Below are 57,671 nucleotides of genomic sequence, written 5' to 3' on the forward strand. Positions count from 1 at the left end.
CCGGGGTTCGTCAGTCACACGTTCCGATTCCTCACCCCGGCCCAGCCCGGCCCCCGCCACCGCAGCCGCAGCTCCGTGCACGCATGAGCTGCTCGCCGATTCCGCGCACCGGCCCGGCCCAGCCCCCGCTGCGCACGCCAGCACCCCAACCCCCGCCAAGGACGAGCTGCTGCGGCCTGGGGTGGGGGTGGGCGACGAATCGGAGCCTGCGACTGAGGAGACCGCCCCCACCCCAGGCTGCAGCAGCGCCGCCAACGCCAACGCCAATGCCAATGCCCTCGCCCCAGCAACCGCAGCCATAACCCTCCCCAGCGCGTCCACCAGCCCCAGCTACCGCCCCCACGTGCTCGCCATCACCGGCACCAACGGCAAAACCACCACCACCGCCCTCACCGCACACCTGCTGCGCGCGGCCGGCTGGTCGGTGGCGGTGGCGGGCAACATCGGCCCCACCCTGCTCGACGAACTGCGCCAGCGACTGCACAGCGCCGACTTGCCACAAGCCTGGGTGCTCGAACTCTCCAGCTTCCAACTCGACGCCGTGCAAGGCTTCGAGGCCAGCGCCGCCACCGTGCTCAACCTGAGCGAAGACCACCTCGACTGGCACGGCAGCATGGCCGCCTACGGGGCCGCCAAAGCGCGCATCTACGGCCAGCGCGCCCTGATGCTGCTCAACCGCGACGACCCCACCGTCATGGGCTGGTGCCCGCAAGCCCCGGCCCCTGTTGCCGCAGCAGGCGGCAAAGTGCGCCGCCACGCCGCCAAAGCCGCTGCACTGAGCGCCCCCGTGCGTCCCTACGTCACCTTCGGCACCGATGCCCCCCAGCGCCCCGGCGACTGGGGCTTGCAAACCGTCAACGGCCTGACTTGGTTGGTGCGCGCCCAGTCCAGCGACGCGCCGTTGCAGCTTCTCATGCCCGCCGAAGCCTTGCGCATCCGGGGCCGTCACAACGCCAGCAACGCGCTGGCGGCCTTGGCGCTGGCGACCGCCGCCGGGGCTCCACTGGCGGCGCTGCTGCACGGCTTGCGCGACTACCGGGGCGAGCCGCACCGGGTCGAGCCAGTCGGCATCGTGGCCGAAGTCGAATACATCGACGACAGCAAAGGCACCAACGTTGGGGCCACGCTGGCAGCACTCAATGGGCTCGGGGTCGAGCGGCGGCTGGTGCTCATATTGGGCGGCGACGGCAAGGGGCAAGACTTCAAGCCGCTGGCCCCGGCCGTGGCGCGCTACGTGCGCGCCGTGGCCCTGATCGGGCGCGATGCCGGTGCCATCGAAGCGGTGCTGGGCGCAACCGGTGTGCCCCTGCAACGTTGCACCACCTTGCCCGAAGCCGTGCGCTGGTGCGCCACCCAGGCGCGCCCCGGCGACGCGGTGCTGCTCTCGCCGGCTTGCGCCAGCCTCGACATGTTTCGCGACTACGCGCACCGCGCCGAGGTGTTCGTGGCCACGGTGCGCGAGCTGCAGCAGGAAGGGGGCACGCCCACATGAGCCGCCCACATTCCGCTTCGGCCGCCTTGGCCAGCAGCCCCGCCGCCGGTGCCGCCGGGGTGTGGGCACGCCTACTCAGCGCCCCGGCGAGCGCGCTGGGCTGGCTGCGCGGCGACCCCGCCCCCGGCGAGTTGCCGGTGCGCCTGGCCAGCGTTGATCACGCGCGCCGCCGCAGCGGCACCGCCGTGCGCGAGCTGGGCTTCGACCAGGTGCTGCTGTGGGTTGTGGTGGCGCTGCTGTGCTGGAGCCTGGTGATGGTCTATTCGGCCTCCATCGCCATGCCCGACAACCCGCGCTTTCGCAACCTCGACCACGAACACTTCCTGATCCGCCACAGCATCGCCCTGGGGGTGGGCACGGTGGCGGCCTTGCTGGCTTTTCAGGTGCCGATGCAGCGCTGGCAACAGTGGTCGCCGTGGGTGCTGGCCGGATCGGTGCTGCTGCTGATCGTGGTGCTGATCCCCTTCATCGGGCGCGAAGTCAACGGCGCACGGCGCTGGATTCCGCTCGGGCTGATGAACTTCCAGCCCTCCGAGCTGGCCAAGCTGGCGATAGCCATGTACGCCGCGGGCTATATGGTGCGGCGCATGGAGCTCAAAGAACGCTTCTGGCGCGCCGTGCTGCCCATGGGCGTGGCGCTGGGGCTGATCGGTTTTTTGCTGCTGTTGCAGCCTGATATGGGCGCTTTCATCGTCATCGCGGTGATCGCCATGGGCATTTTGTTCTTGGGCGGCGTGAGCGCGCGCATGTTTTTCCTGGCGGCCGGGCTGCTGGGGGCGGTGTTTGCGCTGCTGATCATGAGCTCGCCGTGGCGGCGCGAGCGCGTCTTTGCCTACCTCGACCCTTTTAGCGCCGAACACGCGCTGGGCAAGGGCTACCAGCTCACGCACTCGCTGATCGCCTTCGGGCGCGGCGAGTGGTTCGGCGTCGGGCTTGGCGCCAGCATCGAAAAACTGCACTGGCTGCCCGAAGCGCACACCGATTTTCTGCTGGCCGTGATCGGCGAAGAGCTGGGCCTGGTCGGGGTGCTGCTGCTGATCGCCGTGTTCTGGTGGCTGGTGCGGCGCATGATGCAGATCGGGCGCCAGTCGATCGCGCTGGAGCAGGTGTTTTCGGGCCTGCTGGTGCAGGGCATCGCGCTGTGGATCGGGTTTCAGGCCTTCATCAACATCGGTGTCAACCTGGGCGCCTTGCCCACCAAGGGCCTGACGCTGCCCTTCATGAGCTTTGGCGGTTCCGCCATCCTGATGAACCTGGTGGCGGTTGCCATCGTGCTGCGCGCGGACCACGAAAACCGCAAACTCATGCACGGAGGCCGGGTATGAGTTTGCGGTTTCAGCAAAATAGAAAGCCCGCGAAGCGGGCCGGCAGGCGCAGCCTGCTGCTGATGCACGGAGGCCGGCTATGAGTACCAGCCGCAACTCCAGCCCGGTGGCGCTGATCATGGCCGGTGGCACCGGCGGCCACATCTTTCCCGGCTTGGCCGTGGCCGAGGCGCTGCGCGAGAGCGGCTGGCGCGTGCACTGGCTCGGCGCGCCCGAGAGCATGGAAGCCAAGCTGGTGCCCGAGCGCGGCTTTGCCTTCGAGCCGGTGAACTTCGGCGGCGTGCGCGGCAAGGGCCTGCTGCGGCTGGCGCTGCTGCCGCTGCGGCTGCAACTGGCTTTTCTGCAAAGCTACAAGGTGCTGCGCCGCCTGCGCCCCGACGTGGTGCTGGGCCTGGGCGGCTACATCAGCTTTCCCGGCGGCATGATGAGCGTGCTGGCCGGCTCCCCCTTGCTGCTGCACGAGCAAAACGCCATCGCCGGGCTGGCCAACAAGGTGCTGGCGCAGGTGGCCGACCGCGTCTTTACCGCCTACCCCAAGGCCTTGCCCAAGGGCGAGTGGGTGGGCAACCCGCTGCGCGCCGCCTTCACGCAGCAGCCGCCACCGGCACAGCGCTTTGCCGGGCGCAGCGGGCCGCTCAAGCTGCTGGTGGTGGGCGGCAGCCTGGGCGCCCAGGCCCTCAACGACACCGTGCCGCAGGCGCTGGCCTTAATCGACCCGGCGCAGCGCCCACTGGTGCGGCACCAAAGCGGGGCCAAGCAGATCGAGGCCCTGCGCGCCGCCTACGCCGCCGCCGGGGTGCAGGCCGAACTCACCCCCTTCATCGATGACACCGCCGCCGCGTATGCCGAGGCCGACCTGGTGCTGGCGCGCGCCGGGGCCAGCACCGTAACCGAGCTGGCCGCCGTCGGTGCCGCCGCCATCTTGGTGCCCTTCCCGCACGCCGTCGATGACCACCAGACCCACAACGCCCGCTTTTTGGTCGATGCCGGGGCAGCTTGGCTGCTGCCACAGCCGCTGCTCAATGCCGCCGACCTCGCGCAGCAATTGCAAAGCCTCGACCGTGCCGAGCTGCTGCAGCGCGCCGAACGGGCCCACGCGCAGGCGCGCACCGGGGCCGTGCAGGCGCTGCAGCAAGCCTGCGAACAACTGATCGCCCACAAAAAACCATGAAACACGCGATTCGACACATCCACTTCGTCGGCATCGGCGGCTCGGGCATGAGCGGCATCGCCGAGGTGCTGCTCAACCAGGGCTACACCGTCAGCGGCTCCGACCTGAGCGCCAGCGCCAGCACGCAGCGCCTGCAGCAGCTCGGGGCGCAGGTGCACATTGGGCACGCCGCCAGCCAGATCGCGGGCGCCGACTGCATCGTCACCTCCACCGCCGTCAAGCCCGACAACCCCGAGGTGGTGGCCGCGCACGAGCGGCTGCTGCCGGTGGTGCCGCGCGCGCTCATGCTGGCCGAGCTGATGCGCATGCAAAAAGGCATCGCCATTGCGGGCACGCACGGCAAGACCACCACCACCAGCCTGGTCGCCAGCGTGCTCGCCGCCGCCGGGCTGGACCCGACCTTCGTCATCGGCGGGCGCCTCAACAGCGCCGGGGCCAATGCGCGCCTCGGGGCCGGCGAGTACATCGTGGTGGAGGCCGACGAGTCCGACGCCTCCTTCCTGAACCTGCTGCCGGTGCTGGCGGTCGTCACCAACATCGACGCCGACCACATGGACACCTACGGGCACGACTTCGGCCGCCTCAAGCAGGCCTTTGTCGAGTTCCTGCACCGCATGCCCTTTTACGGTGCCGCCGTGGTCTGCATCGACGACCCGCACCTGCGCGGCCTGCTGGGCGACATCCAGCGCCCCATCACCAGCTACGGCCTGAGCGCCGACGCACAGGTGCGCGCCCTCGATGTGCGCGCCGTGGGGGCGCAGATGCACTTTCGGGTGCAGCGGCGCAACGGGGTCGAGCTGCCCGAGCTCGACGTGGTGCTCAACCTGCCGGGGCAGCACAACGTGCTCAACGCGCTGGCAGCGATTGCGCTGGCGGCCGAGCTCAGCCTGCCCGATGCCGCGCTGCTGCAGGCGCTGGCGCAGTTCAAGGGCGTGGGGCGGCGCTTCCAGCGCCATGGCGAGGCACCGCTGCCCGGTGGCGGCACGGCCACCCTGATCGACGACTACGGGCACCACCCGGTGGAAATGGCGGCCACGCTGGCGGCGGCGCGCGGGGCCTTCCCTGGGCGGAGGCTGGTGCTGGCCTTTCAGCCGCACCGCTACAGCCGCACGCGCGACTGCTTTGAAGACTTCGTGCGCGTGATGGGTGCGGCCGACGCCGTGCTGCTGACCGAGGTCTATGCCGCTGGCGAAGCCCCAATCGTGGCCGCCGATGGCCGGGCGCTGGCGCGGGCGCTGCGCGTGGCGGGCAAGCTCGAACCGATGTTTGTGCCCGAGGTGGGGGCGCTGGCGCAAGCCATCTTGGACAACGCCCAAGCCGGGGACGTGCTGCTGTGCATGGGGGCGGGCTCGATTGGCAGCGTGGCGGCGCAGGTGCGCGAGCTGGCCGAGGCGGCGCAATCTGCCTGCACGCCATCCACCCCCGCACCCACCAAACCCGAACAGGAGCCCGCATGAACTCCAATGCAAACCTGAGCGCCAACCCTATCGATGCGCGCGCACTGGGCAAGGTGGCGGTGCTGCTGGGCGGCTTTTCGGCCGAGCGCGAAGTCTCGCTCATGTCCGGGCAGGGCGTGCTGGCGGCCTTGCAGCGCAGCGGCGTCGATGCCCACGCCTTCGACCCGGCCGAGCGCGAGCTTTGGCAGCTCAAGGGCCAGGGCTTTGCGCGCGCCTTCATCACCCTGCATGGCCGCTTTGGCGAAGACGGCACGGTGCAGGGCGCGCTGGAGCTCATGGGCATCCCCTACACCGGGCCCGGCGTGCTGTCTTCCAGCCTGAGCATGGACAAAATCATGAGCAAGCGCGTCTGGCGCGCCGAGGGGCTGCCGACGCCCGACTGGCGCCAAGTGCGCAGCGGCGCCGAAACCGAGGCCGCGCTGGCCGCCTTGGGCGCACCCATGATCGTCAAACCGGCGCGCGAGGGCTCCACCATCGGCTTAAGCAAGATCAGCCACGCCAGCGAATGCGCGCAAGCCTACGCGCTGGCGGCGCAATGCGACCCCGAGGTGCTGTGCGAGCAATACATTGCGGGCGATGAAGTCACGGTGGCGCTGCTGGGCCAGGGCGCGGCGGCGCAGGCGCTGCCCCTGATCCGCATCCAAGTGCCCGGCGGCAACTACGACTACGAGCACAAATACTTCAGCGACGAAACCCAGTACCTCATCCCCAGTGGCTTGCCGGCGGCGGAGGAGGCCGCCATCCAGCGCCTGGCGCTGCAGGCCTACCAGAGCCTGGACTGCCGCGGCTGGTCGCGCGTGGATGTGATGATCGACGCCGCCACGCGCCGCCCCTACCTGCTGGAGCTCAACTCCTCGCCCGGCATGACCGGGCACTCGCTGGTGCCGATGGCGGCGCGCGCCGTGGGCCTGAGCTACGAGGCCTTGTGCCTGCAGGTGCTGGCCAGCGCCAGCCTCGACAACCCCTTGCCGACCGCGTTGCCCGGCACCGGCATCCGCAGCGCGGGGCAAGCCCAGTAAAGCCATGAACGCCACCCTGCCCCTGCCGCTCGACGTGCGCCTGATGGACGGCGCCGCCGCTGTCCTGTACGCGCTTGCCGCCGTGCTGGTGCTGGTGGCGCTGGGCGGCTGGGTGCTGCGGCAACCGGTCTGGAGCTTGAGCGCGATCGAGGTCTACGGCGATGTGCAGCATCAGCGCGCGGCCGCGCTGCAGGCGCATTTGGCGGGGCGGCTGCAGGGCAACCTGTTCACGCTCGACTTGCGCCAGGTGCAGCAGTTGGTGCAGGGCGCGCCGTGGGTGCGCAGCGCCGTGGTGCAGCGCGAGTTTCCGAACCGGCTGCGCATCACCATCGAAGAACACCAGCCCTTGGCTTGGTGGGGCACAGCCGGGGGCACGCAGTTGCTCAACCAGCACGGCGAGGTGTTTGAGGCCGAGCCGGATCTGGCGCAAGGGCTGAACTGGAGCGTTTTGGCTGGCCCCAGCGAGCGGGCCACGCAGGTGCTCGATTTGTACCGCAGCGTGCGGCCCGCGTTTGAGCGCAAGGGCTGGGGCATTGACCAACTGTCGCTCGACGAGCGCGGCAGTTGGCGCATCGTGCTCGACGACGGCGCCCGTATCGAGATCGGGCGCGGCAGCCCATTGGAGTTGCAGCAGCGGGTGGAGCGCTTCACCCAAACCGTGCCGGCCCTGCTGCAGCACTACGGCGGGCGGCCCCTAGAAACCGTCGATCTGCGCCACCCCGACGGCTACGCCCTGCGCATCCAAGGCGTGAGCACGCTGGCCGAATTGCAACTGCCGCCGCTGCAGCTCGCACCCAGCAGCCCAGCGTCCGCCCCCGCCGCACCGACCCCTTAATCGAATACCGCCATGCCCAAAGAAATCAAAGACATCGTCGTCGGACTCGACATCGGAACCGCCAAGATCATGGTGGTGGTGGCCGAGGTGCTGCCCGATGGGGCCCTCAAGCTGGCCGGCTTTGGTGTGGCCCCAAGCAACGGCCTCAAGCGCGGCGTGGTGGTCAACATCGACGCCACCGTGCAGAGCATCCAGCAGGCGCTCAAAGAGGCCGAGCTGATGGCCGACTGCCGCATCGCACGCGTCTACACCGGCATCACCGGCAGCCACATCCGGGGCCTCAACTCCAGCGGCATGGTGGCGATCCGCGAGCGCGAAGTCACCCCGGCCGACGTGGCGCGCGTGATCGATACCGCCAAGGCGATCCACATCTCGACCGACCAGCGCCTGCTGCTGGTGGAGCCGCAGGAGTTTGTGATCGACGGGCAGGAGGTCAAGGAGCCGATCGGCATGAGCGGCATCCGGCTCGAGTCGCACGTGCACATCGTCACCGGGGCGCAGAGCGCGGCCGAAAACATCCTCAAGTGCGTGCGCCGCTGCGGGCTGGAGGTGGAGCAGTTGCTGCTCAACCCGCTCGCCTCCAGCCTGTCGGTGCTGACCGACGACGAAAAAGAGCTCGGGGTGGCGCTGCTCGACATCGGCGCCGGCACCACCGACGTGGCGATTTTTGCCGGTGGCGCCATCCGCCACACGGCGGTGATCCCGATCGCCGGCGACCTCATCACCAACGACATCGCCATGGCCTTGCGCACCCCGACCAAGGACGCCGAGGACATCAAGGTCGAGAGCGGCTGCGCCAAGCAGTTGCTGGCCGACCCCGAGCAACAAGTCGAGGTGCCGGGGCTGGGCGACCGGGGCCCGCGCCTGCTCAGCCGCCAGGCGCTGGCCGGCGTGATCGAGCCGCGGGTGGAAGAAATCTTTGCGCTGGCGCTGCAAGTCATCCGCGATTCGGGGCACGAGGAGCTGCTCTCGAGCGGCATCGTGCTCGCTGGCGGCAGCGCCGCCATGCCGGGCATGGTCGAGCTGGGCGAGGACATCTTCCTCAAGCCGGTGCGCCGGGGCATGCCCAGCTACCGCGGGGCCTTAAGCGACATGGTGGCGCAACCACGCGCCGCCACCGTCATGGGCTTGCTCGAAGAGGCGCGGCTGGCGCGGCTGCGCGGGCACAAGGTGGCACAGAAAAGCGGCTCCATGGGCAGCGCCGTGGGCCGCCTCAAAGACTGGTTTGTGGGCAATTTCTGAATTTTTTGGCGTTTTTTCTGGACAAGCAAGGAGTAAGGCAATGAGCATTGAAATGATCGAAGTGGAAGAGTTCAACCGTGGCACCCAGATCAAGGTGATCGGCGTCGGTGGCGGCGGCAGCAATGCGGTCGAACACATGATCCGCTGCCGGGTCCAAGGGGTGGAGTTCATCTGCGCCAACACCGACGCGCAGGCGCTAGGCAAAACCGCCGCGCACCGCGTGATCCAGCTCGGCCAGACCGGCCTGGGCGCGGGCAGCAAGCCCGACAAGGGGCGCACGGCGGCCGAGCAGGCCGAGGCCACCATCCGCGACGCCATCGAGGGCGCGCACATGCTGTTCATCACCGCCGGCTTGGGCGGCGGCACCGGCACCGGGGCGGCACCGATCATTGCCAAGATCGCCAAAGAGATGGGCGTGCTCACCGTGGGCGTGGTCACCAAGCCCTTTGACTGGGAGGGCGATCGGCGCATGAAAAACGCCGACACCGGCTTGGCCGAGCTCGAAGGGCACGTGGATTCGCTGATCGTGGTGCTCAACGACAAGCTGCAAGAGGTGCTCGGCGACGACGTGACGCAAGACGAGGCCTTTGCCGAAGCCAACGACGTGCTCAAAAACGCCGTCGGCGGCATCGCCGAGATCATCAACGTGGAAGCGCTGGTGAACGTGGACTTTGAGGACGTGCGCACCGTGATGAGCGAGCCGGGCAAAGCCATGATGGGCACCGCCGTAGTCAGCGGGCCCGACCGCGCCCGCATCGCCGCCGAGCAGGCCGTGGCCTGCCCCTTGCTCGAAGGGGTGGACATGAAGGGCGCCAAGGGCGTGCTGGTGCTGATCAGCGCCGCCAAGGGCTCGCTCAAGCTCAACGAGTCCAAGCTGGCCATGAACACCATCCGCGCCTTTGCCGCCGGCGACGCCAACGTGATCTATGGCACCGCCTACGACGATGCGCTGGGTGATGCCATACGCGTCACGGTGGTGGCCACGGGCCTGAACCGCGCCGGTGCGCGCCAGCCACTGAGCGTGGTCCCAAGCCCGGCGCGCAGCCTGCGCACCGGCACCGACGACGTGCCCTTCATCCCCACCCTGACCACGCCGGTGGGCGCCGGCAACACGGGCGCGGGGGTGCGTGGCGGCGGGTTTACGCGCGCGGGCAACACCGAGGTGCCCAAGGTCTGGCAGCGGCCGCACGACCGCAGCGCGGCCGCCGCGCGCGTCGAGGCGCTGTCGCTGGGGGGCATGGACGACCACGAAATCCCGGCCTTCCTGCGCCGCCAGGCCGACTGAAGGCGCGGCTTGCGTTTGCTTACCGCTGTCACGGGGGCTTACGCGGCACGCTACGGCCCGTTCGTGCAGAAAAAACTACAATGGGCCAGATGATCGTACAACGCACCCTCAAAACCCTGACCCGCGCGGTGGGGGTTGGCCTGCACAGCGGCGAGCGCGTCGAGCTCACGCTGCGCCCGGCGGCGCCCGACACCGGCATCGTGTTTCGGCGCATCGATCTCAACGAGCCGGTCACCATCCCAGCACGCGCCACCTCGGTCAGTGACACCCGGCGCGCCTCCACGCTCTCCAGCGGCGGCGTCAAGGTGAGCACGGTCGAGCACCTGATGAGCGCCTGCTGCGGCTTGGGGGTGGACAACCTGCTGGTCGACATCACGGCCGAAGAGGTGCCCATCCTCGACGGTTCGGCGGCTTCCTTCGTTTACCTGCTGCAAAGCGCGGGCATCGTGGCGCAGGCCGCGCCGCGGCGCTTTTTGCGCGTGCGCCACCCGGTCGAGGTGCGCCAAGGCGAGGGCCGGCACCTCAAGTGGGCGCGGCTGGAGCCCTACCACGGCTACAAGCTGCGCTTCGAAATCGAATTCGAGCACCCGGCCGTGAACGCCAGTGCGCAGCAAGTCGAGTTCGAGTTGGGGCGCGACCCCTATGCACGCGAGATTGCGCGCGCCCGCACCTTTGGTTTTTCGCGCGACGTCGAGGCGCTGCGCGGTCAGGGGCTGGCGCTCGGTGGCGGGCTTGACAACGCCATCGTCATGGACGACGTGAAAGTGCTCAACGCCGACGGGCTGCGCTTTGCCGACGAGTTCGTCAAGCACAAAATTCTCGATGCCATGGGCGACCTGTACCTGGTGGGGCAGCCCATGCTGGCCGCCTACAGCGCCTACCGCAGCGGGCACGAGCTCAACAACCGCCTGCTGCGCGAGTTGCTGGCGCAGCCCGAGGCGTTTGAGGTGACGACCTTTGACGACGACGCGCGCGCACCGGCGGGCTTGGGCCGCTTGGCGGCGGCTTGGTAGCATGATCGCCTTGCGCATCCTCGTTTTCATGCTGCTCGGCGCCAGCGCGCTGAGTTTTTTGCTCTACCTCATCACCGGTCAGGTGCGTTATCGGCGCTGGGGCTTTGCCATTTTCAAATGGACGCTGCTGGCCATCCTGGTGTTCTTCGGGGTGCTGTTCGTGTCGCAGTTCGACTGGTCGATGTTTGGCTAGCCCGGTTCAGTAGTTGCGCCCGCCCTTGTAGGCGGCGTGCGAGCGCGCCTGCAGGGGGCTGACGCGCGCAATGGCGGCTTGCGTGCGCGCCACTTGCGCGTGCGTGATGCACAGCCCGAGCGCGTCGGCGGCGTCGGGCCCGGGCAGGCCGGGCAGTTGCAGCAGGCGGCGCACCATCTCTTGCACCTGCGCCTTGGCCGCCTTGCCGTGCCCCACCACCGCCTTCTTCAACTGCAAGGCGGTGTATTCGCTCACCGGCAGGCCAGCCGCCACCAGCGCCGTCAGGCAGCAGCCGCGCGCCTGCCCCAGCAGCAGCGTGGCCTGCGGGTTGACGTTGACGAACACGATCTCGCACGCCGCCACCGTGGGCTGGTAGCGCTGCACCACCTCTTGGATGCCGGCAAAGATCAGCCCCAGCCGCTGCGGCAGCAGCTTGCCCGGCCCACTCTGGGTGCGGATGGTGCCACTGGCCACGTAGCACAGCTCAGGGCCGTGCACGTCGAGCACGCCAAAGCCGGTGGTTTGCAAGCCGGGGTCGATGCCGAGGATGCGCATGGGGTGAGGATCTGACACGCGGGCGCTGGTCTAGGGCAGTTGCACATCGCGCATGCGTGCCAGCACGGTGGCGCTGCGCTGGTCGATGAAACCGGCCCGAAACTGGCGCTGAAAGCGCTTGGGGGCGGGCAGCAACACCGCCAGCCGCGCCGCCTCGTGGGCGCTCAGGCGCGCCACCGGTTTGCGAAAGTAGTGCTGCGCGGCGGCTTCGGCGCCAAAGATGCCCTCGCCCCATTCCACGCTGTTGAGGTAGATCTCCAAAATGCGCTCCTTGCTCAGCAGCAGCTCCAGCATTTTGGTGAGCACCAGCTCTTGGCCCTTGCGCAGCAGCGTGCGTTCGCCCGAGAGCAGCAGGTTTTTGGCCAGTTGCTGCGTGATGGTCGAGCCGCCCACCAGGCGGGCGTTGCGGCCACGCGCCTCGGCGGCGGCCTGGCGGCGCAGGTTGCGCTCCCAGGCCGATTGCAGGGCTTGCCAGTCCACCCCCATGTGGGTGGCAAAGTCGGCGTCTTCGGAGGCGATCACGGCGCGTTTTAGGTGCGGTGAAATGGCCTCATAAGGCACCCACTGCTGGGCCCAGCGCAGCTCGCCGCGTTCGTGCGCGATGCGCCAGGCCTCGGAGCGCTGGAAGGTGGTGCTGGCCGGGTCGAGCAGCGCCATGGTGGCAATGCGCAGCAAAAAAAACAGTTGCAAAGCCAGTGCGGCCAGCAGCAGCCAGAGCAGCCAACGCAGCAAAAAGCGCAACCAAGGGGGGCGGGTCTTCATCGGCTACCGATCCGGGTTTGCAGCCCTTCGTCGCGGCTGAAACGAAAGCGCGACACCACCACGATCTGATCGGTCTGGCGGCGCATGGCTTGGGTGAAGGGCCCAAAGGAGAGGCTCTGCACGATCGCTTCGGCGCGGCTGTCCAGCGCCGGCAGGCCCGAGCCTTGCACCACCTCGGTGTCGAGCACCTGCCCCATGTGGTTGACAGTGATCACCATACTCAACTCGCCATAGAGCTTGCGCCCATCGAGTTGCGGGAAGTTGGCGGTGCCGTGGTCTTCGATGCGGCGGCGCAATTGGTCGTAATAGATGGCGTACACCGCCTCGCGGGTGGCAGGGCCGAGGTAGCGCTTGCGTGGGCGGGCATTTTGTTCGTTGATGCGCTGCTCAATTTCGGCCAAGGCCTGGAGCAGGGCCAGGCGGCGTTCTTCCTGCGCCTGCGCCTGCGGATCGGGTTGCGCGGGTGCTGCGGGCAAGGGCGCGATGGCGGCCACTTGTTGGCGCAACTGCGCCAGCAACCGGCTTTGCTGGGCTTGCATCTCCTGCAGGCGGCGTTGTTGTTCTTGCAGCGCGTCGCCGCTGCGCTCGATTGCGGCCGGTGGCAGCGGGGAGGTGGCGCGCCCGGCATCGGCCTCGCCACCGCCGGCCAGGTTGGCTTGGGCAATGGCCTGCGCTTGCGCGGGTGCCTGCTCGGCGCGCGCATTGACCAAAATCACATCGAGCGGCGTGTCGTGCCAGACCCGTTGCAGGCCTTGCGGATGCACCAGTTGCACCGTGAGCACGACCGCATGCGCCAGCAGCGAAAAGGCCAGCGCCAGGTGCAGGGTGCCAAGGGAGCGCAACAGCTTCACGGTGCCCGATTATCCTGCACCAGGGTGCTCAGCGGCAACTGGCACAGTTCGCGCAGCAGCGCAGCCAGCGAACGGCCCGCAGCCTGCAGCAGCTCGTGGCCCAGCCCGGCATCGGCGGCGGCGGCGTTGCCCACCGCGCCCTCGGGGTGGTAGTCTTGCATCTGCCAGCCCAGCTTGGCGCTGCGGCCGTTGCCCAAAATCGGCCAGCGCTGCGCGCGCTCTTCGGAACTGGAATGGAAGTGGCGCGCCCGTTCCATGCGCACCAGGTGCGGGCGCAGCGCCAGCATCAGCGCCGTTTCGAGCTGGCCGGCGTGGATGCCAAAGCGGCGCTCCTCGGGGCTCAGGCGCTGCATCAAGTCTTGCCCTTGCGCGTCGAGCAAGGGCAGGTTGTACCAACTGGCGCCATAGACCAGCAGGTTGCAGCGGCCGCGCAGTTCGCGGGCGGCCACCTCCAGCAGGCCGTGGTGGCCGCCGTGGCCGTTGAACAGCAGCAGCTTGCGCACCCCGGCGCGCGCCACCGATTCGCCCAGCTCCAGCCACAGGCGCAGCACGGTCTCGGGTTGCAGCGTGAGGGTGCCGGCAAAGCGCTGGTGTTCGCTGCTGTAGCCCACTGCCTGCGTCGGCAGCACATAGACGGGCCAATCCGCCCCCAGGTGCGGCGCCGCCGCCGCCAGCACGCCTTCGGTCAGGTCGGTATCGACCGACAGCGGCAGGTGCGGGCCGTGCTGCTCGATCGCCGCCACCGGCAGCAGCGCCACCGTGCGCGACGGGTCGAGGGTGGCGAAGTCGGGGTGGCACAGGTCGGCCCAGCGCGGCAAGTGGGGGGCGGTGCTCATGGGGGCATCTTAACGCGCATCAGGCCGCCAGCAACTGCTGCACGTGTGCGCTCAAGGGCCGGGGCCGGGCAATGCCGTAGCCCTGCACAAAGTCCACGCCGTAGGCGGCGAGCAGGTGCTGTTGTGAATCGCGCTCGACGAATTCGGCAATGGTTTGCAGGCGCATGGTTCGGGCGACTTCGCAGATCGAGCGCACGATCTGCTGATCGACCCGACTGGTTTCGATTGCGCGCACGAACGAGCCGTCGATCTTGAGGTAATCGGCCTCCAGCGCTTTCAGGTAGTCAAAGGTGGCCAGTCCGGTGCCGAAATCGTCCAGCGAGGTGCTGGCGCCGTGCTGGCGCAGGCGCTGAAACAGCTCCACCGCTTGGGCGCGCTGGGCAATGCCGGCGGTTTCGGTGATTTCGAAGCACCACTGGCGAGCACCCAAGCCGCTGACGGCGATGGCGGCGACGATGTCGTCGAACAAGGCCGGATCGGACACCGAGGCGCCCGATAGGTTGACCGACAGCTTCCAGTTTTTGTCGCGCCGCTGCGCCAGCGGGCGCACCTGCTTGGCGGCTTCGGTGAGCACCCAGCGGTCGAGCGCAGCAGCCAAGCCATGGCGCTCGGCCATTGGGAAAAATTCGGCCGGTGACATCGGGCTGCCGTCGGCCTGGGTCCAGCGCAGCAGCACCTCGGCGCCCACTTCTTCTTGCCCGCGCAAGGCGCGCCGGATCGGTTGGCAGGCCAGCCACAGTCCGGTGTCGGTGTCGGCTTGCGGCTGGCGCAGCAGCTCGCGCAGGTGGTCGATGCACTCAATCTGCTGGCGGCGCAGGCGCAACAGGTTTTTGGGCTGGGCCGGGTCGCGGGTGGCGGCGCTGCGGCCGTTCCAGTCCACTTGGGTGGCCTGAGCCAGCAGCGCCAGCCGGTGCTCGGCCTGCAAGGGGTGCCCCACGTCGTCGAGGCGGCCAATCGCCAGCCGCAGCCGGGTCGATTCGCCCGCCACCGCATAGCGCTTGCCTTCGAGGGCCTGTTGGATGCCCTCTACCAGGCCCTCGTTGGCCCAGCCCGGGCGCAGGCACAGCACAAAAAACCCCTCTTTCATGCGGCTGATCTGGGTGCCGCTGGGCACCAACTGCCCCAAGGTGGCCGAGATGTCGCGCTCGACCGAGCGCGCCAGCGCCAGATCGAAACGGTCTTCGATTTGGCTCAGGTTGCTGGCCTCCACGCCCAGCAAGGTTGGGGGCGGGGCGCTTTGGTGCAGGTGCTCGATCAGGCCGCTTTCGTTGAGCCGTCCGGTGACCGGGTCGGTGTGCGCGGCGCGCCGCAGGGCGCGTTCGAGCAGGCGGCGCTGCGCCATCACGGCCGAGACCAGAAAGCCGACCGCCGCCAGAAAAATCAGCAGCACGGTCTGGTCGATGATCCAAGTCAGGGCGTGCGCATCCGCTGCCGGAAACTGGGGGGCCAGTGCCACCATGGTCACCGCGGCGGCTGCCGTGGCCCAGTGCACCAGCAAGGGACGGGCGGCAAAGGCGGCCCACGCCACCAGCCCCAGAAAAAGGTAGCGGATCGCTTCGGCCGAGCCGAGGCTGGCGTGCTGGGCCAAATGGGCCAGCAGCCCAAACACCACGAACAGGCTGCACCACGCCACGGTTTGTCGGTCCAGCAGGTGGCGCCACGGGTAGGCGCGGTGCTTGAGGGCGTTGAGCAGCAACTGCGTGGCGCGCCCAAACATCAACAGCCCAAACACCTGCGACAGCGCCATCAGGATGAGCACCTCGTAATCGGCCCATGCGGGGGAATCGAGCAGCAAAAACTGCCAGCCGCCCAGCAGCGTGAGCACCGCGCTGGCGGGCAGCACCGCCAGCAGGTGAAAGCCGGCGGTTTGCAGCAGCGGGTTGCGGCTCTGCAGGCGCGGGTAGAGCAGGCGCAGCATCCCCCAAGCCAGCAGCAGCGCCAGCACCAAGGCCCCAATGCCGATCAGCGACGCCAGCGGGCCGATGCCGTGCCAGGCATGCCAAGCCGCCACCCCCAGCGCAAGGGCCGGGATCATGGCCGGCCCGTAGGCCAGCACGGCGCCCAGTGCCACGCCGTTGGCGGGCCAGATCAGGCTCATCCCAAGCCCTTCGATGGCGAAATGGAGCGTCCATTCGGCCACCAATACCCACAACAAGGCGCACAACAGGCCGCGCTGCAACACCTTGGCCTGCGCGGCCCAGCGCCATGCGCCACGGTGCCGGATGGCGCTGGGGTGGGCGGCGTCTTCAGGGCGGGAGGTGATCATGCACAAGCAAGTGGCATCGGGTTTAATATTGAATCACATTTGCTTAAAAATGATGTGACAGGACGGCATCATACCTACTGCCGGGGGTTTGTCACAAGTTTTACACAGGCGGCCCAAACCGATTAGCATCGGCCCCATGACCCGCCCTGCCGCACCCGCACACACCGCCTGCGCGCCCCCTGCCAGCGCGCCCCCGGCTGCGCCCGCCCACCCGGCGGGTGCGGCCCTGCAATGGCTCGAACCCGCCAGCGTGCAGCAGCTGCGCGACCTGCTCGGGCCGGGGGCGGCGCTGAGCATGCCGCTGCTCGATGGCCGCCCGCCGGCCGGTTTTCCGTCGCCAGCGGCCGATTTCCAGCACGAGCGGGTGGACCTGCTGGAGCATCTGGCGCTCGACCGGCCCTACACCTTCATGGCGCGCGTGCGCGGCGTTTCGATGACGGGCAAGGGCATTGACGACGGCGACCTGATCGTCGTCAACCGCCAGCTCACGCCCGGCCACGGCCACATCGTGGTGGCGCTGCTCGACAACGAACTCACCGTCAAAACCCTGCACCGCCAGGCCGGCAGCACCCGGCTGGTGGCCGCGCACCCCGACTACCCCGACCTCGTGCTGAGCGAGGGCCAGACGCTGGAGGTGTGGGGCGTGGTGACGGCAACCATTAAAAAAATGGCCTACTGAGTGCCGACGCCCGCACCATGTCCGCCCCTATCGCCCCCGCTCATGCTGCCGCCGCCGCGCCGCCGCCCCCGCCAGCGGGCGCCTTTGCGCTGGTGGATGGCAACAACTTCTACGCCGCTTGCGAGCGCGTGTTTGAGCCGCGCCTGCGCGGGCGGCCGCTGGTGGTGCTGTCCAACAACGACGGCTGCGCCATTGCCCGCTCCGAAGAGGCCAAGGCGCTGGGCGTGGCCATGGGCGCGCCGTGGTTTCGCATCCGCCACCTTGAGCAGCAGGCCGGCTTGGTGGCGCTGTCGGCCAATTTTGCGCTCTACGGCGACATGAGCCAGCGCCTGATGGAGGTGGCCGCCGAGCTCGGGCAGGGGCAGGAAATCTATTCGATCGACGAGTGCTTCATCGACCTCACCGGGCTGCCCGAGGCCAGCGCACGCGCGCGCCAGACCCGCGAGCGCATCCAGCGCTGGCTCGGCTTGCCGACCTGCATCGGCATCGGGCCCACCAAAACGCTGGCCAAGCTGGCCAACCACATCGCCAAGAGCGCCGAGCGCAAGCCCGGCAGCTACCCGGCGCGGCTGGCCCAGGTCTGCAACCTGCTCGAACTGACTGCGCGCCAGCGCGACTGGCTGCTGCAGCGCACCCCGGTGGCCGAGGTGTGGGGCGTGGGGCCGCGCAGCGCGGCGCAGTTGCAGGCCCACGGGGTGCAGACGGCGCTCGATTTGCAGCGGCTCGATCCGGCGCTGGTGCGCCAGCGCTGGTCGGTGGTGCTCGAGCGCACCGTGCGCGAGCTGGGCGGCCTGGCCTGCATCGGGTTCGAGCAAGTGCCCGCGCCCAAGCAGCAAATCGCCGTCACGCGCAGCTTTGGGCAGCCGGTGACCGAGCTCGACGATCTGCGCCAGGCCCTGAGCCACTTTGGCAGCCGCGCCGCCCGCAAGCTGCGCCAGCAAGGCAGCCGCGCCGGCGCGCTGCTGGTGTTCATCCGCACCAGCCCGTTTCGACCCCAAGACGCTCCCTACGCGCGCTCGCTGGTGCTGCCGCTCAACCCGCCCAGCGACGACACGCTGCGTCTGGTCGGCACCACCTTGCAGGCGCTGCAGGCGCTGTACCGGCCGGGCTACCGCTACGCCAAGGCGGGCGTGCTGCTGCTCGATCTGCAGTCGGGGCCGCCACAAGCTGAACTCGACTGGGGTGCGCCGCAGGCGGGCAGCGGGCGCAGCCAGCGCCTGATGCGGGCGCTTGATGCCGTCAACGACCGCTTCGGCGCGCAGGCGCTCTGGCTGGGCGCTGCAGGTGGGGCAGGTGGGGCAGGTGGGGCAGGTGGGGCAGGTGGGGGTGGCGGCACGGCGGGCTGCACCGAGCCCGCGCCGCGACCGTGGCAGATGCGCCAGCAGCGCCGCTCGCCGCGCTACACCACGCGCTGGGACGAGCTGCTGCAGGTTCGCGCCGGCTAAGGCCGCCCATGCGCGTGCAGGGTTGCGTCACCAAGAGGGTGTAGGCTAGGTTGCCATGCGCACCACACCGCCACCCCCCCTGCCCACCGATGCCGCCGCCGACCGCCACCCGTGGGCGGTGTTTGGGGTTTTTTTGCGCCTGGGCCTGACCTCCTTTGGTGGCCCGATCGCGCATCTGGCCTATTTCCGCACCGAATTTGTGCAGCAGCGGCGCTGGCTCGACGAGCACGAGTACGCCAGCTTGGTGGCGCTGTGCCAGTTCCTGCCCGGGCCGGCCAGCAGCCAGGTCGGCTTTGCGCTGGGTTGGTCGCGGGCGGGGTGGCGTGGCGCGCTGGCGGCTTGGTGTGGCTTTACCTTGCCCTCGGCGCTGCTGCTGGTCGCTTTTGCCTACCTGCTGCTGCAGCATGGCCAGGTGCTGCCCGCCGGGCTGTTGCCGGGCCTGATGGTGGCGGCGTTGGCGGTGGTGGCGCAAGCCGTCTGGGGCATGGGGCGCAGCCTCTGCCCCGACGCGCCCCGGCGCGCCTTGGCCCTGTTGGCCGCCGCCGCGGTGTGGCTCTGGCCTGGTGCTTGGACGCTGATGGGGGTGATCGTGCTCGGCGCCCTGATCGGTCGCTGGGGGCTGGTCACGCCCTCGGACCCAGCTCCGAATCCGGCCCCGGCCGAGGGCGCGCAGGCGGCGCTGCAAATCCCGGTCAGCCGCCGCCTCGCCTGGGGCTGCCTGGCCGTGTTTGTGGCCGCGCTGGCGCTCTGGCCCCTGTGGGCTTGGGCCAGCGGCAGCTTCTGGGTGGCGCTGGTGGAGGTGTTTTATCGCAGCGGCGCGCTGGTGTTTGGCGGCGGCCACGTGGTGCTGCCAATGCTGCAAGCCGAGGTGGTGCCCAAGGGCTGGGTCGATCTGGAAACCTTTTTGGCCGGCTACGCGGCGGCGCAAGCGGTGCCCGGGCCCTTGTTCACCTTTGCCGCCTTCTTGGGCGCGGCCATGGGCGGCTGGCTGGGGGCCGTGCTGGCGCTGCTGGCGGTGTTTGCGCCCGGCATGCTGGTGCTGCTGGCCGCACTGCCGCACTGGCAGCGCTTGCGCCAGAGCGCGCCGGCGCAAAGCGCGCTGGCCGGTGTCAACGCCGCCGTGGTTGGGCTGCTGCTGACCGCCCTGCTGCTGCCGCTGCAAGCCGGGGTGCTGGCCAGCGCCCACGATCTGGCGCTGCTGGCGCTGGCCGCGCTGGCGCTGCTGTGGGGCAAGTGGCCGCCCTGGCTGGTGGTGCTGGGCTGCGGGGTGTTGGGGGCGGTGGGGGCGGTGGTGCTGGGCTAATCAGGCGCCGCAGATGCCCCCCGATCACAGGCGCAGCGCGCGCGCAAGCCGCCCGAGCCTTGGCTTGGGCGTGCGGGTTGGCAGGCGCACAATTTGTTGCAATCTGCGCGCACCGAGCCACGGCAGCCGGGGAACTCCAGCCGCGCCGCCGCACACCAATCGGCAAGCGCAAGGCAAAACCCATGTCGGTCTTGCGCCCAGTTTGCTGGGGTTGCGAGGCCGTTGGCGCACAGCCTTCGACCGCTCCGGGGCGTCTCTCCTCCTCCCTCTCCCTCCTCTTGAGCTGCGGAGTGCCTCGCAACCCTTTTTTATACGCAGCCCTAGGCGCCTTCAGCCCGGCGGCACACTGGCCACAAAGCTCGGGCGCTGCGCCAGCTTTTCGTAGAGCCGGGCCAAGTTGGGGTGGTCGGTGCGCCAAGCGATTTGGGCAAAGCGAAAATCCAGGTACGCCAGCGCGCAACCGGTGGCCACATCGGCCAGCGAGAAGTGCGTGCCGTGGCAAAAAGGCTGCTCACCCAGGCGCTCGCTCATGGCGCGCAGGCCGTGCGTGACCTTGCCCAGTTGGCGCTCGATCCAAGCCGGGCTGCGTTGCTGCGCCGTGCGGCCATCCCAGTGCCCTTCCATGCGCGCGGCAAAGGCGGCATCGCTCACCCCATCGGCGAGCGCCTCCCAAATTTTCACCTCCAGCCGCTCGCGCCCATGGTCCGGAATCAACTTGCCCACCGGCGACAGGGTGTCGAGGTACTCGACGATCACGCGCGAGTCGTACACGCTGGTGCCGTCGTCTAGCAGCAGGCAGGGCACCTTGCCCAGCGGGTTGAACTGCTGGATGCGGGTGTCGGCGGCCCAGACGTTTTCATCGACCCAGCTGAAGTTGAGCTTTTTTTCGGCCAGCACGATGCGCGCCTTGCGCACGTAAGGGCTGGTGAGCGATCCAATGAGTTTCATGGTCTTCCTGATGGCACCCAAGCAGGTGTCTGATTGATTTTTGAGGTGGCAATTGATTGTGCCACCGCCGCCGCCCTGCATGCAACAGCCCCCACACAGCCCGTGGTTAGAATGATTTGCGGCAGGCACTCTCTGCATCCAGCCCGAAGGAGTTGGTCCAACTATGCAAAATTTGCCCGAAAAGCACTGGCACCACCAGCCGCCCGCCGAGGTGATCGGCTTGCTGGAGGCGAACCCGCAGCAGGGCCTCGATGCCGCTGCGGTGCAAGCGCGCCAGCGCAGCTTTGGCCCCAACGCGCTGCCGCCGCCCAAGGGGCGTGGCCCGCTGCTGCGCTTTTTGCTGCAGTTCAACCAGGTGCTGGTTTACATCCTGCTGGTGGCCACCGGCATCAAGCTCGCCGTGGGGGCCTGGACCGACGCGGCGGTGATTTTTGGTGTGATCTTCCTCAACGCCGTGATCGGCTTCGTCCAAGAGAGCAAGGCGCTGGGCGCGCTGGAAGCGCTGGCGCGCGCGCTCAGCACCGAGGCCACGGTGCTGCGCGGCGGGCAGCGCCAGCGCATCGATGCGCGCGCACTGGTGCCCGGCGACATTGTGTTGCTGGCCTCGGGCGACAAGGTGCCGGCCGACCTGCGCCTGCTCGGCGTGCGCGAGCTGCGCGTGGACGAGGCGGCGCTGACGGGCGAGTCGCTGCCGGTGGAGAAGCACGCCGAGCCGCTGGCCGCCGACACCGGTCTGGCCGACCGCCGCAACATGGCCTATTCCTCGACCCTGGTGCACTACGGCACAGCCACCGGGGTGGTGGTGGCCACGGGCAAAGGCACCGAGATCGGCCGCATTTCGGAGCTGCTGGCCCACACCGATGTGCTGGCCACACCGCTGACGCGGCGCATCACGCGCTTTAGTCACTGGCTGATGTGGGCCATTCTGGGGCTGGCGGCCCTGACCTTTGCCGTGGGCACCTTTGTCCACGGCCAATCGCTGGTCGATATGTTCCTGGCGGCGGTGGCGCTGTCGGTGGCCATGATTCCCGAGGGGCTGGTGGTGGTGCTCACCATCACGCTGGCCATCGGCGTGAGCCGCATGGCCAAGCGCAATGCCATCATCCGCCACCTGCCCGCGGTCGAGACCCTGGGCAGCACGACCGTGATCTGTTCCGACAAAACCGGCACGCTCACGCGCAACGAGATGACGGTGCAGCACCTGTGGGCCGCAGGCGCGGGTGCCGAGCTGAGCGGCGTGGGCTACGCGCCCCAGGGTGGGCTCAGCCGCGAAGGCCAGCCGCTGGCGGAGTTGCCGCCGCCGCTGGAAGAGCTGCTGCGCGCCGGCCTGCTGTGCAACGACGCCGTGCTGCGCGAGCAGGGCGGTGCCTGGCGCATCGACGGCGACCCCACCGAGGGCGCGCTGCGGGTGGCCGCGCGCAAGGCCGGGCTGGACGAGGCGGCCGTGGCGGCCGCGCAGCCGCGCCTCGACGCGCTGCCCTTTGAGTCGCAGCACCAGTACATGGCCACGCTGCACGGCGGGGCGCAGCCGCTGGTTTACCTGAAAGGCGCGGTGGAGGCGGTGCTGGCGCGCTGCGACAGCGCCATGGGGCCCGACGACACCCGCCAGCCGCTGGACGCCGACGCCGTACACGCCCAGGTCGAGGCCATGGCCCGGCTGGGCCTGCGCGTGCTGGCTTTTGCGCGCCGCAGCGGCGCGGGCTTGGCGCGCATAGGCCACGCCGAGGTGGGCAGCGGGCTGGAGTTTCTGGGCCTGCAAGGCATGATCGACCCGCCGCGCGCCGAGGCGGTGCGGGCGGTGCAGGCCTGCCACACGGCGGGCATCCGGGTCAAGATGATCACCGGCGACCACGCGGTCACGGCGGCGGCCATTGCCGCTGAAATCGGGCTGGACCCGCGCGCCAGCCGGGAGCGGCCGCCGCGTGCGCTCAGCGGCCGCCAGCTCGAAGCGCTAGACGAGGCGGCGTTCGAAGCCGCCGCGTCCGACACCGCGGTGTTCGCCCGCGTCACCCCCGAGCAAAAGCTGCGCCTGGTGCAGGCGCTGCAGGCGCGCGGCGAGGTGGTGGCCATGACCGGCGACGGCGTCAACGACGCGCCCGCGCTCAAGCGCGCCGACATTGGCGTGGCCATGGGCATCACTGGCACCGAGGTCTCGAAAGAGGCCGCGGCGATGGTTCTGACCGACGACAACTTCGCCAGCATCGAGGCCGCAGTCGAAGAGGGGCGGGGCGTGTTCGACAACATCGTCAAGTTCATCAGTTGGATTTTGCCCACCAACGCCGGGCAGGGGCTGGTGATCATCGCCGCCATCCTGGCCGCGCAGCCGCTGCCGATTTTGCCGGTGCAGGCGCTGTGGATCAATATGACCACCGCCGTGCTGCTGGGCCTGACACTGTGCTTCGAGCCGCGCGAGGCCGGCATCATGCTGCGACCGCCGCGCCGGCCCGATGCGCCCATCCTCAACTGGGAGCTGGTGCTGCGCATCCTGATCGTGGGCGTGATGCTGATGGCGGGTGCCACCGTGCTGTTTCACCACGCGCTGGCGCGCGGGCTCAGCGAGGCCGAGGCGCGCACCATCGCGCTGGCGGTGTTCGCGGTGGGGCAGTCGTTCTACCTGCTCAATATGCGCTCGCTGCGCCACTCCATGTGGAAGCTCGGGCTGATGAGCAACCCGTGGATTTGGGTCGGGATTGCGGCGATGATGGGCTCGCAGTGGCTGGTGACCTACGTGCCGCTGATGAACACGATGTTCCACACCGCGCCCATTGCCGCATCGGAATGGCTGCCGGTGCTGGCGGTCGGGCTGGCGATCCACCTTGTGATCGGTGCCGAGAAGCTGCTGCGCAAGACGCTGGAGGGCCGCGCGGCAGCGGGCTGATGCACAGGCGGCCCGATGACGGCGCTGTCGGCGGGCAGGTCAGCGGCTATGTCTGCGGCCCGAGGCCGGGCTTTTACAATAGTCCCACCATGCCTGATACCTCCCCACTGGAATTTTCCCCCCTCACCGCCCTGTCGCCGCTCGACGGGCGCTACCAGCCCAAGCTCGATGCGCTGCGCCCGCTCTTGAGCGAATACGGCTTCATGCGCTGCCGGGTGCAGGTCGAGCTGGTCTGGCTCGAACACCTGTGCGACGCCGGCCTGGCCCGCGCACAGCCGCTCAGCCCCGCGGCGCAGCCGCTCAGTCCCCCGGCGCGGGCACATTTGCGCGCCATCGTCGAGCGCTTCGGCGTGGCCGACGCGGCCGCCATCAAGGCGATCGAGAAAACCACCAACCACGACGTGAAGGCGGTCGAGTACTGGATCCGCGGCAACCCCGAGTTGGGCGTGGCGGGGGCTTTTGCCGGTTGGCCCGAGCTGCAGGCGCTGGGCGAGTTTGTCCACTTTGCCTGCACCAGCGAAGACATCAACAACACCAGCCACGCGCTGCAACTCAAGGCCGCGCGCGAGCAGGTGCTGCTGCCGGGGCTGGATGCCATCATCGCCCAACTGCGCGAGCTGGCGCAGCGCTGGGCGGCGGTGCCCATGCTCAGCCGCACCCACGGCCAGACCGCCAGCCCGAGCACAGTGGGCAAGGAGCTGGCCAATGTGCTGCAGCGCTTGCAAACGGCGCGCCAGCGCATCGCGGCGGTGCCGCTGCTGGGCAAAATGAACGGTGCCGTGGGCAACTACAACGCGCACCTGTCCGCTTGGCCGGATTTTGACTGGGAGGCTTTCGCCCGCCGCGTGGTCGAAACCCCGGCCGCCACGGCCGGCAGCGCGCCCGAGGCCCCCATCGGCCTAGGCCTGAGCTTTCAGCCCTACAGCACCCAGATCGAGCCGCACGACTACATGGCCGAGCTGTTCGACGCTGTGGCGCGCAGCAACACCATCCTGATCGATCTGGCGCGCGACCTCTGGGGCTACATCAGCTTGGGCTACTTCAAGCAAAAGCTCAAGGCGGGCGAGATTGGCTCCTCCACCATGCCGCACAAGGTGAACCCGATCGACTTCGAAAACGCCGAAGGCAACTTGGGGCTGGCCAACGCGCTGCTGCGCCACCTGAGCGAAAAGCTGCCGATCAGCCGCTGGCAGCGCGATTTGAGCGACTCCACCGTGCTGCGCAATATGGGCGTGGCGCTGGGGCATGCGCTGCTGGCGCAGCAGTCGCTGCGCACCGGGCTGGGCAAGCTGGAGCTGAATCCGCAGGCGCTGGCGGCCGACTTGGATGGGGCTTGGGAGGTGCTGGCCGAGCCGATCCAGACCGTGATGCGCCGCCACGGCATTGCCGGGGCCTACGAAAAGCTCAAGGCCGCCACCCGCGGCCAAGCGGTGACGCGCGCGGCGCTGCACGAATTGATTGAGACGCTGGACATTCCGGCTGCCGACAAGGCGCGCCTGCTGGCGCTCACCCCGGCCGACTACACCGGCTTGGCCGAGGCGCTGGCGCGGCGGGCCTAAGGTACCTGATGCGGGCCTGATGCGGCCCTGACGGGGGTTGCGATGGGATGGCGCGGCTGGCGGGGATCGAACCCACGACCCTCGGCTTCGGAGGCCGATACTCTATCCACTGAGCTACAGCCGCGCAGAACCTCACATTCTAGCAGCCACCGGCGGGGCTTGGCTAGAAAACCGCTCTCAGCGTGTGCTAGAATAACGCCAGTGGCCCGGTAGCTCAGTTGGTAGAGCAGCGGACTGAAAATCCGCGTGTCGGCAGTTCGATTCTGCCCCAGGCCACCACCATTCAACGCTCAACTGTCCTCGGTTGGGCGTTTTGTTTTTCCTGGCCATCGGATAGACCGCCATCCCGTCCTCGCTGGCTTGCGCCAGAGCGGTCTTTATGGTTTCGGTCAGCTCAAGTTCCGCCGCAGATCACTGACGAGCTGACCCCAGCGCCGCCCCTCGGCAGCGATGAAGAAATCGAATTCGGCCGCCGTGCCGCCGACCCACTCGAGGCCTTGCGTGGCTGCGCGTGCGCGTTTTGTACAGCTCGGCGGCTAGGTGCTTGAGGGTGCCCATGCCAGCCGAGGACGCGTTCAGCGAACCCGGCCGCGATCAAGCCCGAGGCACCGGGGCGGTTCTCGACCACCACCGTTTGCTGAAGCGTGCGCGGCAGGTGCTCGGCGATCAAGCGCACCAGCAGGTCGACCGAGCCGCCGGGCGGCACCGGCACCAGCAAGGCCGGCTGCATGATTCAGGCGACAACTGTCTTGATACGCGCCGATACCCTAGCGTGCCCTCAAGGAAAGAGCAGCTTGTGCTGGATGCGGGACTTTTCGAACGCATGGCAGACTGCCATTTGAGCCAGCACGCGGTCAAGGTCGTCGTAGTTGAATGCAGCCGTCCAGGCGTGGATGTGCTGCATGGCTTGTACAAAGGGTGCCGGGTCGCCCTGCCGGGTGAGCGCGCGCAGGCAGTCCAGGTACTCTTCCCGAAAAAGCGTCGGAATGATGAGGCGACTGGCCCCCACCACCGAAAGTTCGGCGTTCATCACGAGTCGCGCCAGCCGACCATTTCCATCGGTGAAGGGGTGTACCTCGGCGACGAGAAACATGGCCAGCAGTGCGCGGGCCATGCCAGCGGGTACTGTGGGCAGCAGTTTTGAGCCCTCTACAAGGGTGCCTCGCACCAGTCGAGGCGCCACGAACTCGGTGTTGCCGGCGCGGTTGGCTTGTGTCTTGAACTCCCCGGGCCCCACTTCCGGTCGCTCGGCCATTTGGTCGCGGTGCCTGTCTCGCAATTGGTGGAGCACGGGCTCGCCCACGCCCAAGGTCTGGTTGGCCCATCCCGGGTTGACTGCCTGGCGGAACACGCCCAGCACGTCGTGGGAGTCTTTGGGGCGCGTGGTGATGGGGCGACCTTGGAGCACAAACCCCCGGGCGTCCTGGACGTCGAATTCGGTGCCTTCGATGAAGTTGCTGAAGTACGACTCCAAGAAGGCAAAGTTGACCCTGGCTTGGTCGGTGGTGGCGACAGCCGCAGCTTGCTTCAACGGACTGGCCCGCAGGTGGGCGGCGAGTTTCTCCAGCAAGGCCAGGCGGTTTGCGTCGTAGGGCGGGGCGGCAGCAAGGCCCTTGCCGGCTTGTGTTTGCATGTCGGCTTGGCGAGTGCCTAGGATGGCGCCGATAAGCTCGTCGAGCAGGACTTGTTCCCGTTGCAGGCCAAGGCCTGGCGCCAAGTCGCGGGCCTGTTCGCGCAAGTGGTTCAGAACCTCTTCTCCGCGTGCTTCGCAAGTCTCGATGAGGCGCCTCTCCACTTCGACCCTCCCCACCGACTTCTGAACCTGGCCCCGCGTGATGGACAGGTTCTCTAGCAGCATGCGCGGCAGCGACGGGTAGTAGAGCTCGCGTCCCATCATCGGCGTATCGCCTTGACTGGCTCCCGGCCCCTGGATGAGTTGTACGGTCATCCCAGGCAGCGCGACGCGCTTGGTGTAGGTGTAGGTCAGGTGCATCACCCCGTCGTGAGGCACACCACCGTAGAAAGCGCTTTTGGGACCCACCACGGCCCCGGGGTACAGGGCGGCGAGCAGTCGGATTCGCTCGCGCGCCACGAGGCCTGGCCAGCTCGCTTCTGGCCACGGGGTCAGCACGCCGGCGGCGATGCGGTGCAACTGACCGGCTTTGAGTTGGCGCTGTGCCGCACGCACCTCGGCAGCTGCCATCTCGGCGTAGAGCAGCAGTTCGCCTGTCGGTTTTTTTGCAAGAGAGGCCATGGTTGTGGCAGCGGCCGTCGTGATTTGTTGGGCTAGGCTGGTTTCGTGTCGTTTTCTTTGAGCTAAAGGATGGACGGGCCAGATTCTGTCGCCTATATTTTAATTTGAATGTCGGTGCGTCGCAAATATTTGTCTGTTACTTGAGCTCCGGCGACTTCATCTCTTGGAAGTACGTCTTCAGCGCAGCCTCGCGGTTGTAAGCGAACGTTTGCTTGAGGTCGTCGCGCTTGGCCACCGAGACCACAAAGCGAGACCGATTATCGATGGAGGCCATGGACCTTTGCTCCTGTTGGGGGAGCAGGGTCTAATTCTGCTGTTTAGCCTGTTCGCTACAGCAGCGCGAAGCACGGAAGCTTGCCACTCATTTGCCACTAAGGGCACCTGAAGCAAGCAATCCGCACTTGGCGTTGACTTGTAAGTGGCTGATTTACAAGGAAAATGTGGTCGGGGTGAGAGGATTCGAACCTCCGGCCTCTACGTCCCGAACGTAGCGCTCTACCAGGCTAAGCTACACCCCGTGTTGCACCTTGCAAGCGGCTCTTGCGCTAGGAGCGGCGCTCCAGCAGTGCAGTCGTCCATTGTATCAAAGCCTCGCGGCTGGGGCTGGGCGGCAGGGTTTGGGCGGCGGCCATGGCGCGTTGCGCTTGCGCTTGGGCGGCGCGGCGGGCGTCGGCCAGGCCGCCGCTGCGGCGCACGATTTCGATGATCTGGGGCAGGTGTTCGCTGTTGCCGTGCTCGATGGCGGTGCGGATCAGGGTGGCGTCGGCGGTGCTGCAGCGCTGCAAGGTGCAGATCAGGGGCAACGTGACCTTGCCTTCGCGCAGGTCGTCGCCCAGGCTCTTGCCCATTTCGGCCACATCGCCCTCGTAGTCGAGCACGTCGTCTATCACCTGAAAGGCGGCCCCGAGCGACTGGCCGTAGTCGGCGCAGTGGGCCTCGGTGGCAGCGTCGCTGCCCGCCAAAATGGCGGCCAGGCGTGCGCTGGCCTCAAACAGCTTGGCGGTCTTGGCGCGGATCACGCGCAGGTAGGCGGCTTCGTCGAGTGCGGCGTCGTGCATCTGCATCAGTTGCAGCACCTCGCCTTCGGCGATCACGTTGGTGGCGTCGGCCAGCACGTCCATGACGCGCATCAGGCCGGCTTGCACCATCATCTGGAAGGCGCGCGAGTAGAGGAAGTCGCCCACCAGCACGCTGGCGGCGTTGCCAAATAGGTGGTTGGCGGTGTCGCGGCCGCGGCGCAGGGCCGATTCATCGACCACGTCGTCGTGCAGCAAGGTGGCGGTGTGGATGAACTCGACCACCGCCGCCAGGCTGTGGCGGCGCGCATCGGTGCAGCCCAGCGCCTGACACATCAGCAGCAGCAGCGCCGGGCGCACCCGCTTGCCGCCGGCGCCGATGATGTAATTGGCCACCTCGCCAACCAAGGGGACTTCGCTGCCTAGCTGCTGGCGGATCACGCCATCGACCACTTGCATGTCGGCGGCAACCCGCTCCAAGGCGGTGGGGGTGGCTACGGTGGCGGTTGTGGGAGAGGCGCTCAATTGAAAGGGCAAGGTTGCGTATGAAGGTCGAACCGACGAATTATAGGTAGGGCCACCGCAACCCTGTTCGCAACCCTGTTTGCCGCAGGCACGGGTCGCAAGGGCCAAGAACGGCATGGCCTGATGCAGGCCAGAAAGAATGGGTCTATAATTTCTCACAAGTTTCGAGGAGCGTTGCAGCATCGGGCCAAATGGCGCCCGTGCGAGGCTCGAAACAGGCCGCCACCGCCTGGCTCGGTGGTCGGCCACCCCCTGCAACGACGCTCGCCCACTTCTCGTGCGGTGAGCGCTTTGGCGGCTCTGGCGGGCAGTGGTCTGATCAAACCTCTGTTGTTGGAACCTGTATGAACGCTGCCTTGAAAAACCCCGTCCTCGCCGACTGCGTGATCGCCGACATTGCTCTGGCCGAATGGGGCCGCAAAGAAATCCGCATTGCCGAAACCGAAATGCCGGGCCTGATGGCCATCCGCGAAGAATACGCCGCGCGCCAGCCGCTGGCCGGAGCCCGCATCACCGGCAGCCTGCACATGACGATCCAGACCGCCGTGCTGATTGAAACCCTGCAAGCGCTGGGCGCGCAGGTGCGCTGGGCCTCGTGCAACATTTTTTCTACCCAAGACCACGCCGCCGCCGCCATTGCCGCTGCGGGCACGCCGGTGTTTGCCTTCAAGGGCGAAACGCTGGAGCAGTACTGGGACTACACGCACCGCATTTTTGAGTTTGGCCCCGCCGGCGCAGCGGCCGAAGGCCCCAACATGATTTTGGATGACGGCGGCGACGCCACGCTGCTCATGCACCTGGGCCGCCAAGCCGAGCGCCACCCCGAGGTGCTGGCCAACCCCGGCAGCGACGAAGAGCGCATCCTGTTTGCCGCCATCCGCGCCAAACTGGCCGAAGACGCCACCTGGTACAGCCGCAAGGGCGCGCAGATCATCGGCGTGACCGAAGAAACCACCACCGGCGTGCACCGGCTCAAGGAAATGTCGGCCAAGGGCACGCTGCTGTTTCGCGCCATCAACGTCAACGACTCGGTCACCAAGAGCAAGTTCGACAACCTCTATGGCTGCCGCGAGTCGCTGGTTGATGGCATCAAGCGCGCCACCGATGTGATGATCGCCGGCAAGGTGGCCGTGGTGGCCGGTTATGGCGACGTGGGCAAGGGTTCGGCCCAGGCGCTGCGCGCGCTCTCGGCGCAGGTCTGGGTGACCGAGATCGACCCCATCAACGCGCTGCAAGCGGCCATGGAAGGCTACCGCGTGGTGACGATGGACTATGCCGCCGACAAGGCCGACATTTTCGTCACCGCCACCGGCAACAAGGGCGTCATCACCTATGGGCACATGGCGCGCATGAAAGACCAGGCGATTGTGTGCAACATCGGCCACTTCGACAACGAGATCGAGGTCACCGAGATCGAATCGCGCTGCCAGTGGGAGGAGATCAAGCCGCAGGTGGACCACGTGATCTTCCCCGATGGCAAGCGCATCATTCTGCTGGCCAAGGGGCGGCTGGTGAACCTAGGCTGCGGCACCGGGCACCCGAGCTTTGTGATGTCCTCGAGTTTTGCCAACCAGACCATCGCCCAGATCGAGCTCTACGGCCACCCAGACGGCTACGACGCTGGCAAGGTCTATGTGCTGCCCAAGCACCTGGACGAAAAAGTGGCGCGCCTGCACCTGAAAAAGGTCGGGGCCCAGCTCACCGAGCTCAGCGATGAGCAGGCGAGCTACATCGGGGTGCCCAAAAACGGCCCCTACAAGCCCGACAGCTACCGCTACTGAAGTGGGCCGGGTGGACGCCATGGCATTGCCGCTGAGTTTCGAGTTTTTCCCGCCCAAAACACCCGAGGGCGCGCTCAAGCTGCGTGCCGTGCGCCAGCAGCTCTACGCCCGCCAGCCCGAGTTTTGCTCTGTCACCTATGGCGCCGGGGGCTCCACGCAAGAGGGCACCTTTGCCACGGTGGCCGAAATTTTGGCCGAAGGGGTGCCGGCGGCAGCGCATTTTTCGTGCATCGGGGCGACTCGGGCCGGGGTGCGCGCGCAGCTTGGCCAGTTGCAGGGCATGGGGGTGCGCCGCTTGGTGGCCTTGCGCGGCGACATGCCCAGCGGCTACGGCTTGGGCGGCGAGTTCCAGTACGCCAGCGACCTGGTGGCCTTCATTCGGGCCGAGTTTGGCAGCGCCTTTGTGATCGAGGTGGCCGCCTACCCCGAGGTGCACCCGCAAGCGCGCTCGCCGCAGGCCGATTTGCAAGCCCTGCTGGCCAAGGTGCGCGCTGGCGCCGACAGCGCCATCACGCAGTACTTTTTCAACACCGACGCCTACTTTCGCTTCGTCGATGAGGCCTGCGCGCTGGGCATCGACATCCCCATCGTGCCCGGCATCATGCCCATCACCAACGCCAGCCAGTTGCTGCGCTTTTCTGACGCCTGCGGGGCCGAGGTGCCGCGCTGGATCCGGCTGCGGCTGCTGGGCTATGGCGACGACGTAGCCAGCATTCAGGCCTTTGGGCGCGAGGTGGTGGGCGATTTGTGCGAGCAGTTGCAACGGGCCGGGGTGCCGGGGCTGCATTTCTACACCATGAACCAGAGCGCACCCACGCTGGCGCTGTGCGAGCGGCTGGGCCGGTAGGGGAGTGCGGCGCGTCGGGTCTCAGGCGCGGCGCCTGAGGCTGAGCGGCCCGTACCACGCTTCCGAGCGCTGGCGGGTGTTGTTGGAGTCGGTCATCAGGCCAATGCCGTTCAGTCCGCTGGCGCCATCGCCAAAAGCGCGCGCGTAATCGGCCTGCACGTCGCGCACTTCCTCGTTCCAGCGCCCCAGCGTGGCCGGGCCCGAGCGCACCACCAGCAGCCGCACCCGGCTGGTGTTGGGGTCGTGTAGCACGGTGCCCACCGGGTTCGTGTTGTCCCACACATACATCAGGGTGGCGTGCGGCATCGGTTCGCCCGTCAGCAGCAGCGCCAGCTCCGACAGGGCCCGGTCGCGTGTCGTAAAGCCCATTCGGTCGCCGTCGAAAGTCAGGAGGATGCGCACCACCGCGTCATTGGTGTCGCGTTGGCTCAGGTTGCTTTTGGGGTTGAGCGCATCGACCCACCAAGAAAAGCGCAATTCGCCCCACTGGGCCGCGGGCAGTTGCACCCGCCGGCGTAACAGGCTGTTGTTGCCCTCGCACAGGGCGTGCACCGCGGGCCGACCTCGGTGTTCGGTGGCGTGGTAGCGCGTGGGGCTGCGGCCAGCAAAGGTCTGGTGCTCCCACGCGCTGGTGGCGGCTTCAACCAGGCTGCTGCGCGCCCAAGCGGAGTCTGCAAAATCCGGCCCTAGGCGGTGCGTGGGTTCGGCATCGGCATCGGCATCCGCCTCGGTGCCAGGGCGCAACCAAGCACAGCCGCTCAAAGCCGAGGCCGCTGCGGGCAGCCCCAAGCCCAGCCACAGGCTGCGCCGCAGCCAGTCACGCCGCGTGACCGCAGCCAAAGTTGGCGGGAGCTGATGCGGGGGCGAAGCAGGGCTGGGTTTGGGCATAGACCAAGAGCCTAGCAGACCCCTGTGTCAGGCCTATGGCCCTTGTTCCACCACCCACTGAGAGCCAGGGCCTTCTTTGAGGGCGGCGCAAACCCAGGGCAGCGCGCTGCGCCACTGCTCGGCCATGGCGTAGGGGGGGTTGATGAGGTGCATCGCGCTGGCGTGCAAGGGCGTGCGTGCTTGGCCGCGCGCCACCTCGGCGCTGCGCCCGCTCGCTATGGTCTGCCCGACATCGAGTTGCGCCAGCGCCCAAGGCCGCTGCAGGCGCGCGCACAAGGCCTTGAGTTTGCGCGCCAAGGCATGCGACTCGGGGCGCGCAATCACCGGGTACCACACTGCGTAGCAGCCGGTGGGGAAGCGCTCCAGCGCGCCTTCGAGGCAGTCGAGCACGGCTTGGTAGTCGGTTTTTAGCTCGTAGCTGGGGTCGATCAAGACCAGCGCACGCCGCGTCGGCGGCGGCAGCAGGGCGCGCAAGCCGGTAAAGCCGTCGCTGCGCCGCAGCTCGATTTGCTTGCCCCGCCCCAGGTCGGCCACGTTGCGCTCCAGCAGCCGCGCATCGGTGGGGTGGACTTCGAACAATTTGAGTTGGTCTTGCGCGCGCAACAGCGTCTGGCAAATCCAAGGCGAGCCGGGGTAGTGGCGCAGGCTGTCGTGGCCAAGGTTGTAGGATCGCACCAGATCGAGGTAGGCCTGCACCGCCGCCGGCACCGGCTGACCCTTTTGGCGCGCCGCCGCCGCCAAGCGCGCAATGCCGCGTTCCGACTCGCCCGAGGTGCGGGCCAGTTCTTGGTCGAGCCGGTACAGACCCGCGCCGGCGTGGGTGTCGGCGACCAGCAGGCCGACATCCTTTTGGGCCAGATACTGCAGGCAGGCCACCAGCGTCAGGTGTTTGAGCACATCGGCATGGTTGCCGGCATGAAAGGCGTGGCGGTAACTGAACATGGCTTGCATGGTAAACCACCGCGCGCCCTTCAGGTTGCCCTGCGTGAGAATTTGGGCTTGCATGGGATTGGTGTTTGGCGTTAGAATGGAGGGCTTCGCAGCGCTTTGGGTGTCCGCGGCGAAGGCTTTGCTGTGGCCTTAATGGGGCTGTGGCACGGCAAACCCACCTAAGAGGCGGCCATCAGAGCCGCACCGACCGTGGAAAAGACACCTGCCAAACCCGCTTTATCAGAGCAAACTCATGACCAAAACCTTCAGCGCCAAACCGGCCGAGGTGGTGCACGAGTGGTTTGTGATTGACGCCACCGACAAGGTGCTCGGACGTGTTGCCAGCGAAGTGGCACTCCGGTTGCGCGGCAAGCACAAGGCCATTTACACCCCTCACGTGGACACGGGCGATTTCATCGTCATCGTCAACGCGGCCAAACTCAAAGTCACGGGCAACAAGGCCCTCGACAAAATCTATTACCGCCACTCGGGTTTCCCGGGCGGTATCTACGGCACCAACTTTCGCGACATGCAGGCCAAGCACCCCGGCCGCGCGCTCGAAAAAGCGGTCAAGGGCATGCTGCCCAAAGGCCCGCTGGGTTACGCCATGATCAAAAAGCTCAAGGTCTATGGCGGTGCCGAGCACCCTCACAGCGCCCAGCAACCCAAAGTGTTGGACATTTAAGGAGCGCACATGATAGGTGAATGGAACAATGGCACCGGCCGTCGCAAATCCAGCGTCGCCCGCGTGTTCCTTAAAAAAGGCACGGGTCAGATCACGGTCAATGGCAAGGACATCCAAGCCTTCTTCGGCCGTCAGACCTCGATCATGATCGCCCGCCAGCCCCTGTTGCTGACCGGCAACGAGCAAGCCTTCGACATCCAGGTGAATGTGCATGGCGGCGGTGAATCCGGCCAAGCCGGTGCGGTGCGCCACGGCATCACACGCGCCCTGATCGACTACGACGCCACGCTCAAGCCCGTGCTGAGCGCAGCTGGCTACGTGACGCGCGATGCGCGCGAAGTGGAGCGCAAAAAGGTCGGTCTGCGTTCGGCACGCCGGCGCAAGCAGTTCTCCAAGCGCTGACACGCGCCCCAGCGCATGCTTGGCTGCATGCGCTCTGCATCAAACCGCCCTTTGGCCACAAGCCGGGGGCGGTTTTTTTGCGCTTGCACTGCGAGGTGGGTGGGTCAGCAAAAACCCCGGCCCCCGCGCAGGCAATCCCCTTTTGTGTGCAATCTTGAGTCTTTTGCTTTAGTATTGCAGCACAGGTTTTTACATCGGAATACGCACCATGAGCGAAGTCGCAGAACGCCCCGCCACCGAAATGCCCGCCCCCTTTGTTTTCACCGACAGCGCGGCGGCCAAGGTCGCTGATTTGATCGCCGAAGAGGGCAACCCCGATTTGAAGCTGCGCGTGTTCGTGCAAGGCGGCGGCTGCTCGGGTTTTCAGTACGGTTTCACCTTCGACGAAGTGGTGAACGAAGACGACACCACCATGAGCAAAAACGGCGTCAGCCTGCTGATCGACGCCATGAGCTACCAGTACCTGGTGGGCGCCGAGATCGACTACAAAGAAGATCTGCAAGGGGCCCAGTTCGTGATCAAAAACCCCAACGCCACCACCACCTGCGGCTGCGGATCGAGCTTCAGCACCTAAAAGCAGCGCGCAGCGGGCGGGCCTACTAGGCGGGGTAGATCGCGCCCAGCACACGCGGCCCGCTGGCCCCGGTGACACTGGGCACATTGCCCGTTTTCCCCTCGATGGCTTGCAACGCCAGCCACGCAAAGGCGGCCGGCTCAACCCAGTGCGCGGGCCAACCAGCGGCCTCGCTGGGCTGCACCGCTGAGCCGGGCAGTTCTTCGGCCAGCAGGCGCATCAGGTAGCCGTTGCGGCTGCCACCACCACAAACCCAGACCTGTTGCGGACCTTGGGCGCCCCAGTCCAAGCCCTGCGCCGCTCCAGCGATGCTGCGCGCCGTCAAGCGCGTCAGGGTGGCCTGCACGTCGGCCGGGGGCAGCGCAGCAAAGCCGCGCAGGCGCTCGGCCAGCCAGTCGGCATGAAAGAGGTCGCGCCCCGTGCTTTTGCAGCCGCGCTGCTGAAAATACGGCTCTTCGAGCAAGTGCACCAGAAGATCGGGCCGCTCGCGCCCACTGGCGCCCCAGGTGCCGTCGCGGTCGAACCAGGCCCCGGTGTGGCGCTGGCACCACAGGTCGAGCAGCGCGTTGCCGGGCCCGCTGTCGAGGCCATACACGGCGCCGCTGGCGGTGAGTGCGGTCAGGTTGGCAATGCCGCCGATGTTGAGCACCAGCACCGACTGCCCTTTGCACCCAAAGATGCGCTGGTGAAAGGCGGGCACCAGGGGTGCGCCTTGGCCGCCCGCGGCCACATCGCGGCTGCGAAAATCCGCCACCACGGCAATGCCGGTGCGCTCGGCCAGCAGCGCCGGCTGGTTGATTTGCAAGGTGTAGGGGTGTGAGATGCCCGGCCCCGGTGGGCGGTGGCGCACGGTTTGGCCGTGCGCCCCGATGGCGCGCACCTGTGCGGCGGCCAAGCCGCTGGATTGCAGCAACTGCGCCACCACGTGGGCGTAGCGCTCAGCCAGTTGGCCGGCGGCAACGGCGGCAAGGTGTAGCTCGTCGGGGCCACTTTGGTTGAGGCCCAGAAAGGCCAGGCGCAAGCCATCGGGCAGGTCGGAACTGGCTGCGGCCAGTACACGGTGGCTGTGGTCGGCGCCGGATTCGAGCAACACCCCGTCGATGCCGTCGAGCGAGGTGCCCGACATCAGGCCGATGGTGTAGGTGCTCATGCCGCCAAACCTTGGCCAAGGCGCAAACCCCGGCAGGCCGATCTTATTGGGCGCTGGCCTGCACCAGGGTCGAGGCGGCCGCGAGTTTTTGCCTCATGTCGGCAGCGGCTTGCTGGAACGCCGGCCGCACCGCAGCCGACAGCGGCTCGCTGCCGCCGCCTTCGGCCACCAGCAGCAAGGGGTCGCGGTGGATGCCGTTCAGGCGGTATTCAAAGTGCACGTGCGGGCCGGTGCAGACGCCGGTGCAACCCACTTGGCCGATGTGCTGGTTTTGGGCCACGCTCTGGCCTTTGCGCACGTCGATGCGGTTCAGGTGGGCGTAGACGGTGACGATGTGGTTGCGGTGCTGGATGAACACCACGTTGCCAAAGCCGCGTTGGCTGCCGGCAAACTGCACCACGCCGTCGCCGACGCTGCGCACCGGGGTGCCGGTGGGGGCCGGAAAATCGACCCCCAAGTGCGGGCGGCGCAAGCCCGTGACGGGGTGAAAGCGCAAGCCAAAGCCGCTGCTGATGCGTGAAAACTCCAGCGGCGAGGCCAAGAAAGCGCGCCGCGTGCTGTCGCCCTCAAAGGTGAAGTAGGCCCCGGGCTGGCCCGGGGCCTCGAACCACAGCACCTGGTGCGCGCGGCCCTTGTTGACGAATTCGGCGCTCAGCAGCCGCCCGTAGCGCAGCAGCTCGCCTTCGGCCTCGATGGCTTCATAGACCACGCGGAAGGAGTCGCCGCGTTGCAGGTCGCGCCGGAAATCGATCTGGCCCGAAAAAATATCGGCCAGTTGGGATGCCACCAAGTCGGGCAGGTCGGCCGCTTCGGTGGCAGCAAACAGGGTGCTGCGGATGGTGCCACTGGCCACGCGCACCGAGCGCTGGGGTTCGCCTTGGTCGATGCGGGCCACAAAGCCGTTGCCGCTGCGCTCGACCAGCAAGCGCTGGTAGGTGTCGGCTTGGTTGCTGGGCAGCCAGCGCACACTCAGGCGCAGCAAACGTTGGTCGTCGTCGGTTTCGGCGCGCACCAGCTTGCCGGCCGGGCCGCGCATCAGCACCGCCGCATCGGGGTGGCTGCGCAAGAACTGTTGCGCGGCGCTGTCGCTCACGCCCAAGCGCTCCAGCAGGCTTTGCACGGTGTCGTTGCGGCGCGTGACGTCGGTTCGAAACAGCACGAAGGGCACGGGCGCTTGCAGCTCGGCGGCGGTGCCAGCGGTGGCCGCAGGCCCTGCCGGCAGTTGCGCCGCCAGCGCGGCGTGCGGCACCGGTTCAACCACTTGCAGCACGGGCCGCTCGGAGATTTGCGCCTCCAACGGGGCCACGCCAAAGGCGGTGACGCCGGTTCCGAGCAATATGGCGCCCAAGCCAGCCACGAAATGCTTGGGGTATTGTTGCAAGATAAATTTGATCTGCTGGGCCAGTTCGTTCATTCAGGGTCAAGATCTGAGCCGGTCTGCGCGCAAAGGGGAGCGCACAGGCTGGGCGGACTAGGGGCAGGGCGCCATGAATTGGCGCAACTGAAAGCCGGATTGGGAGGCCGTGCCATGGGGCCACCGCATAAAACAGGAGCCAAGCCACAGCGCGCCGACTAAAATCCGGCCACGAATTGCGCGCCAGTATAACGCGCCGGCCGAGTCCGGCCATCTGTAGAAACCCGAATGATCCAAGCCACCCCCCCCACCGCTGCCGCCACGCGCACCGGCGCCACCCCAGCTGCACCCAGCGCAGCGCCCCTGTGCGAAGCCGTGCAGCACGCCCTGGCCGTGACGCGGCGCGGCTGCGAGGAGCTCATCCCCGAGGCCGACTGGGTGCAAAAATTGCAGCGCAGCCAGGCCAGCGGCCAGCCGCTGCGCATCAAGCTCGGGCTGGACCCGACTGCGCCCGACATCCACTTCGGCCACACCGTGGTGCTCAACAAGCTGCGCCAGTTGCAGGATTTGGGGCACACGGTGATCTTTCTGATCGGCGATTTCACCAGCCTAATTGGCGACCCCTCCGGACGCAACAGCACCCGGCCGCCGCTGACACCCGAGCAGATCCAGGCCAACGCCCAGACCTACTACCAACAGGCCAGCCTGGTGCTGGACCCGGCCAAAACCGAAATCCGCTACAACAGCGAGTGGAGCCTGGCGCTGGGCTCGATGGGCATGATCGAGCTGGCGGCCAAATACACCGTGGCGCGCATGATGGAGCGCAACGACTTTCACCAGCGCTACACGGCGGGCAGCCCGATCAGCGTGCACGAGTTTTTGTACCCGCTGATGCAGGGCTACGACTCGGTGGCGCTCAAAGCCGACCTGGAGCTGGGCGGCACCGACCAAAAGTTCAACCTGCTCATGGGCCGCCACTTGCAGGCCGAGTACGGCCAGGAGCCGCAGTGCATCCTCACCATGCCCTTGCTCGAAGGGCTGGACGGGGTGGAGAAGATGAGCAAATCCAAGGGCAACTACATCGGCATCGGCGAAGCGGCCAACAGCATGTACGCCAAGGTGCTGAGCATTTCCGACGAGCTGATGTGGCGCTGGTTTACCCTGCTGTCGTTCCAGTCCGAGGCGCAGATCGCGGCGCTGCGCGCCGAAGTCGCTGCCGGGCGCAACCCCAAAGACGCCAAGGTGCAACTGGCGCTGGAACTGACCACGCGCTTTCACAGCGCGGCGGCGGCGGCGGCGGCGCAGCAGGACTTCATTAACCGCAGCCAAGGTGGCGTGCCCGATCAAATCCCCGAGCTGGCGCTGGCCGGCGCGCCGCTGGGCCTTGCGGTGCTGCTCAAGTCCGCCGGGCTGGCCCCGTCGAGCAGCGAAGCGAACCGCCTGATCGACGGCGCCGGGGTGCGCGTCGATGGTGCCGTGGTCAGCGACAAGGGCCTGCGCCTGGCTGCGGGCACTTATGTGCTGCAAGTGGGCAAACGCAAGTTCGCCCGCGTCACGCTTTCTTGATCCCTGCTGGCAATTCCTTCCTGCTCCTGATTGGTCCCCCCTCCCGTGTACGACAACCCACTATCTGCCGCCCAAGCGCCCAGCCGCACCGGCGCCCCCAACGCCGACTCCCTGCGGCCACCACCCGGCCCCATGCTGCTGTCGGGGCTGGAGCTGCTGCGCATCGACGAGCATTCGCTGTTCGTCAACATCGGCGAGCGCACCAACGTCACCGGCTCCAAAGCCTTTGCGCGCCTGATTCTGGAGGGGCGCTTCGAGCAGGCGCTGGCGGTGGCGCGCCAGCAGGTGGAAAACGGGGCCCAGATCATCGACGTCAACATGGACGAAGCCATGCTCGACAGCCGGGCCGCCATGGTGCGTTTTTTGAACCTCATGGCCGGCGAGCCCGACATCGCCCGGGTGCCGGTGATGATCGACTCCTCCAAGTGGGAGGTGATCGAGGCCGGGCTCAAGTGCGTGCAGGGCAAGGGCATCGTGAACTCGATCAGCCTCAAAGAGGGCGAGGCCGAATTCAAGCGCCAGGCGCGGCTGGTGCGCCGCTACGGTGCCGCCGCCGTGGTGATGGCCTTTGACGAGCAGGGCCAGGCCGACACCATGGCGCGCAAGACCGAAATTTGTGCGCGCGCCTACCGCATCCTAGTCGATGAGGTGGGTTTTCCGCCCGAAGACATCGTGTTCGACCCCAACATCTTCGCCGTGGCCACCGGCATTGCCGAGCACGACAACTACGCGGTCGATTTCATCGAGGCCACGCGCTGGATCAAGGCGCACCTGCCGGGGGCCAAGGTCAGCGGCGGGGTGAGCAATGTGAGCTTTAGCTTTCGCGGCAACGACCCGGTGCGCGAGGCCATCCACACCGTGTTTTTGTACCACGCCATTCGCGCCGGGCTGGACATGGGCATCGTCAACGCCGGCATGGTCGGCGTCTATGACGAGCTGGCCCCGGATCTGCGCCAGCGCGTCGAAGACGTGGTGCTCAACCGCCGCCCTGACGCCACCGAGCGCCTGCTCGACATCGCTGACAGCGTGCGCGGCGCGGCGCGCGACGACAGCGCCAAAAACGCCTGGCGCTCCCTGCCGCTGCGCGAGCGCCTCACGCACGCGCTGGTGCATGGCCTCAACGAGCACATCGAGGCCGACACCGAAGCCCTGTGGCAGCAGATGCGCGCCGAGGGCTTGCGGCCGCTGCACCTGATCGAAGGCCCGCTGATGGACGGCATGAACGTGGTCGGCGACCTGTTCGGCGCCGGCAAGATGTTCCTGCCGCAGGTGGTCAAGAGCGCGCGCGTGATGAAGCAGGCGGTGGCGCACCTGATGCCGGCGATTGAAGAAGAAAAACGCCAGGCCTTGGCGCTAGGCGGTGCCGAGCCGCGCGCCCAGGGCAAGATCGTGATCGCCACCGTCAAGGGCGATGTGCACGACATCGGCAAAAACATCGTCACCGTGGTGCTGCAATGCAACAACTTCGAGGTGGTGAACATGGGCGTGATGGTGCCCTGCCACCAGATTCTGGCCAAGGCTAAAGAGGTGGGGGCCGAGATTGTGGGCCTGTCGGGCCTGATTACGCCCAGCCTGGAAGAAATGCAGTACGTGGCGGCCGAGATGCAAAAGGACGCCTATTTCGAGCAACACGGCGTGGCGCTGATGATCGGCGGCGCCACCACCAGCCGAGTCCACACGGCGGTGAAAATTGCCCCGCACTACAGCGGCCCGGTGGTCTATGTGCCCGATGCCTCGCGCAGCGTGGGCGTGGCGCAAAACCTGCTGGGCCAGGGGCGCAGCGCCTTCGTGGCCGAGCTTGGCAGCGACTACGAGCGCGTGCGCCAGCAGCACGCCAACAAAAAGAAAACCCCGCTGGTGTCGCTGGCGCAAGCGCGTGCCAACAAGGCCGCGCTCGACTGGGCCGCCTACGCCCCGGCGCGGCCCAAGTTCATCGGCCGGCGCGTGTTCAAAAACCTGGACTTGGCCGAGCTGGCGCGCTACATCGACTGGGGTCCGTACTTCCAGACTTGGGATTTGGCCGGCCCCTACCCCGCCATCCTCGACGACGAGCTGGTGGGCGAGCAAGCGCGCAAGGTCTATGCCGATGCGCAGGCCATGCTGAAAAAAATCGTTGAAGGCCGCTGGCTCACGGCCAACGCGGTGCTGGGCCTGTACCCGGCGCAGGCGCTGGGCGACGACGACATCGCGCTCTACCCCGACGAAGCGCGCCAGACCCCGGCGCTGGTTTGGTACGGCTTGCGCCAGCAGAGCGAAAAACCGGTGATCGACGGGGTGCCGCGCCCGAACCGCTGCCTGGCCGATTTCGTGGCCCCGCAGGGCAGCGGGGTGGCCGACTACGTGGGCGCCTTTGCCGTCACGGCGGGCATCGGGGCCGAGGCGCGCGCCGCCGCCTTCGAGGCCGCGCACGACGACTACCAGGCCATCGTGCTCAAGGCGCTGGCGGACCGGCTGGCCGAAGCCGCCGCCGAATACCTGCACCGGCGCGTGCGCACCGAGCTCTGGGGCTACGCCGCGCAAGAAGATTTAAGCCTGCAGCAACTCATCGCCGAGCAGTACCGGGGCATACGCCCGGCCCCGGGCTACCCGGCCTGCCCCGACCACACCGTCAAGCGCGAGCTGCTGGCGCTGCTGGGCAGCGAGGAAATTGGCCTGGGCCTGACCGAGAGCCTGGCCATGACGCCCGCCGCCAGCGTGTGCGGCTTGTACCTGGCGCACCCGCAGAGCCAGTATTTCAACGTCGGGCCCATCGGGCGCGACCAACTGGCCGAGCAGGCGCGCCGCCGCGGCATGAGCGAAGCCGAGTTGGCGCGCTGGCTGGCGCCCAATCTTTGAGGCGACGCCAATGGGGCGGGGCCAGCGAGGCCCTGCCACCGCCTCAAAGCGCGCAGTGGGCGCGCACCTCGTCGATGCTGCTCAGGCCTTGCAGCACCTTCAAAATGCCGTCTTGGCGCAGGGTGCGCAGCCCGCCGCCGATCTGCGCCGCCTCCTGCAGCGCCTCTGAGGGCGCTTTGCGCTGAATCAGGCGGCGCAAGGGGGCATCGATGAGCAGCAGCTCGTGCACCCCCACGCGGCCCTTGTAGCCGGTCTGGTCGCAGGCTGGGCAGCCGCTGGCGTGGCGCCTGAGCAGCTGTCCATCTTGGCCATAGTCTTGCAGCCACTGCGCGCGCAACTCGGCCTTGCCAGGGCGCAGGGCCTCGGGCAGCACGTGCAGGTAGTCCTCTAGCAGCTCGTTGATCCAGGCTTCGTCGGCCGGTTCGCTGCGCACACAGCCCTTGCACCAGCGCCGCACCAGCCGCTGCGCCAACACCGCCGCCAGTGCATCGGCAAAGTTGAACGGGTCCATCCCCATATCGAGCAGGCGCACCACGGTCTCGGGGGCGCTGTTGGTGTGCAGCGTGGAAAACACCAAATGCCCGGTGAGCGAGGCCTCGATCGCCATCTGGGCCGTTTCGCCGTCGCGGATCTCGCCCACCATGATGATGTCGGGGTCGGCACGCAGAAAGGCGCGCAGCGCCTTGGCAAAGGTCCAGTCGATCTTGGGGTTGACCTGCACCTGGCGCAGGTCGGGGTTGCTGATCTCGACCGGGTCTTCGGCGGTCCAGATCTTGCGGTCCGGCGTGTTGATGTGCTGCAGCAGCGAGTGCAGCGTGGTGGTCTTGCCCGAACCCGTGGGGCCCACGCACAGCACCATGCCGTGCGGGCGCGCCACAGCGGCCTGCAATTGGCGCAGGTTGGCGGGTGTGAGGCCGAGCTGTTCCAGCGGCAGCGGCTTGGCCGAGGAGAGCAGGCGCAGCACCACGTCTTCGGCGCCGCCGGTGGTGGGGATGGTGGCCACGCGCAATTCCAGCTTGTGCGCGGGCGAGAACTTGGCAAAGTCGATCTTGCCGTCTTGCGGCTTGCGGCGCTCTGAGATGTCGAGGTCGCACATCACCTTGATGCGCCCGATGATGGCGTTGCGGTAGCCCGATGGCAGCTCCATCAGGGGGCTCAGGCGCCCGTCTTTGCGCAGCCGGATGCGCACCTTGCGCTTGCTGGCAAAGGTCTCGATGTGGATGTCGGAAGCCCCTTGGCCATGGGCTTCGATGATGATGCTGTTGATGAGTTTGACCAGCGAGTTGTCAGACTGTTCGATCGCGGCGCTGCTGGGGTCGGCGTCATCGCGCGCCTCTTGCTCCAGCGATTCGAGCAGTTTGTCGGAGCTGGTGGCGGCAAAGTCACCGCCGGCCGCCACCGCCGCTTGGGCGTCATCGAGGCCAAAACGGGCGTAGGCCTCGTTGATGCCCTGCACCCCCAGCGGGGTGCTTGCCAGCGTCGCCAGCACCTTGGCTTGCAACAGGAAATCGAGTTCTTCGAGCATGCCGCGCCGCGACGGGTCATCGGTGGCCACGACCACGGTGCCGCTGTGCCACAACAAAGGCAACACGCGGTGTTTGCGCGCCAGCGCGATTGGCACCCGGCGCAGCGCCTCGGGATCGATGGGGAAGCGGGCCAGATCGACCACCGGGTAGCCCATTTTGCGGGCCAGCGCAAGGCGCAAATCGTCGCGCGACAACAGCCCGCTTTGCACCAGCAGCTCGCCCAGCGGCACGCTGCGTTCGTTTTTCTGGCGCTCCAGCGCGTCTTGCAGTTGCTCGGGGGTGATGAGCCCAAGCGCGGTCAGCGCTTCGCCGATGCGCACCATGGGCATGCGCGCCTGCTCTTCCAGCGCCTGCAGCAACTGCTCGGGCTTGACCACTTCCTTGAGCACCAGATAGTCGCCCAATTTGCGGTTGCGCAACTGTTCTTGCTCGCGTGCAGCCTGTTCGACCTGCTCGGTGGTGACGGCGTGTTGTTCGACCAATACCTGGCCAATGCTCTCCCCGACCCGTATCTGGCGCACCATGTGCGCGGGCAGGAACACCCGTTGCACCCGGTCGTGTTCGTCGAGCGGTATAAAAAGGAACACGCCGGCGGCCGACTCGAGGTGTCCAATCGTTGTGCCGGTGAGCGCCGTGCCGTCGCTCAGTTCCAAGGCATAGGGCAGGCGCGGACGGAAATCGAGCAAGTCGTCGGCGCTGGCGGCCGCGTGGCTATGGGCCTCTGCAGGGGCGCCACCGAGGCGTTGCGGCAGGGGCGCCAGCGGCTGCGTCAGGGTGATGCGGCGAAACATGCCGAAGCGCAGCGGCATGATGGCGCGCGAGGGCGGTAATTGGATATGGGCCACGCCGGACGGTAGGTCCAGTCCCATCAGCCGGCAAGGGCGCACCTGTCCGTTGCTGCCCTCGACTTGGCAGTCTAGGCCCGGGGCATCCGGTGCATGGCTGCCGTTTTCATCGCTGCCGTAGCTGGCGTAGGGTGGGGTGGGCCAACGCAGCGGCAACAGGCCGTCCCGCGCCACCACAAGGGGATCGGCTGATGCAGCGGCTAGGGGATCCATGGTCAGGTTTCTGGGTGTTTTGTCGGGTTTATCATCTTGCGCGCAGCAATTATGCGGCAACTTCAAATCTGCCCCGGCTGGCGGTATTGCACCGCTTCGGCCAGATGCGCGCTTAGGATGCTGTCGCTGGCGGCCAAGTCGGCGATGGTGCGCGCCACCCGCAGCGCACGGTGGGTGGCGCGGCCCGACCAGCCGAGCCGACTGGCCGCTTGTTGCAGCAGTTGGGCGGCTGCGGGCTCCAGTGCCGCATGGCGTTGCAAGTCGGGGCCGTGCAGGGCTTGGTTGGCGTGGCCTTGGCGCTGCAGCGCCCGCTGGCGCGCCTGCACCACGCGCCCGCGCACCGCCGCGCTCGATTCGGCAGCGGCGTGTTCAAGCAACTGCTGCGGCGGCAGCAGCGGCACCTCGACGTGCAGGTCGATGCGGTCCAGCAAGGGGCCGCTGAGCTTGCCTTGGTAGCGCAGCACCTGGTCGGGGGTGCAGCGGCAGTTGCGGTGGCTGGCCCCCAGGTAGCCGCAGGGGCAGGGGTTCATGGCCGCCACCAGTTGGAAGCGGGCCGGAAAATCGGTCTGGCGCGCCGCGCGTGAGATGCGAATCTGCCCGCTCTCGAGCGGCTCGCGCAAGGCCTCGAGGGCGGCGCGTGGGAACTCGGGCAGTTCGTCCAAGAACAGCACCCCTTGGTGCGCCAGCGAAATCTCGCCCGGCCGGGGCGGGTTGCCGCCACCCACCAGCGCGGTGGCGCTGGCGCTGTGGTGCGGCGCGCTAAAGGGCCGTTGGCCCCAGTGCTCGGGCCGAAAGCGCCCGGCCAGCGAAGCCACCGCCGCCGCTTCCAGCGCCTGCTGGTCGTCCAGAGCCGGCAAGATGCCGGGCAGGCGCTGCGCCAGCATCGACTTGCCCGAGCCCGGCGGGCCGCTCATGAGCAGGCTGTGCGCGCCCGCTGCGGCGATCTCGAGCGCCCGCCGCGCCCCGGCTTGGCCCTTTACATCGGCCAAATCGGGCAGGTCGAGGGGCTGCACCGCCGCCGTGCCCTGCAACAAGGCCCAGCCATCGGCGTGCGGGGGCTCGGGCAGCGCCGCACCGGCGGGCGCAAAGCGCTGCACCACATCGAGCAAATGGTGCGCCCGGTACACGCGCGCTTGGCGCACCAAGGCGGCTTCTTCGGCGCTGCCCGGAGGCAGCACCAAAGCGGTGCATGGCGACTGCCCCGCGCCATGGCTGCGCAAAAAAGCCAAGCCCATGCACAGCGCACCCCGGATCGGGCGCAAGGCGCCGCTGAGCGAGAGCTCGCCGGCAAATTCGTAGCCGGCCAGCGCGGCGCCGTCGATCTGGCCGCTGGCGGCCAGAATGCCGAGCGCAATCGGCAAATCGAAGCGCCCCGACTCTTTGGGCAGATCGGCCGGCGCCAGGTTGACTGTGATGCGCTGGTTGTGCGGCCAATCGAGCCCGGCGTTCAAAATGGCCGAGCGCACCCGCTCGCGCGCCTCCTTCACCTCGGTATCGGCCAGCCCCACCAGCGTCAGGCTGGGCAGGCCGTTGGCCAGATGCACTTCCACGCTCACCGGCAAGGCGTCTAGCCCCACCAGCGTGCGGCTTTGAACCACGCACAAACCCACGTTCACTCCCTTTGGTTGCAGGCCACGGCAAGGCGCCGGTGCCTGGTCGCTGGTCTTGTTGGCCCGATTGCACCGATTTGGTGCGCTGCCCGCCCAGCCCTGCGGCCCCAGTGTAGCGGCTGCCCAGTGCAGCCACCTTGTAGGGCAGGCTGTGCAGCGCTTGGATGGGTTGGCACGCTATGTGCTTAAACGTTGCTGTGCAGACGGCCCAAGCTCCCAAGGTTTGGGCTGCAACACCCGCCGCTGGTCTGGCTGCAAGCCTGCCCAGCCCCTTTATCGAATCAGGCAGAAAGGTTGAATATGAAACTGGTCACTGCGATCATCAAACCCTTCAAGCTCGACGAGGTGCGCGAAGCGCTCTCAAGTCTGGGTGTGCAGGGCATCACCGTCACCGAAGTCAAGGGCTTTGGGCGCCAAAAAGGCCACACCGAGCTCTACCGTGGGGCCGAGTACGTGGTCGATTTCCTGCCCAAGGTCAAGGTCGATGCGGCTGTGGCCGACGAGCTGGTCGAGCGCGTGATCGAGGTCATCGAGAGCGCTGCCCGCACCGGCAAGATCGGCGACGGCAAGATTTTTGTGTTCCCACTGGAGCAGGTGGTGCGCATCCGCACCGGCGAGACCGGCGCCCAAGCGCTCTGATCCTTTCAACCCTTTTTCAACCTCCGAGTACCAATCATGAAAAAGTATCTGCTCAGTTTGTGTGTGGGGCTGGGGCTCCTGCTGGGGGGCGCGGCGGCCATGGCCCAGGCCACCGACGCCGCCCCCGCTGCACCGGCCGTTGCGCCGATGATGGCCACCGAAGCGCCCGCCGCGCTCGCCCCGGTGGTTGAAGCCGCCGCCATGGCCGCAGCCGCCGAACCCGCTGCCGCACCGGCCACCGAGGCCGCCGCCGAACCCACCCCCAACAAAGGCGACGTGGCCTGGATGCTGGTGGCCACGCTGCTGGTGGTGATGATGGTCATCCCCGGTCTGGCGCTGTTTTATGGCGGCCTGGTGCGCAGCAAAAACATGCTCTCGGTGCTGATGCAAGTCACCGTGGTGTTTTCGCTCGTCATGGTGCTGTGGGCGGTGTATGGCTACAGCCTGGCTTTTGGGGGCGAGGGGCTGATCATCGCCAACCTCGATAAAGCCTTCCTGGCCGGCATCACCATGGACTCGGTTGCGGCCACCTTCACCGAAGGCGTGGTGATCCCAGAGCTGATCTTTGTGGCGTTCCAAGCCACCTTTGCCGGCATCACCTGCGCCATCATCGTGGGCGCCTTTGCCGAGCGCATCAAGTTCAGCGCGGTGCTGATCTTCACCACGCTCTGGTTCACCTTTAGCTACATCCCGGTCGCGCACATGGTGTGGGGCTCCGGCGGCTACCTGATCGGGCTGGGCAAAATGGACTTTGCCGGCGGCACCGTGGTGCACCTTAGCGCAGCCGTGGCGGCTTTGGTGGGCGCTTACGTGATCGGCAAGCGCATCGGCTACGGCAAAGAAGCCATGGCCCCGCACAGCCTGGCTTTGACCATGGTCGGGGCGGCGCTGCTGTGGGTGGGCTGGTTTGGTTTCAACGCCGGTTCGGCGCTGGAAGCCAACAGCAACGCCGCACTGGCCTTCCTCAACACCCTCATCGCTACCGCTGCTGCCGTGCTGGCTTGGTGCGTGGGTGAGGCGCTGATCAAGGGCAAGGCTTCGATGCTGGGTGCCGCCTCGGGTGCCGTGGCTGGCTTGGTGGCCATCACCCCAGCCTGCGGCTATGTGGGGCCCATGGGCGCCATCGTGATCGGCCTGGCCGGCGGCTTCCTGTGTCTGTGGGGTGTGAACGGCCTCAAGAAGCTGCTCGGTGCCGACGACACGCTCGACGTGTTCGGCCTGCACGGCGTGGGCGGCATTGCGGGCGGTCTGCTGACGGCCGTGTTTGCCGCTCCCATGCTGGGTGGCATGAGCGGAGACGATTTCTCCATCGCCAGCCAACTGTTCGTGCAAGCCAAAGCCATGCTGGTGGTGGTGGTCTGGTCGGGCGTGGTGGCATTCATCGCCTTCAAGGTGGCCGACATGCTGGTGGGCCTGCGCGTGAGCGAGGAAGAAGAGCGCGAGGGGCTGGACATCAGCTCGCACGGCGAGAGCGCCTACAACCGCTGATCTGTTGACGTCTGGGGTTTGAGCCCGCCGCGCCGAGTGCGTGGCGGGTTTTTTTATGGCACAAAGCTTGATGCAGCCATGGTTATTGACTTGAACGGCGGCGGTGTGGTATGATTTCGCTCTTTGCCAAAAACAGCTGCTTGCGGGCGGTGCTGCTTTGGCTGCTGGCGCTTACGGCCCGTTGCCAGCAAAGCCGGTGTCAGCCTATGTGGCGCGCTGCTTATGAGTTGGGCTAGGTTGCGAGGAGGCTGGGTGCCCTGTTTGGGTTGCTTGGCCGCTTGAACTCGAAGGAGTAATTGATATGGCGAAAAAAATCGTCGGCTTCATCAAGCTGCAGGTGCCAGCTTGTAAGGCCAACCCCTCCCCTCCAATTGGTCCGGCGCTGGGTCAGCGCGGGCTCAATATTATGGAGTTCTGCAAGGCCTTCAACGCCCAAACCCAGGGCATGGAGCCAGGCTTGCCGCTGCCGGTGGTCATCACCGCGTTTGCCGACAAGAGCTTTACCTTCATCATCAAAACGCCGCCGGCCACGACGCTGATCAAAAAATCGATCAAGCTCGACAAAGGCTCGCCGGTGCCGAACAAGCAAAAAGTGGGCAAGATCACCCGGGCGCAGCTCGAAGAGATCGCCAAAACCAAGATCAAAGACATGAACGCGGCCAGCATCGATGCCGCCATCAAGACCATCGCGGGCTCGGCGCGCTCGATGGGCGTGATTGTGGAGGGTGTGTAACATGACCCGCTTGAGCAAAAAACAAAAAGCCCTGCAAGGCGTGGTCGATTCGACCAAGCTCTACCCGGTTGCGGCTGCCCTGACCATGGTCAAGCAGCACGCCACGGCCAAGTTCGATGAATCCATCGACGTGGCGGTGCAGCTGGGTGTGGACGCCAAGAAATCCGACCAAGTGGTGCGCGGCGCCGTGGTGCTGCCGCATGGCACCGGCAAGACCAAGCGCGTGGCGGTGTTCGCCCAAGGCGCCAAGGCCGACGAGGCGCGCGCCGCCGGGGCCGACGTGGTGGGCTTTGACGACCTGGCTGCCGACGTGAAGGCCGGCAAGCTGGACTTCGATGTGGTGATCGCCTCGCCCGACGCCATGCGCGTGGTGGGTCAGTTGGGCCAGATCCTGGGCCCGCGCGGCCTCATGCCCAACCCCAAAGTGGGCACCGTCACGCCCGACGTGGCCACCGCGGTGAAAAACGCCAAGGCCGGTCAGGTGCAGTTCCGCGTCGACAAGGCCGGCATCGTCCACGGCACCATTGGTCGCCGCTCTTTCGACGACGCCCGGTTGCTGGGCAACCTGCAGGCGCTGCTCGAAGCCCTGAACAAGGCCAAGCCGGCTGCGTCCAAGGGCCAGTACCTGCGCAAGGTGGCGGTGTCGTCCACCATGGGCGTGGGGGTGCGGGTCGAGGTGCCGTCGATCACCGCCTGATGCAGGCTCTGATCGGCAACAAATTCCCGGCTGCTGCCTGCCCCCATGGGGTGGCGGTGGCCGAGGGTGGTGGGTCTGGCGGGGTGCAATGCCCATCCAGAGCCATCCAGGACCGCTGGTGCGCAACCGGGCTCAAGCCCGATGGCGCTTAATTTCTGCATGAAGCCAGCGCAGATGGCGATCCCGCCGCGAACGGAAATTTTTTTCCCGCAACGGTTGGTCGCTGCAATGAGGCGCATGGCCAAGGGTGTAAAGCCCGCAACCGTGCATTTTTAGGAGTTGACCTTGAGTCTGAACCGCAGTGAGAAGCAGGCCGTCATCGATGAGGTGGCGGCGCTCGCAGCAAAAGCTCAAACGCTCGTGATGGCGGAGTACCGTGGCATCAAGGTGGCCGACCTGACCCAGTTGCGTGTCAAAGCCCGCAGCGAGGGCGTGTTTCTGGGGGTTCTCAAGAACACCCTGGCACGCCGCGCAGTGGCTGGCACCGGCTTTGAGGCAGGCGCCGACCAGATGACCGGGCCGCTGATCTATGGCTTTTCCCAAGACGCCGTGGCCGCTGCCAAAGTGGTGGCCGATTTCGCCAAGACCAACGACAAGTTGGTCATCCGTGGCGGCGTGTTTGCGGGCAAAGCCCTAGACGTCAACGGCGTCAAGCAACTGGCTAACATTCCTCCCAAAGAGGTGTTGCTGGCGCAGTTGCTGGGCTTGATGCAATCCCCGATCTCGCGCACCGCGCGTGTGCTGGCCGCCGTGGCCGAGAAAAAGGGCGAGGCAGTGGCGGCCTAAGCGCCCCCCAGCCCGCACCCCAACCGTTTGTTAGGAAATTTGAAAATGGCATTCGATAAAGACGCATTTCTGACCGCGCTCGACAGCATGACGGTCATGGAACTCAACGAGCTGGTGAAAGCCATCGAAGAGAAATTCGGCGTGAGCGCCGCTGCCATGTCGGCCCCTGCGGCCGGTGGTGGTGCCGCCGCTGCGGCCGTGGTGGAAGAGAAAACCGATTTCGACGTGGTGCTCAAAGAAACCGGCGCCAACAAGGTGTCGGTCATCAAGGCGGTGCGCGAAATCACCGGCTTGGGCCTGAAAGAAGCCAAAGACCTGGTCGACGGCGCACCCAAAACGGTGAAAGAAGCCATGCCCAAGGCCGATGCCGAAGCCGCCAAGAAAAAGCTCGAAGAAGCGGGCGCCAAGGCCGAGCTCAAGTAAGCTGCCGCCCCCCAAAGGCTGGAGTGCCCGCTGCGGGCTTTCCAGCCTTTTTGCGCTCGATGTGGCTGGTTTTTCCAGTGGCATCTGGCGCAAAGAGTGCACAGCCAAGACCGTTGTCCAGCGGTTTTGCCTGTGTCTTCTCAAGCCCGGAGATCTCATGGCTCAAACGTACTCATTCACCGAACGCAAGCGCATCCGCAAAAGCTTCGGCAGCCGCGAAAACGTGCTGGAAATCCCCTATCTGTTGCAAATGCAGAAGGATGCCTACACGGCATTTTTGCAGGTAGACCGCCATCCGCGCAAGCGCGCCTCCGAGGGCTTGCAGGCCGCTTTCGAGTCGGCCTTCCCGATCGTGTCGCACAACGGCTACGTGGAGATGAAATTCGTCGAGTACAACCTAGCCAAGCCGGTGTTCGATGTGCGCGAGTGCCAAACGCGCGGCCTGACCTTTGCGTCGGCGGTGCGGGCGCGGGTGCAGCTCATCATCTACGACCGCGAGTCGTCCACCAGCCAATCCAAGGTGGTCAAAGAGGTGAAAGAGCAAGAGGTTTACATGGGCGAAGTGCCGCTCATGACCGACAAAGGCTCCTTCATCGTCAACGGCACCGAGCGCGTGATCGTGTCGCAGTTGCACCGCTCGCCGGGCGTATTTTTTGAGCACGACAAGGGCAAGACGCACAGCTCGGGCAAGCTGCTGTTCTCGGCCCGCATCATCCCCTACCGCGGTTCGTGGCTCGATTTCGAGTTCGACCCCAAAGATTTGCTGTTCTTCCGCGTCGACCGCCGGCGCAAGATGCCGGTCACCATTTTGCTCAAGGCCATCGGCCTCAACCCCGAGCAGATTCTGGCCAACTTCTTTGTCAACGACCACTTCCGCCTGATGGAAAGCGGCGCCCAGATGGCGCTGGTGACCGAGCGCCTGCGCGGCGAGGTGGCGCGTTTTGACCTCACCGACCCGAGCGGCAAGGTGGTGGTGGCCAAAGACAAGCGCATCACCGCCCGCCACACGCGCGAGCTGGAACAGGCCAAGGTCAGCCACATCAGCGTGCCCGAAGACTTTCTGCTCGGGCGTGTGGTGGCGCGCAACGTGATCGACCCCGACAGCGGCGAGCTGCTGGCGCGCGCCAACGATGAGCTCACCGAAACGCTGCTCAAAAAACTGCGCAGCGCCGGCATCACCGAGCTGGCTTGCATTTTCACCAACGAGCTCGACCAGGGCGCCTACATCAGCCAGACCCTGCGCAGCGACGAAACCGCCGACGAGTTTTCAGCCCGCGTGGCCATCTACCGCATGATGCGCCCCGGCGAGCCGCCCACCGAAGACGCGGTGCAGGCCCTGTTTCACCGCCTGTTCTACAACCCCGACACCTACGACCTCTCGCGCGTGGGGCGCATGAAGTTCAACGCCCGCGTCGGGCGCGGCGGCAGCACCGGCGCCATGGTGCTGTCGAACGAAGACATCCTGGACGTGGTCAAAATCCTGGTCGACTTGCGCAACGGCAAGGGCGAAGTCGATGACATCGACCACTTGGGCAACCGGCGCGTGCGCTGCGTGGGCGAACTGGCCGAAAACCAGTACCGCACCGGGCTGGCGCGGATCGAAAAAGCGGTGAAAGAGCGCCTCGGCCAGGCCGAGCAAGAGCCGCTGATGCCGCACGACCTGATCAACTCCAAGCCGATTTCGGCCGCGCTGAAAGAGTTTTTTGGCGCCTCGCAGTTGTCGCAGTTCATGGACCAGACCAACCCGCTGGCCGAAATCACGCACAAGCGCCGCGTCTCGGCACTGGGCCCAGGCGGCCTGACGCGCGAGCGCGCTGGCTTTGAGGTGCGCGACGTGCACGTGACGCACTACGGCCGCGTGTGCCCGATCGAAACCCCGGAAGGCCCCAACATCGGCCTGATCAACTCGCTGGCGCTGTATGCGCGTCTGAACGAGTACGGCTTCATCGAAACCCCGTACCGGCGCGTGGTCGACTGCAAGGTGACGAAGCAGATCGACTACCTCTCGGCCATCGAAGAAGGCAAGTACGTGATTGCGCAGGCCAACGCCGCGCTCGATGCCGAAGGCCGCTTGGGCGACGAGCTGGTGAGCGCGCGCGAAAAGGGTGAATCCATCCTGACCCCGCCCGAAACCGTGCAGTACATGGACGTCTCGCCAGCGCAGATCGTCTCGGTGGCGGCCTCGCTGGTGCCCTTCCTTGAGCACGACGACGCCAACCGCGCGCTCATGGGCGCCAACATGTCGCGCCAGGCGGTGCCCACGCTGCGGCCCGAAAAGCCGCTGGTCGGCACCGGCATCGAGCGCGTGGCAGCCATCGACTCGGGCACCGTGGTCACCGCCAAGCGCGGCGGGCGGGTCGATTACGTCGATGCGGCGCGCATTGTGGTGCGCGTCAACGACGCCGAGGCGCTGGCCGGTGAGGTCGGGGTGGACATCTACAACCTGATCAAGTACCAGCGTTCGAATCAGAACACCAACATCCACCAGCGTCCGATCGTCAAAAAGGGTGACTTGATCCACGCCGGCGCGGTGATCGCCGACGGCGCTTCCACCGACTTGGGCGAGATTTCGATCGGGCAGAATATGCTGATCGCCTTCATGCCCTGGAACGGCTACAACTTCGAAGACTCGATCCTGATCAGCGAGCGCGTGGTGGCCGATGACCGCTACACCAGCATCCACATCGAAGAACTGGTGGTGATGGCGCGCGACACCAAGCTGGGTGCCGAAGACATCACGCGCGACATCCCCAACCTGGCCGAGCAGCAGATCAACCGGCTCGATGAGTCGGGCATCATCTACGTCGGGGCCGAGGTGCTGCCGGGCGACGTGCTGGTGGGCAAGGTCACGCCCAAGGGCGAAACCACGCTCACGCCCGAAGAAAAGCTGTTGCGCGCCATCTTTGGCGAAAAAGCCTCGGACGTGAAAGACACCTCCTTGCGCGTCGATCAAGGCTCGCAGGGCACGGTGATCGATGTGCAGGTGTTCACCCGCGAAGGCATCCCGCGCGACAAGCGGGCGCAGCAGATCATCGACGACGAGCTCAAGCGCTTCCGCCTCGACCTCAACGACCAGCTGCGCATCGTCGAGGCCGACGCCTACGACCGGATCGAAAAGCTGCTGCTGGGCAAAACCGCCAACGGCGGCCCGAAACGCCTGAGCAAGGGCAGCACGATCGAGCGGGCCTACCTGGCCGACGTGGACAAATACCACTGGTTCGACATCCGCCCGGCCGACGAGCAGGTGGCGGCACAGCTCGAATCGATCAAAAACGCGCTCGAGGCCACGCGCCACAGCTTTGACTTGGCTTTCGAAGAAAAGCGCAAAAAGCTCACCCAGGGCGACGAGCTGCCCGCGGGCGTGCTCAAAATGGTCAAGGTCTATCTGGCCGTCAAGCGCCGCCTGCAGCCGGGCGACAAAATGGCCGGCCGCCACGGCAACAAGGGCGTGGTGTCCAAGATCACCCCGGTCGAAGACATGCCCTACCTGGCCGACGGCACGCCGGTCGACATCGTGCTCAACCCGCTGGGCGTGCCTTCGCGCATGAACATCGGGCAGGTGCTCGAAGTCCATTTGGGCTGGGCCGCCAAGGGGCTGGGGCAGCGCATCGGCGACATGCTGCAGCGCCAGGCCGCAGCCACCGAGGTGCGCCAGTTCCTGGAGCAGATCTACAACCGCACCGGGCGCCAGGAAAACCTGTCCGACCTGAGCGACGACGAAATCCGCGCCATGGCCGCCGAGCTGAGCAAGGGCGTGCCCTTTGCCTCGCCGGTGTTCGACGGCGCCAGCGAAGCCGAGATTTTCGACATGCTGCGGCTGGCCTACCCCGACGACGTCGCCAAGGCCAAGGGGCTCACACCCACGCGCACCCAAGCCCAGCTCTACGACGGCCGCACCGGCGACGCCTTTGAGCGCGTGACCACCGTGGGCTATATGCACTACCTCAAGCTGCACCACTTGGTTGACGACAAGATGCACGCCCGCTCCACCGGCCCCTACTCGCTGGTGACGCAGCAGCCGCTGGGCGGCAAGGCGCAGTTCGGCGGCCAGCGCTTCGGTGAGATGGAGGTCTGGGCGCTCGAAGCCTACGGCGCCAGCTACGTGTTGCAAGAAATGCTCACCGTCAAGTCCGACGACGTGCAGGGCCGCACCAAGGTCTATGAGTCGATCGTCAAGGGCGAGCACGCGATTGATGCCGGGATGCCGGAATCCTTCAACGTGCTGGTCAAAGAGATCCGCTCGCTCGGCATCGACATCGAACTCGAACGGGGATGAGAGGCCAAAGCCACGCCAGGGGGTGTTGCCCGGTCGTTTGCATAGCGCTGCTATGCGGCACTCACGGGCGCCTACCCTGGCGCGCCTTTGATCCCCTCATCTCGGCACCGTTTATTGCGCGCAACCCTTAGGAGCAGCCATGAAATCCTTCCTCGACCTGTTCAAGCAGATCACCCCCGACGAGCATTTCGATGCCATCAAGATCGGGCTGGCCTCGCCCGAGAAAATCCGTTCCTGGTCTTTTGGCGAAGTCAAAAAGCCCGAGACCATCAACTACCGCACCTTCAAGCCCGAGCGCGACGGCTTGTTTTGCGCCAAGATCTTTGGCCCGATCAAAGACTACGAATGCCTGTGCGGCAAGTACAAGCGGCTCAAGCACCGTGGCGTGATCTGCGAGAAGTGCGGCGTTGAGGTCACGCAGACCAAGGTGCGGCGCGAGCGCATGGGCCACATCGACCTGGCCGCGCCCTGCGCCCACATCTGGTTCCTCAAGAGCCTGCCGAGCCGCCTCGGCATGGTGCTCGACATGACGCTGCGCGACATTGAGCGCGTGCTGTATTTTGAAGCCTACGTGGTGGTGGACCCGGGCATGACGCCGCTGAAAAAATTCGCCATCATGAGCGAAGACGACTTCGACGCCAAAGAGCGCGAGTACGGCGACGAGTTCGTGGCCAAGATGGGTGCCGAGGGCATCCAGGAGCTGCTGCGCAGCATCGAAATCGACAGCGAAATCGAGCGCCTGCGCAACGACCTCACCGGCTCCGAGCTCAAGGTCAAGAAAAACGCCAAGCGCCTCAAGGTGCTGGAAGCCTTCAAGAAATCGGGCATCAAGCCCGAGTGGATGGTGCTCGACGTGCTGCCGGTGCTGCCGCCCGACCTGCGCCCGCTCGTTCCGCTCGACGGCGGCCGCTTTGCCACCTCCGACTTGAACGACCTGTACCGGCGCGTCATCAACCGCAACAGCCGCTTGAAGCGCCTGCTGGAGCTCAAGGCGCCCGAGATCATCGCGCGCAACGAAAAGCGCATGCTGCAAGAGGCAGTTGACAGCCTGCTCGACAACGGCCGCCGTGGCAAGGCCATGACCGGTGCCAACAAGCGCGCACTCAAGTCGCTGGCCGACATGATCAAGGGCAAGAGCGGCCGTTTCCGCCAAAACTTGCTGGGCAAGCGCGTCGATTACTCGGGGCGTTCGGTCATCACCGTGGGCCCCACGCTCAAGCTGCACCAGTGCGGCCTGCCCAAGCTGATGGCGCTGGAGCTGTTCAAGCCCTTCATTTTTGCGCGGCTGGAGCAGATGGGCATAGCCACCACCATCAAGGCGGCCAAGAAGGAAGTCGAAGCCGGCACGCCGGTGGTGTGGGACATCCTCGAAGAGGTGATCCGCGAGCACCCGGTGCTGCTCAACCGCGCCCCCACGCTGCACCGCTTGGGCATCCAGGCCTTTGAGCCGCTGCTGATCGAGGGCAAGGCGATCCAACTGCACCCGCTGGTCTGTTCGGCCTTCAACGCCGACTTCGACGGCGACCAAATGGCGGTGCACATTCCGCTCTCGGTCGAGGCGCAGATGGAAGCGCGCACGCTCATGTTGTCGTCCAACAACGTGCTGTTCCCGGCCAACGGCGAGCCCTCCATCGTGCCCAGCCAAGACGTGGTGTTGGGCCTGTACTACACCACCCGCGAGCGCATCAACGGCAAAGGCGAGGGCATGGTGTTTGCCGATATCCTCGAGGTGCAGCGCGCCCTCGACGCCGGCGTGACCGAACTCACGGCCAAGGTGTCGGTGCGCCTGACCGAATACCTGAAAAACAAGGAAGACGGCCAGTTCACGCCCGTCACCAAGCTGGTGCAGACCACCGTCGGCCGCGCGCTGCTGAGCGAGATTTTGCCCAAGGGCCTGCCCTTCGAGATCATCAACAAGGCGCTCAAGAAGAAGGAAATCTCCAAGCTCATCAACGCCTCGTTTCGCAAGTGCGGCCTCAAAGAGACGGTGGTATTTGCCGACAAGCTGCTGCAGAACGGCTTTAGGCTGGCCACCCGCGCCGGCATTTCGATCGCCATCGACGACATGCTGGTGCCGACCGAGAAGCACACCATCATCGCGCGTGCCGAAGGCGAGGTCAAAGAGATTGCGCAGCAGTATGCCTCCGGTCTGGTGACCTCGGGCGAGCGCTACAACAAGGTGGTGGACATCTGGGGCAAGGCCGGCGACGACATCTCCAAGGTCATGATGGAGCGCCTAAAGAAGGAAAAAACCATCGACCGCCACGGCAACGAGGTGGAGCAGGAGTCCTTCAACTCGATCTACATGATGGCCGACTCGGGCGCGCGCGGCTCGGCGGCGCAGATTCGCCAGTTGGCCGGCATGCGCGGCCTGATGGCCAAGCCCGATGGCTCGATCATCGAAACCCCGATCACGGCCAACTTCCGTGAGGGGCTGAACGTGCTGCAGTACTTCATCTCGACCCACGGTGCGCGCAAGGGCCTGGCCGACACGGCGCTCAAAACCGCCAACTC

Annotated in this window: 45 protein-coding genes, 3 tRNA genes, 1 pseudogene and 1 riboswitch (1 of these 50 running past the window's edge); of the genes and pseudogenes, 31 read left to right on the top strand and 18 right to left on the bottom strand. The window is 66.8% G+C overall.

What is annotated here, in order from left to right; all coding sequences use genetic code 11:
* The 10 genes and pseudogenes from murD to SRAH_RS02775 all read left to right on the top strand — a co-directional run.
* Positions 1–1,492 (top strand): UDP-N-acetylmuramoyl-L-alanine--D-glutamate ligase (gene murD, locus SRAH_RS02730; RefSeq protein WP_149028911.1); only part of this gene is annotated, 1,492 nt, incomplete at its 5' end.
* On the top strand, positions 1,489–2,817 hold the full coding sequence (ftsW, locus tag SRAH_RS02735; RefSeq protein ID WP_082210035.1) for a putative lipid II flippase FtsW: 1,329 nt from the start codon (positions 1,489–1,491) through the stop codon (positions 2,815–2,817). The genes murD and ftsW, both read left to right, overlap by 4 nt.
* Positions 2,814–3,988, top strand: a pseudogene (gene murG / locus SRAH_RS02740) (undecaprenyldiphospho-muramoylpentapeptide beta-N-acetylglucosaminyltransferase). Before ftsW ends, murG begins: the two are co-directional and overlap by 4 nt.
* Complete coding sequence (gene murC / locus SRAH_RS02745) at positions 3,985–5,445, top strand: UDP-N-acetylmuramate--L-alanine ligase (protein ID WP_045475956.1); 1,461 nt, start codon at positions 3,985–3,987, stop codon at positions 5,443–5,445. Before murG ends, murC begins: the two are co-directional and overlap by 4 nt.
* The gene (locus tag SRAH_RS02750) at positions 5,442–6,464 is read left to right on the top strand and encodes a D-alanine--D-alanine ligase (RefSeq protein WP_045475958.1); all 1,023 of its coding nucleotides are present in this window, start codon (positions 5,442–5,444) and stop codon (positions 6,462–6,464) included. The genes murC and SRAH_RS02750 overlap by 4 nt, the downstream gene beginning before the upstream one ends.
* 4 nt (positions 6,465–6,468) lie before the next feature.
* Positions 6,469–7,299 (top strand): cell division protein FtsQ/DivIB, encoded by an 831-nt coding sequence (locus SRAH_RS02755; protein WP_045475961.1) that lies wholly within the window; start codon positions 6,469–6,471, stop codon positions 7,297–7,299.
* 12 nt (positions 7,300–7,311) lie between these two features.
* Positions 7,312–8,541: a cell division protein FtsA gene (gene ftsA / locus SRAH_RS02760; RefSeq protein WP_029461828.1), complete on the top strand. Its 1,230-nt coding sequence runs from the start codon at positions 7,312–7,314 to the stop codon at positions 8,539–8,541.
* A gap of 40 nt (positions 8,542–8,581) precedes the next feature.
* Positions 8,582–9,826 (top strand): cell division protein FtsZ, encoded by a 1,245-nt coding sequence (gene ftsZ, locus SRAH_RS02765; RefSeq protein ID WP_029461829.1) that lies wholly within the window; start codon positions 8,582–8,584, stop codon positions 9,824–9,826.
* 89 nt (positions 9,827–9,915) lie between these two features.
* Complete coding sequence (lpxC, locus tag SRAH_RS02770; protein ID WP_029461830.1) at positions 9,916–10,839, top strand: UDP-3-O-acyl-N-acetylglucosamine deacetylase; 924 nt, start codon at positions 9,916–9,918, stop codon at positions 10,837–10,839.
* A 1-nt stretch (position 10,840) separates the two neighbouring features.
* The gene (locus SRAH_RS02775; RefSeq protein WP_029461831.1) at positions 10,841–11,032 is read left to right on the top strand and encodes a hypothetical protein; all 192 of its coding nucleotides are present in this window, start codon (positions 10,841–10,843) and stop codon (positions 11,030–11,032) included.
* Between the two features lie 6 nt (positions 11,033–11,038).
* Here SRAH_RS02775 and ruvC read toward each other — a convergent pair whose 3' ends face one another.
* The 5 genes from ruvC to SRAH_RS02800 are packed head-to-tail and all read right to left on the bottom strand — an operon-like array spanning position 11,039 to position 16,302.
* Positions 11,039–11,587: a crossover junction endodeoxyribonuclease RuvC gene (gene ruvC, locus SRAH_RS02780; RefSeq protein ID WP_029461832.1), complete on the bottom strand. Its 549-nt coding sequence runs from the start codon at positions 11,585–11,587 to the stop codon at positions 11,039–11,041.
* 30 nt (positions 11,588–11,617) lie between these two features.
* On the bottom strand, positions 11,618–12,328 hold the full coding sequence (gene mtgA / locus SRAH_RS02785) for a monofunctional biosynthetic peptidoglycan transglycosylase (RefSeq protein ID WP_029461833.1): 711 nt from the start codon (positions 12,326–12,328) through the stop codon (positions 11,618–11,620).
* A 17-nt stretch (positions 12,329–12,345) separates the two neighbouring features.
* A complete protein-coding gene (locus tag SRAH_RS02790) occupies positions 12,346–13,191 on the bottom strand; it encodes an energy transducer TonB (protein WP_149028913.1) in 846 nt (281 codons plus the stop codon).
* A 5-nt stretch (positions 13,192–13,196) separates the two neighbouring features.
* A complete protein-coding gene (locus SRAH_RS02795) occupies positions 13,197–14,036 on the bottom strand; it encodes a creatininase family protein (RefSeq protein WP_029461835.1) in 840 nt (279 codons plus the stop codon).
* A 19-nt stretch (positions 14,037–14,055) separates the two neighbouring features.
* Positions 14,056–16,302 carry an EAL domain-containing protein gene (locus SRAH_RS02800; RefSeq protein WP_029461836.1) on the bottom strand — a complete coding sequence of 749 codons (2,247 nt, stop codon included), beginning with the start codon at positions 16,300–16,302 and terminating at the stop codon, positions 14,056–14,058.
* Between the two features lie 136 nt (positions 16,303–16,438).
* On the opposite strand from SRAH_RS02800, the gene SRAH_RS02810 reads away from it, so the two are divergent.
* Genes SRAH_RS02810 through chrA form a run of 3 tightly spaced genes read left to right on the top strand, consistent with a single transcriptional unit; the run spans position 16,439 to position 19,729 of the window.
* A complete protein-coding gene (locus SRAH_RS02810) occupies positions 16,439–16,981 on the top strand; it encodes a LexA family protein (protein ID WP_232840970.1) in 543 nt (180 codons plus the stop codon).
* 17 nt (positions 16,982–16,998) lie between these two features.
* Entirely contained in the window at positions 16,999–18,426 is a 1,428-nt protein-coding gene (locus tag SRAH_RS02815) for a Y-family DNA polymerase (RefSeq protein WP_082210036.1), read from the top strand.
* A gap of 55 nt (positions 18,427–18,481) precedes the next feature.
* Positions 18,482–19,729 (top strand): chromate efflux transporter, encoded by a 1,248-nt coding sequence (gene chrA / locus SRAH_RS02820; RefSeq protein ID WP_045475967.1) that lies wholly within the window; start codon positions 18,482–18,484, stop codon positions 19,727–19,729.
* A 330-nt stretch (positions 19,730–20,059) separates the two neighbouring features.
* Here chrA and SRAH_RS02825 read toward each other — a convergent pair whose 3' ends face one another.
* On the bottom strand, positions 20,060–20,677 hold the full coding sequence (locus SRAH_RS02825; RefSeq protein WP_029461840.1) for a glutathione S-transferase C-terminal domain-containing protein: 618 nt from the start codon (positions 20,675–20,677) through the stop codon (positions 20,060–20,062).
* 163 nt (positions 20,678–20,840) lie between these two features.
* Here SRAH_RS02825 and SRAH_RS02830 point away from each other — a divergent pair, with 163 nt between their 5' ends.
* Both SRAH_RS02830 and purB read left to right on the top strand, forming a co-directional pair.
* On the top strand, positions 20,841–23,555 hold the full coding sequence (locus tag SRAH_RS02830; protein ID WP_029461841.1) for a cation-transporting P-type ATPase: 2,715 nt from the start codon (positions 20,841–20,843) through the stop codon (positions 23,553–23,555).
* A gap of 107 nt (positions 23,556–23,662) precedes the next feature.
* Complete coding sequence (purB, locus tag SRAH_RS02835) at positions 23,663–25,114, top strand: adenylosuccinate lyase (RefSeq protein ID WP_149028914.1); 1,452 nt, start codon at positions 23,663–23,665, stop codon at positions 25,112–25,114.
* 48 nt (positions 25,115–25,162) lie between these two features.
* Here the strand turns inward: purB and SRAH_RS02840 are convergent.
* Positions 25,163–25,238 (bottom strand) — tRNA-Arg (locus SRAH_RS02840).
* A 79-nt stretch (positions 25,239–25,317) separates the two neighbouring features.
* Between SRAH_RS02840 and SRAH_RS02845 the strand changes: the two genes are divergently transcribed.
* Positions 25,318–25,393, top strand: a tRNA-Phe gene (locus SRAH_RS02845).
* A 115-nt stretch (positions 25,394–25,508) separates the two neighbouring features.
* Here the strand turns inward: SRAH_RS02845 and SRAH_RS13190 are convergent.
* The 5 genes from SRAH_RS13190 to SRAH_RS02865 all read right to left on the bottom strand — a co-directional run bounded on the left by SRAH_RS13190 (position 25,509) and on the right by SRAH_RS02865 (position 28,921).
* Positions 25,509–25,844 carry a tripartite tricarboxylate transporter substrate-binding protein gene (locus SRAH_RS13190; RefSeq protein WP_149028912.1) on the bottom strand — a complete coding sequence of 112 codons (336 nt, stop codon included), beginning with the start codon at positions 25,842–25,844 and terminating at the stop codon, positions 25,509–25,511.
* Between the two features lie 48 nt (positions 25,845–25,892).
* The gene (locus SRAH_RS02850; RefSeq protein ID WP_029461843.1) at positions 25,893–27,368 is read right to left on the bottom strand and encodes a Fic family protein; all 1,476 of its coding nucleotides are present in this window, start codon (positions 27,366–27,368) and stop codon (positions 25,893–25,895) included.
* Positions 27,369–27,504: 136 nt separating this feature from the next.
* Positions 27,505–27,642 (bottom strand): hypothetical protein, encoded by a 138-nt coding sequence (locus SRAH_RS12770; RefSeq protein WP_171816019.1) that lies wholly within the window; start codon positions 27,640–27,642, stop codon positions 27,505–27,507.
* 167 nt (positions 27,643–27,809) lie between these two features.
* Positions 27,810–27,886: transfer RNA gene (locus SRAH_RS02860), tRNA-Pro, on the bottom strand.
* A gap of 27 nt (positions 27,887–27,913) precedes the next feature.
* On the bottom strand, positions 27,914–28,921 hold the full coding sequence (locus SRAH_RS02865) for a polyprenyl synthetase family protein (RefSeq protein ID WP_439645534.1): 1,008 nt from the start codon (positions 28,919–28,921) through the stop codon (positions 27,914–27,916).
* A gap of 148 nt (positions 28,922–29,069) precedes the next feature.
* Positions 29,070–29,182: riboswitch (S-adenosyl-L-homocysteine riboswitch) on the top strand.
* Positions 29,183–29,253: 71 nt separating this feature from the next.
* On the opposite strand from SRAH_RS02865, the gene ahcY reads away from it, so the two are divergent.
* On the top strand, positions 29,254–30,690 hold the full coding sequence (gene ahcY / locus SRAH_RS02870; RefSeq protein WP_029461845.1) for an adenosylhomocysteinase: 1,437 nt from the start codon (positions 29,254–29,256) through the stop codon (positions 30,688–30,690).
* Positions 30,691–30,709: 19 nt separating this feature from the next.
* Entirely contained in the window at positions 30,710–31,537 is an 828-nt protein-coding gene (gene metF / locus SRAH_RS02875; RefSeq protein WP_029461846.1) for a methylenetetrahydrofolate reductase [NAD(P)H], read from the top strand.
* A gap of 21 nt (positions 31,538–31,558) precedes the next feature.
* On the opposite strand, the gene SRAH_RS02880 is transcribed toward metF, so the two are convergent.
* Positions 31,559–32,377 carry a DUF3047 domain-containing protein gene (locus SRAH_RS02880; RefSeq protein ID WP_052369058.1) on the bottom strand — a complete coding sequence of 273 codons (819 nt, stop codon included), beginning with the start codon at positions 32,375–32,377 and terminating at the stop codon, positions 31,559–31,561.
* Between the two features lie 81 nt (positions 32,378–32,458).
* On the bottom strand, positions 32,459–33,367 hold the full coding sequence (locus tag SRAH_RS02885; RefSeq protein ID WP_029461848.1) for a 23S rRNA (adenine(2030)-N(6))-methyltransferase RlmJ: 909 nt from the start codon (positions 33,365–33,367) through the stop codon (positions 32,459–32,461).
* A 241-nt stretch (positions 33,368–33,608) separates the two neighbouring features.
* Between SRAH_RS02885 and rplM the strand changes: the two genes are divergently transcribed.
* From rplM to erpA, 3 genes are all read left to right on the top strand, one after another.
* Entirely contained in the window at positions 33,609–34,040 is a 432-nt protein-coding gene (rplM, locus tag SRAH_RS02890) for a 50S ribosomal protein L13 (RefSeq protein ID WP_029461849.1), read from the top strand.
* Between the two features lie 9 nt (positions 34,041–34,049).
* Complete coding sequence (rpsI, locus tag SRAH_RS02895; RefSeq protein WP_029461850.1) at positions 34,050–34,442, top strand: 30S ribosomal protein S9; 393 nt, start codon at positions 34,050–34,052, stop codon at positions 34,440–34,442.
* Positions 34,443–34,650: 208 nt separating this feature from the next.
* Positions 34,651–35,016 carry an iron-sulfur cluster insertion protein ErpA gene (erpA, locus tag SRAH_RS02900; RefSeq protein ID WP_029461851.1) on the top strand — a complete coding sequence of 122 codons (366 nt, stop codon included), beginning with the start codon at positions 34,651–34,653 and terminating at the stop codon, positions 35,014–35,016.
* A 25-nt stretch (positions 35,017–35,041) separates the two neighbouring features.
* Here the strand turns inward: erpA and SRAH_RS02905 are convergent, their stop codons facing one another.
* Both SRAH_RS02905 and SRAH_RS02910 read right to left on the bottom strand, forming a co-directional pair.
* Positions 35,042–36,166, bottom strand: a complete 1,125-nt coding sequence (locus SRAH_RS02905) for an anhydro-N-acetylmuramic acid kinase (protein WP_029461852.1) — start codon at positions 36,164–36,166, stop codon at positions 35,042–35,044.
* A gap of 43 nt (positions 36,167–36,209) precedes the next feature.
* Positions 36,210–37,580, bottom strand: coding sequence for a M23 family metallopeptidase (locus tag SRAH_RS02910; RefSeq protein ID WP_029461853.1), 1,371 nt, complete (start codon positions 37,578–37,580; stop codon positions 36,210–36,212).
* A 228-nt stretch (positions 37,581–37,808) separates the two neighbouring features.
* Between SRAH_RS02910 and tyrS the strand changes: the two genes are divergently transcribed.
* Together tyrS and metH are read left to right on the top strand one after the other, a co-directional pair.
* Positions 37,809–39,086, top strand: coding sequence for a tyrosine--tRNA ligase (tyrS, locus tag SRAH_RS02915; RefSeq protein WP_045475970.1), 1,278 nt, complete (start codon positions 37,809–37,811; stop codon positions 39,084–39,086).
* Positions 39,087–39,218: 132 nt separating this feature from the next.
* The gene (gene metH, locus SRAH_RS02920; protein ID WP_045475997.1) at positions 39,219–41,921 is read left to right on the top strand and encodes a methionine synthase; all 2,703 of its coding nucleotides are present in this window, start codon (positions 39,219–39,221) and stop codon (positions 41,919–41,921) included.
* 43 nt (positions 41,922–41,964) lie between these two features.
* On the opposite strand, the gene SRAH_RS02925 is transcribed toward metH, so the two are convergent.
* The gene (locus SRAH_RS02925; RefSeq protein ID WP_082210044.1) at positions 41,965–44,505 is read right to left on the bottom strand and encodes a GspE/PulE family protein; all 2,541 of its coding nucleotides are present in this window, start codon (positions 44,503–44,505) and stop codon (positions 41,965–41,967) included.
* A 62-nt stretch (positions 44,506–44,567) separates the two neighbouring features.
* Positions 44,568–46,115, bottom strand: a complete 1,548-nt coding sequence (locus SRAH_RS02930; protein WP_029461857.1) for a YifB family Mg chelatase-like AAA ATPase — start codon at positions 46,113–46,115, stop codon at positions 44,568–44,570.
* Positions 46,116–46,415: 300 nt separating this feature from the next.
* On the opposite strand from SRAH_RS02930, the gene glnK reads away from it, so the two are divergent.
* The 8 genes from glnK to rpoC form a co-directional block, all read left to right on the top strand.
* Complete coding sequence (glnK, locus tag SRAH_RS02935) at positions 46,416–46,754, top strand: P-II family nitrogen regulator (protein WP_029461858.1); 339 nt, start codon at positions 46,416–46,418, stop codon at positions 46,752–46,754.
* A 36-nt stretch (positions 46,755–46,790) separates the two neighbouring features.
* Complete coding sequence (locus SRAH_RS02940; protein WP_029461859.1) at positions 46,791–48,242, top strand: ammonium transporter; 1,452 nt, start codon at positions 46,791–46,793, stop codon at positions 48,240–48,242.
* A gap of 301 nt (positions 48,243–48,543) precedes the next feature.
* Positions 48,544–48,975 (top strand): 50S ribosomal protein L11, encoded by a 432-nt coding sequence (rplK, locus tag SRAH_RS02950; protein ID WP_029461860.1) that lies wholly within the window; start codon positions 48,544–48,546, stop codon positions 48,973–48,975.
* 1 nt (position 48,976) lies between these two features.
* Positions 48,977–49,672: a 50S ribosomal protein L1 gene (gene rplA / locus SRAH_RS02955; RefSeq protein ID WP_029461861.1), complete on the top strand. Its 696-nt coding sequence runs from the start codon at positions 48,977–48,979 to the stop codon at positions 49,670–49,672.
* A 285-nt stretch (positions 49,673–49,957) separates the two neighbouring features.
* Complete coding sequence (gene rplJ / locus SRAH_RS02960; protein ID WP_029461862.1) at positions 49,958–50,458, top strand: 50S ribosomal protein L10; 501 nt, start codon at positions 49,958–49,960, stop codon at positions 50,456–50,458.
* Positions 50,459–50,503: 45 nt separating this feature from the next.
* Positions 50,504–50,881: a 50S ribosomal protein L7/L12 gene (gene rplL, locus SRAH_RS02965; RefSeq protein WP_029461863.1), complete on the top strand. Its 378-nt coding sequence runs from the start codon at positions 50,504–50,506 to the stop codon at positions 50,879–50,881.
* Positions 50,882–51,038: 157 nt separating this feature from the next.
* Entirely contained in the window at positions 51,039–55,157 is a 4,119-nt protein-coding gene (gene rpoB / locus SRAH_RS02970; RefSeq protein ID WP_029461864.1) for a DNA-directed RNA polymerase subunit beta, read from the top strand.
* 139 nt (positions 55,158–55,296) lie between these two features.
* Positions 55,297–57,671, top strand: the 5' portion of a protein-coding gene (rpoC, locus tag SRAH_RS02975; protein WP_029461865.1) for a DNA-directed RNA polymerase subunit beta'. The gene runs 1,837 nt beyond the window's last position; only the first 2,375 of its 4,212 coding nucleotides appear in the window; the start codon lies at positions 55,297–55,299; its stop codon lies beyond the right edge, outside the window.

This window comes from Serpentinimonas barnesii (genome assembly GCF_000696225.1).
Classification (GTDB): domain Bacteria; phylum Pseudomonadota; class Gammaproteobacteria; order Burkholderiales; family Burkholderiaceae_C; genus Serpentinimonas; species Serpentinimonas barnesii.

Bases quoted from the DNA above. Each gene is read 5' to 3' on its own strand.
- ftsW (WP_082210035.1), top strand. From the start codon at position 1,489: ATGAGCCGCCCACATTCCGCTTCGGCCGCCTTGGCCAGCAGCCCCGCC.
- murC (WP_045475956.1), top strand. From the start codon at position 3,985: ATGAAACACGCGATTCGACACATCCACTTCGTCGGCATCGGCGGCTCG.
- SRAH_RS02750 (WP_045475958.1), top strand. From the start codon at position 5,442: ATGAACTCCAATGCAAACCTGAGCGCCAACCCTATCGATGCGCGCGCA.
- SRAH_RS02755 (WP_045475961.1), top strand. From the start codon at position 6,469: ATGAACGCCACCCTGCCCCTGCCGCTCGACGTGCGCCTGATGGACGGC.
- ftsA (WP_029461828.1), top strand. From the start codon at position 7,312: ATGCCCAAAGAAATCAAAGACATCGTCGTCGGACTCGACATCGGAACC.
- ftsZ (WP_029461829.1), top strand. From the start codon at position 8,582: ATGAGCATTGAAATGATCGAAGTGGAAGAGTTCAACCGTGGCACCCAG.
- lpxC (WP_029461830.1), top strand. From the start codon at position 9,916: ATGATCGTACAACGCACCCTCAAAACCCTGACCCGCGCGGTGGGGGTT.
- SRAH_RS02775 (WP_029461831.1), top strand. From the start codon at position 10,841: ATGATCGCCTTGCGCATCCTCGTTTTCATGCTGCTCGGCGCCAGCGCG.
- ruvC (WP_029461832.1), bottom strand. From the start codon at position 11,587: ATGCGCATCCTCGGCATCGACCCCGGCTTGCAAACCACCGGCTTTGGC.
- SRAH_RS02795 (WP_029461835.1), bottom strand. From the start codon at position 14,036: ATGAGCACCGCCCCCCACTTGCCGCGCTGGGCCGACCTGTGCCACCCC.
- SRAH_RS02800 (WP_029461836.1), bottom strand. From the start codon at position 16,302: ATGATCACCTCCCGCCCTGAAGACGCCGCCCACCCCAGCGCCATCCGG.
- SRAH_RS02810 (WP_232840970.1), top strand. From the start codon at position 16,439: ATGACCCGCCCTGCCGCACCCGCACACACCGCCTGCGCGCCCCCTGCC.
- SRAH_RS02815 (WP_082210036.1), top strand. From the start codon at position 16,999: ATGTCCGCCCCTATCGCCCCCGCTCATGCTGCCGCCGCCGCGCCGCCG.
- chrA (WP_045475967.1), top strand. From the start codon at position 18,482: ATGCGCACCACACCGCCACCCCCCCTGCCCACCGATGCCGCCGCCGAC.
- SRAH_RS02825 (WP_029461840.1), bottom strand. From the start codon at position 20,677: ATGAAACTCATTGGATCGCTCACCAGCCCTTACGTGCGCAAGGCGCGC.
- SRAH_RS02830 (WP_029461841.1), top strand. From the start codon at position 20,841: ATGCAAAATTTGCCCGAAAAGCACTGGCACCACCAGCCGCCCGCCGAG.
- SRAH_RS13190 (WP_149028912.1), bottom strand. From the start codon at position 25,844: ATGCAGCCGGCCTTGCTGGTGCCGGTGCCGCCCGGCGGCTCGGTCGAC.
- SRAH_RS02850 (WP_029461843.1), bottom strand. From the start codon at position 27,368: ATGGCCTCTCTTGCAAAAAAACCGACAGGCGAACTGCTGCTCTACGCC.
- SRAH_RS12770 (WP_171816019.1), bottom strand. From the start codon at position 27,642: ATGGCCTCCATCGATAATCGGTCTCGCTTTGTGGTCTCGGTGGCCAAG.
- ahcY (WP_029461845.1), top strand. From the start codon at position 29,254: ATGAACGCTGCCTTGAAAAACCCCGTCCTCGCCGACTGCGTGATCGCC.
- metF (WP_029461846.1), top strand. From the start codon at position 30,710: ATGGCATTGCCGCTGAGTTTCGAGTTTTTCCCGCCCAAAACACCCGAG.
- SRAH_RS02885 (WP_029461848.1), bottom strand. From the start codon at position 33,367: ATGTTCAGTTACCGCCACGCCTTTCATGCCGGCAACCATGCCGATGTG.
- rplM (WP_029461849.1), top strand. From the start codon at position 33,609: ATGACCAAAACCTTCAGCGCCAAACCGGCCGAGGTGGTGCACGAGTGG.
- rpsI (WP_029461850.1), top strand. From the start codon at position 34,050: ATGATAGGTGAATGGAACAATGGCACCGGCCGTCGCAAATCCAGCGTC.
- erpA (WP_029461851.1), top strand. From the start codon at position 34,651: ATGAGCGAAGTCGCAGAACGCCCCGCCACCGAAATGCCCGCCCCCTTT.
- SRAH_RS02905 (WP_029461852.1), bottom strand. From the start codon at position 36,166: ATGAGCACCTACACCATCGGCCTGATGTCGGGCACCTCGCTCGACGGC.
- SRAH_RS02910 (WP_029461853.1), bottom strand. From the start codon at position 37,580: ATGAACGAACTGGCCCAGCAGATCAAATTTATCTTGCAACAATACCCC.
- tyrS (WP_045475970.1), top strand. From the start codon at position 37,809: ATGATCCAAGCCACCCCCCCCACCGCTGCCGCCACGCGCACCGGCGCC.
- metH (WP_045475997.1), top strand. From the start codon at position 39,219: ATGCTGCTGTCGGGGCTGGAGCTGCTGCGCATCGACGAGCATTCGCTG.
- SRAH_RS02925 (WP_082210044.1), bottom strand. From the start codon at position 44,505: ATGGATCCCCTAGCCGCTGCATCAGCCGATCCCCTTGTGGTGGCGCGG.
- glnK (WP_029461858.1), top strand. From the start codon at position 46,416: ATGAAACTGGTCACTGCGATCATCAAACCCTTCAAGCTCGACGAGGTG.
- SRAH_RS02940 (WP_029461859.1), top strand. From the start codon at position 46,791: ATGAAAAAGTATCTGCTCAGTTTGTGTGTGGGGCTGGGGCTCCTGCTG.
- rplK (WP_029461860.1), top strand. From the start codon at position 48,544: ATGGCGAAAAAAATCGTCGGCTTCATCAAGCTGCAGGTGCCAGCTTGT.
- rplA (WP_029461861.1), top strand. From the start codon at position 48,977: ATGACCCGCTTGAGCAAAAAACAAAAAGCCCTGCAAGGCGTGGTCGAT.
- rplL (WP_029461863.1), top strand. From the start codon at position 50,504: ATGGCATTCGATAAAGACGCATTTCTGACCGCGCTCGACAGCATGACG.
- rpoB (WP_029461864.1), top strand. From the start codon at position 51,039: ATGGCTCAAACGTACTCATTCACCGAACGCAAGCGCATCCGCAAAAGC.